Source organism: Nocardia beijingensis NBRC 16342 (assembly GCF_001612785.1).
GTDB lineage: Bacteria > Actinomycetota > Actinomycetes > Mycobacteriales > Mycobacteriaceae > Nocardia > Nocardia beijingensis.
On sequence record NZ_BDBC01000025.1, the window covers coordinates 1 to 56,818 of the forward strand.

A 56,818-nucleotide genomic window follows, 5' to 3' on the forward strand; every position below is an offset into this window, starting at 1 on the left:
GGTGCGGGCGGTACAGACCAGTCCGGCGGTGGTCGCGCCGGTGATCCTGGTGTGGCTGGTGCTGCAACGATATGCCCAGCGCTGGGCCGTGATCGCGGCGTTCGCCACCGCCGCGGTAGCCGCCGCGGTCAGCATCGCCGTGCAGCATCGGCGCCTCGACGTCGGCGCGATGGTTCCGCACCTGGAGCTGACGCTGCCGCAGTGGAGCTGGCAGGCGGTGATCGGTGTGGCGATTCCGCTCTACATCGTCACCATGGCCTCACAGAACATCCCCGGCACCGCGGTGCTGGCCTCGTTCGACTACCAGGTGCCGTGGCGCGCCGCGATGACGGTCACCGGGCTCGGCACCATCGTCGGCGCGCCCGCGGGCGGGCACGCGATCAATCTCGCCGCCATCAGCGCCGCGCTGTCGGCGGCTCCCACGGCGCATCCGGACCCGAAGCGGCGCTGGATCGCGGCGTTCACCACGGGCGCGATGTACCTGCTGCTCGCGCTCGGCTCGGCCGCCTTGGTCACGCTGATCGCGACCGCTCCGGCCGGAACGCTGGAAACCGTCGCGGGCCTGGCCCTGCTGGCGACCCTGGCCGCGGCCCTCGGTGCGGCGCTGCGCTCCGAACACCGCGAGGCCGCCGTGGTGACCTTCCTGATCGCCGCCTCCGGGGTCGGCTTCGCGAACATCGGCGCCGCCTTCTGGGCATTGCTCGCCGGTCTCGTGGTGCGCAAGGTGCTGCCGCAGCAGAAATAAGTGCAGCCGAGCGGAGGTCGAAGCAGCCGCCCCATGGACACAGCCGGACGGAGTCCGTCGACAGCCCGCGCCGGGCCGAGCCGAGGCCGAGGCAGCCGCCCCATGGACACAGCCGGACGGAGTCCGTCGACAGCCCGCGCCGGGCCGAGCGGAGGCGAGGCAGCCGCTCAGGCGCGCAGCGCGGCCTGGAAGCGGCGCATGCCGTCGATCCAGCGGTCGTAGTCGGAACCCTTGTGGCGGTACATCTTCAGCACCTCGGGGTGGGGCAGGATCAGGAAGTGCTCGTCGGCCACCCCGGCGAGCACGATGTCGGCGACCTCCGCCGGCGTCAGCACCGCGCCCGCGCTGGTCACGGCCTTCACCGCGAGTTCGGCTTCGGCGGCGTGCTCCGGCGGAACGAGGCCGCCGCGCAGCAGGCGCGTATCCACACCCATCGGGCAGACGCAGCTCACCCGCACTCCCCGGTCGCCGTAGGTGACCGACAGCCATTCCGCGAAACCGACGGCCGCGTGCTTGGACACCGCGTAGGGGGCCGAACCGAGCTGGGTGAGCAATCCAGCCGCCGATGCCGTGCCGACGAAATAGCCACCGCCGCGAGCCAGCCACCCCGGCACGAGCAGCCGCGCCGCGCGCACGTGGGCCATCACGTTGACCTCCAGCGCCGCCGCCCACTGCTCATCGGTGCTGTCCAGGCCCGCGCCGCCGCCGATGCCCGCGTTCGCGAAGTACATGTCGACCGGCCCGAACTCCGCCTCGGCGCGGTCGAGCAACGCGCGGATCACCGCCTCGTCGGCCACGTCCCCGCCGACCGCTACCGCGTCCGCTCCCAGAGACTCCGCGACGCGCGCGGCGCTCTCGCCGTCGAGGTCCGCGAGCACCACGCGCGCACCGGCGGCGACCAGCCGGGCGGCCAACGCCGCCCCGATCCCAGCGCCCGCCCCCGTGACGATGGCAACTTTGCCCGAAATCTCCATTCCCGCACCCTAGCGGCAGATCCGGCCCCCGCCGAGAAGACCGCGATCACCTGATAGCGGTCGCGCGGCGTTTCTGCGCGGAGTGGAAACCCCGTGCCCGGCTGAGAATCCGTGGACTCTCGATCGGACTCGACGTCGAGGTATTCAGCCCGAATTCGCCAGGCGCTCCAGCAGCGGGGCGGTGCGCGGACCGACCAGCTCGCGCATCACCAGCGCCATGTTCGTCCGCTCGACGCCGGGGATCTTGAGGATCTGCCCGGCGATGCGATACAGGTCGTCGGCGTCCCGCGCGACGACCCGCACGGTGAGATCGGTGAGTCCGGTCATGCCGCACACCTCGGTCACCTCGGGCACCTCGGCGAGTTCGTCCACCACCGCGTCCAGCTGATGCTGGTCGACGACCACCGCGACGAACGCCGCGAGCGGATAGCCGAGCGCGCGCGGCTCGACCCGCCGCTCGAAGCTGCCCAGCACGCCACCGGCCTCCCAGCGGGACAACCGGGCCTGCACGGTATTGCGGGACAGGCCGAGCCGGGTGGCCAGCTCGACACCCGTCGCCCTCGGGTTGGCGACCAGCTCCAATAACAGCCTGGCGTCGGTGGCGTCCAGGCTCACGCCAGCGCTTTCTCTGGTCATACCACGCAGTATGACATCACTACGCGGGTCGCAATTGAGCATTCTGCCCATGCCGCCGCCGACCACTTGCGCAGTTCGCATTCGGGTGGATGCTGTGAGGTAGGACACAATCCGACCAGTCGAGGAGGCGACCACCCATGCCGGGCAAACCCGAGTATCCGGTGCAGCTGGTGCAGCCGGACGGTCGCCGCGTCCTCGATCGCGAGCACGCCGCGCTGGTCGCCGACATCGGGCCGGACGCGTTGCGGGCGCTGTACGCGGACATGGTGGTGGCCCGCCGCATCGACCTCGAGGCCACCGCCCTGCAACGGCAAGGCCAGCTCGGCCTGTGGGCGCCCATGCTCGGGCAGGAGGCCGCCCAGGTCGGCTCCGCGCACGCGCTGCATCCCGACGACTACGTCTTCTGCAGCTATCGCGAGACGGCGGTGGCCTACTGCCGCGGCGTGCCGCCCACCGATCTCACCCGGCTGTGGCGCGGTGCGGCACATCATTGCTGGGATCCGCACGCGGTGAACATGACCAACCCCAACATCGTCGTCGGCTCGCAGGGCCTGCACGCCACCGGCTACGCGTTCGCGGCGCACCTGGACGGCGCGGAGATAGCCACCATCGCGTACTTCGGCGACGGCGCCAGCAGCCAGGGCGATCTGGCCGAAGCGCTCGGATTCGCCGCGACCTGGAGCGCGCCGGTGGTGTTCTTCTGCCAGAACAACCAGTGGGCGATCAGCGCGCCGGTGCGGGTGCAGAGCGCGACGCCGATCGCCCAGCGCGCGTACGGCTACGGCATGCCCGGCACGCAGGTCGACGGCAACGACGTGCTCGCGGTCCTCGCGGTGACCAGGCAGGCGATCGCCAGGGCGCGTTCGGGCGGCGGCCCGTCGTTCATCGAGGCGCTCACCTACCGGATGGGCCCGCACACCACGGCCGACGATCCCACCCGCTACCGTTCGGCCGCCGAGACCGAGCAGTGGGCGCGGCGCGATCCGATCGACCGGATCCGCAGACTGCTCGAACGTGAGGGCCACTGGGACGACGCGTTCGGCACGCGGGTCGCCGAGCGATCGGACGCGGTGGCCGCGGCGGTGCGCCGCGCGACCATCGACATGCCCGATCCCGCGCCGAGCGAGCTTTTCGACCACGTCTACACCGCCCCGCATCCGCTGATCACCGAACAGCGGCGGGCGTACGCGGAATACCTGGCCGGCGATCCCGGCGGGTCCTCCGCACGAGGAGAAGGAGTCCCGCGATGATCACCACCTTCGCCGCCGCGCTCAACACCGGCCTGCGCCGCGCGCTGGAGGACGATCCGAAGGTCTTGCTGATGGGCGAGGACATCGGCCGTCTCGGCGGGGTGTTCCGGGTGACCGACACGTTGCAGAAGGACTTCGGCGACAACCGCGTCATTGATACGCCACTGGCCGAATCAGGCATCGTGGGAACCGCTTTCGGCATGGCGCTGCGCGGCTACCGGCCGGTGTGCGAGATCCAGTTCGACGGCTTCGTCTATCCCGCCTTCGACCAGATCGTCTCGCACGTCGCCAAGATCAACTACCGCACCCAGGGAAAGGTGCACGCGCCGTTGACCATTCGCATCCCGTTCGGCGGCGGGATCGGTTCGGTCGAGCACCACTCCGAATCGCCCGAGGTGTATTTCGCGCACACCGCCGGGCTGCGTGTCGTGACACCGAGCAACCCGGCCGACGCGTACTCGATGATCCGAGCGGCCATCGCGCTGAACGATCCGGTGATCTTCTTCGAGCCCAAACGCAGGTACTGGGACAAGGCCGACGTCGATTTCGCCGCGCTCGACCGCGACGGCGGCCTGCCGCTGGATCGCGCGCGCGTGTGCGTCACGGGTGCGGACGCGACCGTCGTCGCCTACGGCGGGACCGTGGCGACCGCGCTGACGGCCGCGAAGATCGCGGCGGAAGAAGGACACTTACTCGAGGTGATCGATCTGCGCAGCCTCTCGCCGATCGACTTCGACACCGTCGAGCGGTCGGTCGCGAAGACCGGGCGGCTGATCGTCACGCACGAGGCTCCGGTGTTCGCCGGGCTCGGCGCCGAGATTGCCGCGCGGATCACCGAGCGCTGCTTCTACCACCTGGAAGCGCCCGTGCTGCGCGTCGGCGGATTCGACATCCCCTACCCCCCGGCTAAGCTCGAGAAGCACCATCTGCCCGACCCCGACCGCATTCTCGACGCGGTCGACCGTTCCCTCGCCGCGTGAGGCGGGCTCGCCGTAGTGAGAGGTGCCGCGTGGAAAACGCTGCCCACCAGGATCTTCCGGCATCCGTGCTGGAATTCCGGCTGCCGGACCTCGGCGAAGGGCTGACCGACGCCGAACTGGTGTCGTGGGCGGTGGCCGTGGGCGACACGGTCGAGCTGAACCAGGCCATCGCCGACGTGGAGACGGCCAAGGCGGTCGTCTCGTTGCCGTCGCCGTTCGCGGGCCGGGTGGTCGAACTGCTGGCGCAGCCGGGCGACACCGTGGCGGTCGGAGCGCCGCTCATTCGCATACGAACAGCGGGAGCCGAAGAGGCAGCGAGCGAAACGGGCCGCACTTCGGTCCTGGTCGGCTACGGTCCCGAGGCGGAGGCGACGTCCCGGCGGCGTCCTCCGGCACAGTCCGGCGCTTCGCGAACCGAAAGCACGGATAGCCAGCCGGAGGAGCCCGGCCTTTCGCGGCCCGACGATGCGGACAGCGTGGCGGAGGAACCGCAGCGACAGTCGGACCTCGCGCTCGGCGCGACGCGGGCGGCGGCGACGCCCGCCGCGCGGAAACTGGCTCGCGAACTCGGCCTGGACCTGTGGTTCATCGCGGGTTCCGGCCCCGGCGGCGCGGTCACGGTCGACGACGTGCGCGGCGCGGTGCCCGTCTCGCAGCCGCGCGTGGCCACCGTGCCCGCCGTCGCGGATGCCGGACCGGTCCGCCCGTCCGTTCGCGAGGAGCGCACCCCGATCAGCGGCATCCGCAAACGCACCGCGGCGGCGATGCTCACCAGCGCGCGCACCATCCCGCAGGCGAGCACGTTCGTCACCGTGGACTGCACCGCCTCGATGGAGCTACTCGATCATCTGCGCGGCACGAAGTCCTTCGCGAACCTCACCCTGACCCCGCTGCCCTTGGTCGCGCAGGCGGCGCTGGCCGCGCTCGCCGACTTCCCCGGCATGAACGCCTGCTGGGACGAAACCGCTCAAGAGATCGTCACCAAGCACTACGTCAACCTGGGCATCGCGGTGGCGACCGAGCGCGGGCTGCTGGTGCCGAACATCAAAGAGGCGCAGACCCTGAGCCTGCGCGACCTGACCAGGGAGATCAGCTGGCTGGCCGACACCGCGCGCGCGGGCGGCGCGACGCCCGCCGAGCTGCGCGGCGGCACGTTCACCATCACCAACGTCGGCGTCTTCGGCGTGGACGCGGGGGTCCCGCTGGTCAATCCGGGCGAGGCCGCGATCCTGTGCCTCGGCTCGATCCGTCAGCGGCCGTGGGTGGTGCGCGACGAGATCGCGGTCCGGTGGGTCACCACCCTTGGCGTCAGCTTCGACCATCGCATGGTCGACGGCGAACTCGCCGCCCGCTTCCTCGCCACGGTGGCGGGATTCCTGGAGGACCCGCTCACCCTGCTCAGCCGCGTCTGAGTCGCCAGGTCATTCGGTGACGAGCGCGGCGGCGGCCGTGCGGATGACCTCGGGGATCTCGACCGGCTTGCGGGTCTCGGCGTCCACGTAGACGTGCACGAAGACGCCGGTGGCGGCCAGCTCGAGCGCGCCGTCTGCCTCACGGAAGATGGCCAGGTCGTAGGTGATGCTGGAGCGGCCGAGCCGCGAGATGCGCAGGCCGACCTGCAACTGATCCGGGAAACTGATCGAGCCCAGGTACTGGCAGGAGGTCTGCGCGACCACGCCGAGCGCGGGCAGCTCGCGGATGTCGGTTCCGGTGGCGTGCATCAACCACGCGTTGACCGCGGTGTCGAAGTACGAGTAGTAGGTCACGTTGTTCACGTGCCCGTAGTGGTCGTTGTCGGCCCACCGGGTCGGCACCGGCCAGAGCACCGGATACTGCTGCGTCACCCGGCCGACGATAGCTCAGTGGTGGTCACGCTGTGACGATCGTGCCGCGTGTGGGGCCCTACGTGGCTACGCGAGCTCCCTCCTCCGGGCCTGACCGCACTCGGCTGTGCCGGTGGTCGCGCGGGGAGACGCCGAAGTGCCGTTTGAACGCGGTGCTCAGCGCGAAGGCGCTGCCGTACCCGACCTGACGGGCGATGGCCTCGATGGTGGCGTCGGATTCCTGCAACAGGTCGGCGGCCAGCGCCAGCCGCCATTCGGTGAGGAACGCCATCGGCGGTTCGCCCACCAAGTCGGTGAACCGGCGCGCCAGCGCGGCCCGCGACACCCCCACCGCCTCGGCCAGGCCCGCGACCGTCCACCCGTGCGCCGGATTGTGCTGCAACAGGCGCAGGGCTTTCCCGACCAGCGGGTCGCCGTAAGCGTGGTACCACGAGGGCGCGTCGTCGCGGGAGAACCAGGCGCGCAGCGCGGCGATCAGCACCAGATCCAGCAGACGGTCCAGCACCGCGCTCTGCGCGGGCTCATCCTTGGTCGTCTCGTCGACCAGCAAGTCGAGCACTCTGCTGTCGAACTCGCCGCGCCGCAATACCAGCACCGGCGGGAGCGCGCGCAACAGGCGACGGCTGGCCGCGCCCGCGGACTCGTAGGTTCCGGTGACCATGAGGGTGGCTCCGGCAGGATCGGTTCCCCACTGCCGCACACCCAGACTCAAGGTCTCGCAGAGGATTTCGCCCTGCGGCGTCTTCGTCACCTGACCGGGGTGGATGATGATCTGTGGTGCGGTCGCCGGATCGTCGGCCACCGTGTACGGCGCGGGCCCGCGGAAGATCGCCACATCGCCCGCGCCGAGCTGCCGCGGCGCGCCCGCGTCGGTGACGATCCACGCGCCGCCACGGATCATCGCCAGCACGGTCAGCGGAGCCTCGTCCTGGATGCGCAGCGACCACGGCGGGTTCAGCAGCGAACACATCAGGAACGCGCCGCGAGCGCGAGGGCCTTCGAGCAGACTGGCGAGCGCATCCACGCCGCCACAGTAGACGATCGAGCATGATCATGTGCTGTTCGGCCAAGTTCCGTCTCGCAACGGACCACCCAAGGCGGTGGGATGCGAGCGGATCGCGCCCAATAGCGGGGTGTTGGCGGCCTCCGGAATCCGGAATGGCCGGGCCGCTCCGCACGTTCCACATAGTGCAGAGAACTCGCTCGCGGACGTGACGCGCAATGGCGAGCGTCCCGCACGGTCGCACGACCAGGTCAACGGCGCCCTGGACCGATTCCGCGGGCGAGGCTGCCCGTGCCGGAGGTTTTCTCGGTACCGTCGAAATGGTGTTGAGCCCGACGGTCGATCGTCAGATCCGCGTGGCGCGTGCCGCGGTGTTCACGGTTTTCGGGTTGAACGGCTTCCTGCTCGCCATGTGGGTGGTGCACATCCCGGTCGTCACCGACCGCACGGGGGTCTCCAAATCGACGCTGGGCATGTTCATCCTGCTGATGTCCGGCGCGGGCATCATCGGGATGCGGCTGGCCGGCCCGCTCGCCGATCGGTTCGGCAGCAGGACGCTGGTGGGGGCCGCGGCGTGCTTGGGATCGGTCGCGGTGGTCGGTCCCGGCTTCGCCACCGGGCCGTTCACCTTGGCGCTCGCGCTGGCCTGCTTCGGTTTCGGCAACGGCGCGCTGGACGTGTCGATGAACACCCAAGCGGTGCATGTGGAACGGGCCTACCGGCGCCCGATCATGGCCGCCTTCCACGCGTTGTTCTCCGGTGGGGGCCTGCTCGGTTCACTGCTCGGAGCCGCCGCGCTCCGGGCGGGCTCGGACGTGCGGGTGACCTTGGTCGTCGCCGCGACGAGCTGCGTCGCGCTGACCCTCACGCTGGTGCCGCGGTTGCTGCGGGAGTCGGCGGCGGGCGCGGAAACACCGCAGTCCCATGACGTCGCGTCCGTCCACAGGACCGGCCTCGACCCAGCTGCCCCGGACCACGGCGCGAAAGTGCCGCAAGCCCAGGGCGCTGTATCCCGGCATGACGTCGAGCTGATCGGGTCGGACGCCCTCTCCGTCACACAGCCGCAGGAGCCCGTTTCCCATGCCCCGACCCACCTCGATGCCCGAGCACGCAGCCGGAAGGTGCTCGCGCTGGCCGTTATCGCCTTCGCCCTGCTGCTGGCCGAAGGCGTGGCCGCCGACTGGAGCGCCTTGCAGCTGCGCGAACACCTCGGCGCCGACGCGGCCACCGCGGCGCTCGCCTTCGGCGCCTTCTCCACCACGATGACGATCGGGCGTTTCGGCGCCGACCGGGTGAACCACGCCTTCGGCGGGGTCGCGGTGGTGCGCTACGGCTCGCTCCTCGCGGCCATCGGCTTGGCCGTCATCGTGGTCTCGCCGTGGATACCGCTGACGCTGTTCGGCTGGGCCTTGACCGGGCTCGGACTCGCCGGAGGTGTCCCGCAGATCTTTAGCTCGGCGGGGAATCTGGGCTCACACACGGCCGCGACCGATATGTCGCGGGTGTTCAGCGTGGGCTACCTGGGCTTGCTCGCCGGGCCGACGATCATCGGCTGGCTCACCGCCGTGGTGTCGCTGACCACGGCGATGGTCGTGCCGATGCTCGCCGTACTGCTGTGCTGCGGGTACGCGGGCGTCGTCGCCACGCCGCGTGAGCAGGCACGCTGACCGGATCACGAACTCCAGGACAGCTCGACCATCGGCACCCGGTCGATCGCCGTGCTCGTGGCTTCCTCGATGATGCGGCTCAGGTTCCGGTACGCCCGCGGGCGCGTGCGCCGGTAGTCGTCGAGAACGGCGGCAGACTCCTCGGAACTCAGCACCCGGGCCACGGCCGAAACCCGGTGACGCGCACCGATGCTCACGTGACAGTGCGGATCGGCGGCGAGATTGCGGAACCACTGGGCCTGTGCGCCGAACCCGGAGGCGATGACCGCGCGGTCGGGGTTCGGCCGTGCCACCGTCTCCAGCACCACGTAGCGCGGACGACCCGAGCGACGGCCGGTGTGCTCCAGCAGCAGTAGCCGTCCACCGAACAGGAAGCCGAGCCGAGCCCGGAACACGGCGATCGGCGCGCGCACGAACCATCTGGTCCGCAACAACCGCGCGCCGATGCTCGTCATGGCTCCAGACTAGCGTTCATCGACCGCTACTTGGGGGCCACCAGGCACAGGGTGATCGGCTCCGGCTTGGGGTAGACGATCGTGTCGTTCTCGGTCGCCTTCGCTCCGCACGCCGACTTGTCGGCAGTGCCGCGCACGATCCGGCCGATCTTGAAGTCCGCCGTCGAGCCGCAGGCCACCTTGGTGCTCGCGCCGAGGAAGCCGCCGTCGATGCAGTCCCCCTCCTTGACATTCAGCCGCAGGCACAGCGTGTACTCGTCGCCGCCGGTTTGGTAATAGCTGGCGTAGTCCTTGGTGGGGCAGTTCGCGTTCGCGCCGTCGAGCCGTTGCGCCACCACATAATTCGCTTCGGGATCGGAGCAGTCCTTGGTCGCGAACTCGGCTTTGACGGTGGTGCCGGACAACTTCGCGCACTGACCGATATCGATCTTCTCGCCGTCCGAACGGAAAACGGTGCGAGCGCCAACGACCAGCAACCCGATCGCCAGGACGACGCCGAGTATGCCGAGGATCTTGCCGACACCGCTCCCGCCGCGATTCTGCTGGGGCGGGGGTCCCGGCGGCGGGAACCCGCCAGCGGGGTAACCCGGCTGCTGCGGGAAACCACCCTACGGCGGAAAGCCCGGCTGCGGCTGACCGGGGTACCCGGGCTGCGGGTAACCCTGCGGCTGGCCCGGCTGCCCCGGAAAGCCTTGTGGCGCACCGGAAGGCGGCTGCTGCGGGTAGCCGGGCTGGCCTGGATACGGTTGATTCGGTGGTGTGGTCATGGATCCCCTCCCCGGGTCTCGCTTGGTTCCGTGCGCGCAGGGGCGACGGGCGAACCCATGGAATCTAGCCGATCGGCGCCGGTAGCGCCGTGCGGGATGCCAGCCGGCTCCCCGGACCGGATAGGCCAACCGGCGCAACGGCTTCGGCGCACCGAAGCCGTTGCGGCGGGTTCACAGATACAGTCCCGGATTCACCGCGTCCACGGCAACGGCGTCGATCCGCGCCTCGCCGTCGCGCACCGAGACCAGTTCGGCCAAGGTCGCGCCGTCCGGAAACACGGCGGCCGCGCCCGGCTGCTCCCGCTCCAGCCACGCCGCCGACTCGCCGGAGGACAGCCGCCCGATCTCGATCCGCGCCAGGCACCGGCCCGGCCGCGTCACGGCCGGATGCAGGCGGGACAAGTCCTCGTTGGTGGTGATGGCGACGAGCACGTCCCTGCCCTGGCCGAGCATGCCGTCGGTCAGGTTCAGCAGCCGGGAGAGTCCTTGGCCCGCCGCTTCCTTCGCCTCTCCGCGAATCAGCTCGTCACAGTCCTCCAGAACCAGCATCCGCCAGCGCGGCGCGCCCTCGTCGGTGTTGTCCACACCGGCGGCGACCTCCATGAGATAGCCGGGCTTGCCGAACATCACCTCGGGATCGAGCACGCAGTCGAGCTGGCACCAGCCGCCCCAGGCCCGCGCCAGCGCGCGCAGCGCGGTGGTCTTCCCGGTGCCGGGCGGGCCGTGCAGCAGCACCAGCCTGCCGCGCACGTCGTCGGCGGTGAGCGACATCAGGCGATCGAGCGCGGTGGCGACCGGCCCCGCGTAGTTGCCGCGGATCGATGCCCACTCCGGAGCCGTGATCGAGCGCGCGCGCCGCTGCGGACCGTGGGTGTGCATGTGCCAGAAGCCCATCTCGACGGTCTCACCCACCTCGGGCGGCGCCGCCGCGTCCCGGATCGCCTCGGCGAGCAGTTCGTCCGCGAGCGTCTCGGTGACGGCGGTGACCTCGACCATCGCCGAGCCGCCCGACCAGCGCACCGACCGCAGCGACCAGCCGGGGCCGACGACCAGCGTGGCCGCGCTGTCGTTGTCGCGCACGGTGCGCACCACGCGACCGCGACCCGGACGCAGCGGCGCGTCCGGCCGCACTCGTTCCAGATGCGCGGTGCGCGCGCACGGATGATCGCCGCGCAGGAACGGACCGAGCGCGAGGGCATCGATCGCGTCGCGGATGGAGTAGGTGGAATCGACTACGACGGTCCACGGCAGCCGCTCGGCCGGATCGGCCGAGGGCTCCCCGGGACCGATCAACCGAAGAGGCTCATGACGTGCGGACACTCCGAGAATGATCCGGGGCGGCGTGGCACGGTGTCCATCGAATTACGACAGTGCCCCCTCCGCACCACGGCGGAGGGGGCACTGCGCGGAAACGCGTCGCCTACAGCGCCTTCAGTTCCTCGGTGACTGCTCCGACGGACTTCTTGGCGTCGCCGAACAGCATGGAGGTGTGGTCGGCGTAGAACAGCGGGTTGTCGATGCCGGCGAATCCACTGTTCATGGAGCGCTTGAGCACGATCACCGACTTGGCCTGGTCGACGTTGAGCACGGGCATGCCGTAGATCGGGCTGGAGGCGTCCTCGCGGGCGGCGGGGTTGGTGACGTCGTTGGCGCCGATCACCAGGGCGACGTCGGTGCGGCCGAATTCGCCGTTGATGTCGTCCATTTCCTTGAGCGCGTCGTAGGAGACCTCGGCCTCGGCCAAAAGGACGTTCATGTGGCCCGGCATGCGACCGGCCACCGGGTGGATGGCGTATTTGACCTCCACGCCTTTAGCTTCCAGCAGCGAGGCCATCTCCTTGACCGCGTGCTGCGCCTGCGCGACCGCCATGCCGTAGCCGGGCACGACGATCACCTGGTTGGCGTAGGCCATCTGGATCGCGGCGTCCGCGGCGGAGGTGGCCTTGGCCTGCTTCTGCTCACCACCAGCCCCGGCGACAGCCGCGCCGCCGCCACCGAAGCCGCCCGCGACGATGGCCGGGATGGACCGGTTCATCGCCTTGGCCATCAGGTTGGTCAGGATGGTGCCGGACGCGCCGACGATCATGCCCGCCACGATCATCGCGGTGTTGTTCAGCGCCAGACCCGCCGCCGCGGCCGACAACCCGGTCAGCGCGTTGAGCAGCGAGATCACCACGGGCATGTCCGCGCCGCCGATGGGCAGCACGACCATCAACCCGAGCACGCCCGCCAGCACCAGAACCGCGATCATCCACAGCTGCGACACCCCCTCACCGGTGGCGCCGACGCCGATCACGACCGCCGCGGCGATCGCGCCCAGCAGCAGCAACAGGTTCAGCGGCTGCTGCAACTTGCCGATCCCGATCGGGCGGCCGGGCAGGATCTCCTGCAACTTGCCGAACGCGATCAGCGAGCCCCAGAACGACACCGAACCGATGATCGCCGCGAACAGCGACCCGATCACGATGTGCACCGTCGGCTCTTCGTCGAAGTGCGAGAACCCCTGGGAATTGATGAATTCCGACCAGGCGATGAGCGCGACCGTGCCGCCGCCGACACCGTTGAACGCGGCCACCAACTGCGGCATCGCGGTCATCTTGGTGTATTTCGCCGGGGGCACGCCCAGCACGACACCGACCACCAGGCCTGCGACGATGAGAATCCAGTTGCTGGTGTGGCGGATCGAGATCAGCGTCGCGATCACCGCGATCACCATGCCGACCGCGGCGATCAAGTTGCCGCGCACCGCGGTCTTCGGGCCGGTCAAGCCCATCAGACCGTAGATGAACAGCGAGAACGACACGATGTAGAGACCGTTGACCAGATAGGTCACGTTGTCGAAGGTGTGCATCACTCACCGGCCTTCTGCGCGGCGGCGGGCTTCTTGCCCTTGAACATGCCCAGCATGCGGTCGGTGACCACGAAACCACCGATCACGTTCAAGGTTCCGAACACCACCGCGACGAACAGGATGATCTGGGTCAGGATCGACGGATCCTGCACATTGCCGAGGGTGACCAGCGCACCGAGCACCACGATGCCGTGGATGGCGTTGGTGCCCGACATCAACGGCGTGTGCAGGGTGTTGGGCACCTTGGAGATCACGGCGAAACCGACGAACCCGGACAGCACCAGGATCGCGATATTCGCCAGCAATTCGGTATACATCAGTTCTCCACCTTCGCCTCGGTCGCGTCCTTCACCTGCGCAGGTTCGGTCGCGCTTGCGGGCGCGTCCGGTTCGCGGGTGACGCAGGAATCCGCCAGCACCTGGTCGCCGAAATCGGGGGCGAGCTTGCCGTCGACGAGCATCAACTCCAGCAGCGCCGCGATGTTCTTCGAATACAACTCCGAAGCGTGCTCGGGCATGGTGGCGGGCAGGTTCAACGGCGAGGCGATGGTCACCTCGTGCTTGACCACCGTCTGTCCCGGCTCGGTCAGCTCGCAGTTGCCGCCGGTCTCACCGGCCAGGTCCACGATCACGCTGCCGGGCTTCATACCCTCCACCGCGGCGGCCGTCACCAGTCGCGGCGCGGGGCGACCCGGCACCAGCGCGGTGGTGATCACCACGTCGAAGCCCTTGATCGCGTCCTCGAGCGCCTGCTGCTGCTTGGCCTTCTCCTCATCGGTGAGTTCGCGGGCATACCCGCCCTCACCGGCCGCGTCGATACCCAGATCCAGCCACTGCGCACCCACCGACCGCACCTGATCGGCCACCTCGGGACGCACGTCGTAACCGGTGGTGCGGCCACCGAGGCGCTTGGCGGTCGCCAGCGCCTGCAACCCGGCCACACCCACGCCCAGCACCAGCACCGTCGCGGGCTTCACCGTGCCCGCCGCCGTGGTCAGCATGGGGAAGAAGCGGGTGGACTCCGAGGCCGCCAACAGCACCGCCTTGTACCCGGCCACGTTCGCCTGCGAGGACAGCGCGTCCATCACCTGCGCACGCGAGATCCGCGGAATCGCCTCCACCGCGAACGCCTGTACCCCCGCCGCTTTCAGCGCGCCGATCTGATTGTCGGCGTTGCGCGGCGCGAGGAACCCGATCAGCGTCTGCCCCGACGACAGTTTCGCGACTTCGGCGTCACTGGGCGGAGCCACCTTCACCACCACCTCCGCCGACCACGGATCACCGATCGACGCGCCCGCCGCCACATAGGCTTCGTCGGGAATCAGCGCGCCCTTCCCGGCCCCGGACTCCACGACGACCTCGACGCCCTGCTTCAACAGGCTCGGGATGATCTTCGGCACCAATGCGACACGTCGCTCGCCCGCGTTGGATTCGCGAACGACACCGACACGCGCGCCGCGCGGCGATGGATCGCCTACGCTCTGCGTTGTCTCCACTTGTCAGACTTCCTTCTCTTACTGAGCTTCAGGCAACGGGTAGACGACCGGGCGATGTTACCGATGAGTAAGTTCGCCCAAATCCTCGCCACTGTACCTGGCCCGCGGTGAGCCTAGCTGAGATGCCCGTCACACACGCCGGGCGAATCGCTCTGGTGACGTCCGATACCGTCCGGTCGCCACCGAGCGAACAGCGGGCCGCCGGGGGACGGTCCATCCTTTCCTTTCTCGTGTGATCGTGGTCTCCGCAGGTGAACACGGCAAGACCGTACAGAGAAGTTGGTTACCCACCTCGAGGTTGGCCACCAGGTGGGACGTGTATCCCACAGCGGCATAGTGATGTGCGTCATGCCGATCGAGGATCCGGGGTGTTCCGCGCGCCTCGTACGCCGTATGGTCCAGCGTGTGAACGACTGCGTCTTCTGCCGCATCGTGGCGGGCGAGGCACCGGCGGCGAAAGTGTACGAGGACGACGCGCTGTGCGCGTTTCTCGACATCCGGCCGATCGCTCGCGGGCACACGCTGGTGATACCGAAGCGGCACGCCGCCGAGCTGGAGGATCTCGACGCCGAGCTCGGCGCGCAGATCTTCCGGGCCGGTCATCGGCTCGCGCTGGCCATCCGGCGCAGCCGCCTGGCCGCCGACGGCGCCAATCTGGTGCTCAACGACGGAAGGGCGGCGTTCCAGACCGTCCCGCACGTCCACCTGCACGTGATCCCGCGCAGACACGGCGACACGCTGCGGTTCGCAAAGGGTTTCCTCCTGCGCCGCCCGCATGATCCGGTAGCCACCGCCGCGGCCATCCGGGACGGCATCGCGGCATTGGACAACGAGGGCGCGAGCCCGGAAAAGGAAAACGAGGGATGACCGAGACGATCGATCGGGTCGCGCTGATCGACCTGCTGTCGCGGCAGTGGGAGGCGATCGACGCGCTGATCGCGCCGCTGGACGAGGAACGCTGGCGCACCCCGTCGTCGCTGCCCGGCTGGACCGTGTTCGACGTCGTCGCCCACGTCATCGGCACCGAGTCCTTCCTGCTGGGCGACCGGCCGCCCGCGCACGACCCGACCAGGGCCAAGACCGACGTGAGCACGCTGCCGTACGTGCGCAACGAGACCGCGGTGCTCAACGAGATCTGGGTCGACCGGCTGCGCCCGCTGTCCGGCGCCCGTCTGCTCGAGCTGTATCGCGAGGTCATCGACCGCAGGCGCACGGCGCTCGCGGCGATGGGCGACGCCGAGTGGGAGAAGGAGACGGTCTCGCCGATCGGGCAGGTGACCTACGGCAAGTTCATGCGGGTGCGGTTGTTCGACTGCTGGATGCACGAACTCGACATCGCCGACGCGCTCGGCGTGCGCGTCGAGGAGGGCGGCCCCCGCGGCGAGCTGGCGTTCGCCGAGTTCGCGGGCAACATCCCACGGGTGGTGGCGAAGAAGGGCGAGGCGCCGGACGGTGCGCGGATCGCGTTCGCGCTCACCGGGCCGCTGGCCAGGACCTTGCGCATCCAAGTGGCGGGCCGGGCGAACTACGTCGACGCGTTCGACGGACCCGCCACGGTCGAGATCACTCTCGACTCACGGCTTTTCGTGCGCTTGGGCGGCGGCCGGACGACCGCCGAGGAGCACATGGACGAGATCACCGTCGAGGGCGACGACGAACTCGGGCAGCGCCTCGTCCGCCACTTGGCCTTCACCCTCTGACCCGTGCGACTGTTCCTGTCCAGCTACCGGTTCGGCGCGCACTACGACCGGCTCCGCGCACTCGCGGGGCCGCCGGGCCGCGTCGCGCTGATCCCGAATGCCTGCGACGCCTGGCCGCAGGCATGGGCGGGCGCGGTGACCAGCGACCTCGCGCCGCTGCGCGAACTCGGCTACCGGCCCGAGGTGCTCGACCTGCGCGAGTACATCGGCCGGGAGGCCGAGCTGGAACGCGAGCTGGCGGGATTCCCGCTGCTGTGGGTGCGCGGGGGCAACACCTTCGTGTTGCGCGCCCAATTCGCGCGCAGCGGCGCGGATCGGATTCTGCCCCGGCTGCTCGCCGCCGACGCGCTCGTCTACGCCGGTTACAGCGCCGGGGCCTGTGTGATGACCCCGGACCTGCACGGCCTGGAGTCGGTGGACGATCCGGCCGAGGTCGCACCGGCCTGCGGCGTCGAACCCAGGTGGGACGGATTGGGTTTGGTGGAACGCCGCATCGTGCCGCACATCGATTCGGCCACCGACCCCACCGGCGACTGCACGCGCCTCGCGGCTCGTTACCGCGCCGACGGCGTCGCGCACTGGGCGTTGACCGACGACGACGCGATCGTCGTCGACGGCGAGCGCACCGAAGTGCTGATCAGTCCGCCCTCGTCGTAACAGTTTCGGCAGCCGTCCGGCTGGAGTCCGTGACACCGACCGGTGGACTCGCGCAGGTTCCCGGCACCGGCGACTCCCGGTACGTTTCTCTCCGACGGCCCTCGAGGGTCCCTCGCGCCCCGGAGGACACACAGCCGGTGCCGATCGATGCCCGTCGGATTCACCACGGCCAGGTCGTCCGAAGCGGCGACCACCTCGTCCGGACGCGGTTTCCCGACCGACCCGACCGGATACCGGCGTCCAGGACACATCTTCGGCGCCTCACATCGCGTCGGGCATGAGCTCCGGTTCCGGCTCCACCGCGCGGCGGAAGACCACCCAGCGCATCGCGCTGTACATGTAGATCGCCTCGCACGCGCCCGCCAGCAATCGGGACACGTGGTATTCCAGGCCGAGCGCGGTGAGCCCGCTGCCGATGCCGAGGATGAACGCGAGGTAGTTGACCACGACCACCGCGACGTACACCGCGGCCTGCCTGCCGACCGGAGCGTGGGAGTGGAAGTTGAACGTGCGGTTGAGTACGAACGCGAGCCCGAACGCGCAGACGTATGCCACCGTCACCGACGACCACACCGGCAGATCCAACCAGCCGTGCAGAACGGTGAGCAGTGCCAAGTCGACGGCGAAGGTGCCGCTGTTGATCAGCGCGAAGCCGAGGAAGGTCGGCGGGACGAGACGGTTCAGCCCGAACGGCAGCCGGTGTGTGAGCGCCCCGCACCAGTGGGTGAACCGGTCGGCGATGGTGTCGGCGGTCTCGGACAGCTCGTGCACGCGGCCAGCGTGCCAGCGGCAGATGTCCGGCAGATGAGCGGACGGCGACCGCGGGGTGGCTCAGCCGATCTGGGCTCGGCCCGGGTCCTCCGAGGCGTGATCCAGGCTCGCCCAGACAGCCAGGCACCGCCGCCGCGCGACATCGTCCGCCTCCGTCAGCAGCGCCTCCAGCAACTCGCGGGGCTCGCGCCGCCAGAGGTCGGCCAGCTCGGCGAGAGCCTCCTTGCCGAAAACACCGGAGCGGTCCAGCGCGGTCAGCCATTCCTCGTGCTCACCCGCGTGCACCCGGCGCAGCACGTCCTGATCGAAGCCGTCCTCGACGAACTCGCTGGAGAACATCGCGGCGACCAGCTCCCGGCGACTCGGTTGTTCGCCCTGCATCCGTTCCATCCCTCCACGTGGTACGCGGCGCCACGACATGGCGCCGGGAGAACTCGATGCCCCGAACAGTCAAGCCCCTGTCGGCATTCTGGTCTCCCGTAGGCGGTAATACCACTGGGGCGGGTGACATCACATCACGGGGCTTCCGTTCGCCACACGCGCGTGGGTCGCCCGAGCGGCAAATATCGGGCACGGGGAGCTAGCGTGAGGTGGTGGACCTGCATGACTTGATCGCCGCCCTCCCCGACGGCGCGGTGCTCACCGACGCCGACCTGCTGGCGAGCTACCGGCAGGATTGGGCGCGTGATCCCGGCGCCGGCACCGCCCTGGCCGTGGTGCGTGCCACCAGCACCGACGACGTAGCCGCGACGCTGCGCTGGGCCGCCGCCCGTCGCGTCCCGGTGATTCCGCGCGGGGCCGGCTCGGGGCTGTCCGGCGGCGCGACGGCCGTCGACGGAGCGATCGTGCTGACCACCGAACGGATGCGGGACATCTCCGTCGACCCGGTGACCCGCACCGCGGTGGTGCAGCCGGGCCTGCTCAACGCCGAGGTCAAGCGCGCGGTCGCGGAACACGGGCTGTGGTATCCGCCCGATCCGTCGTCGTTCGAGATCTGCTCGATCGGCGGCAACGCCGCGACCAACGCGGGCGGGCTGTGCTGTGTGAAGTACGGCGTCACCACCGATTACGTGCTCGGCATGCAGGTCGTGCTCGCCGACGGCACCGTCGTGCGGCTCGGCGGCCCGCGTTTGAAGGACTCGGCCGGGCTGTCGCTGACCAAGCTGTTCGTCGGCAGCGAGGGCACGCTGGGCGTGATCACCGAGCTGACCCTGCGGCTGCTGCCCGCGCAACCGCCGCAGAGCACGGTCGTCGCCAGCTTCCCCACGCTCACCGCCGCCACCGACGCGATCCTGGCCATCACCGGCGAACTGCGCCCATCGATGCTCGAGTTCATGGACTCGGTGTCGATCAACGCCGTGGAAGACGAGCTGCGGATGGGATTGGACCGGACGGCGGCCGCGCTACTGGTCGCCCGCTCCGACGCCCCCGGCGAATTCGCCCACCGCGAGGCCGAGATCATGGCGGCCGCCTGCGAGAAGGCGGGCGCGACAGAGGTTTTCCACACCGAGGACCCTTCCGAGGGCGAGGCATTCACGGCCGCACGGCGTTTGGCGATTCCCGCCGTGGAGAAGCTCGGGCCGCTGCTGCTCGAGGACGTCGGCGTGCCGCTGCCCCGGCTCGGCGACTTGGTGAGCGGCGTGGCCGAGATCGCCGAGCGCAACGCCGTGACGGTGTCGGTGATCGCGCACGCGGGCGACGGCAACACCCACCCGCTGATCGTGCACGACCCCGCCGACGCCGACCACACCGCGCGGGCGCACCGCGCCTTCGGCGAGATCATGGACCTCGCCATCGCCCTCGGCGGCACCATCACCGGTGAACACGGCGTCGGACGACTGAAGAAGGCATGGCTGCCCGATCAGCTCGGTCCCGACGTGATGGCCCTGACCCGCCGCATCAAGGACGCACTCGACCCCGACGGCATCCTCAACCCCGGCGCGATCCTCTGACCGCCGCGACGGAACATTCCCCACGCACGAGGAGTTCTACCCCGACATGACGACCAGGCTCGAACACAACGTCGCCGACACCCGCTTCGAGATCTACATCGACGACACCCTCGCCGGGTACGCCGACTACGCCGAACGCGAGGACACCAAGACCCGCGACTTCCACCACACCCTCACCTTCCCCGAATTCCGAGGCCGAGGCGTAGCCGCCCAAGTCGTCGAATACGCCCTCAACGATTCCCGCACCGCCGGTTACTCGGTCATCCCCACCTGCTGGTACGTCGAGCAGTACATCTCCCAGCACCGCGAATACGCCGACTTGGTGAAGTAGACCCGTCGCGAGTGGCACACCAGCGAGAGGTCTACTCGCGTTTTGCCGCAGCCGTGTGCCACTCGCGGATTGATCCCGTGGATGCTGTCGGCGGTCTGAATGGTTAGGGGCGTCCGGACTCGCCGCTGGCTATGCCTGTGGTGAAGGCGTCCCACGCGCATGGCGTGAAGACCAGCGCCGGGCCAGCCGGGTTCTTGGAGTCCCGCACGCCGACACCGCCTCCCGCGAGAAAGGCGGCCTCGACGCATGCTTTGTCGCCGCCGCTACGGGTACTTTTGAACCACTTCGTCTCGCTGAGGATGGTATTCACGGCGCAAACTCCCTTCCTCAGGGGCGCTCGAATGCGCCATGGGCTATGCCAGCGGTGAAGGCATCCCATGCGCCGGGGGTGAACTTCTGGGCTGAGCCGGTCGGGTTCTTGGAGTCCCGCACGCCGACACCGCCCCCGGTGAGGAACGCAACCTCCACGCATTCCTTACCGGCCTGACTGCGGCTGGTCTTGAACCACTTTGCCCCGGATAGCTCAACGTCCACGCTGCTCATGCTCCCTCGCTACCTGCCGCAACAGAGTCCTGCTACGGGCACGAGAATCACCCGTCTCGCGTATATCCTCACACCGTTTGCGGTGCGCGTGCTGGGCTTTCGGAGACCTTTTTCGGTGTACCCGATTCGGGGTGCCCGCACCTACGCGTCGTTGTCTGATGACCGTGCGCACCGGCCGGGTTGGGATTGCAGAGTCCGCGGAGCACCCACTTCAAATCGTCGACACGCCAAGCGAGGACGGGTCGTGCGCACCTCCTACCCGTCGATGCGACCCGAGGTCTTCAGATGGATGCGCCGATAGCTTTCGGAGACACGCCGCTGTCTCGCTGCCACTACTACCGACGAGTGTGCAACCTGCCCGCGATAGTTGACCCGCCCCAGATCGGCCGCATCGTCGTCCGAACCGGAATGGTGTGGGCGGTAACCATGCCCGCCATCCTGGGGCAGCACGTGAAGGTGTGGATGCAGGACCATGGCCACGAGCTGGGGCCGATCCTGTCGCATCCGCGCTCGAAACGATGGACGTTCATCATCCGCCCCGATCTGCCGGACGACGCGCCGCTGTTCGCCGAGATGTTCCGATTGAACGTGTCCATCATCCGTTACGGCGGCATGATCGCGCTGCCGAGCCCCGCCGACCGAGGGACCAAGTTCCGCGCGTGGATTACCCACCCGGACACGGCCTTTCGCCCATCCGGCTGCGTGGTCGTCGCGGCGATCCGCCATTGCGTGGCCGCGAAGCTCGCGCGTGGTCGGCGGGTGATCACATATGCCTGACCGCGCAGTATCCCCCATCCCGTCCGAGCCGGATGTGCACCTGTCGGTGTTCTGGCACGGAGCCCGTCTGGACTTCGTCGCCTGCGTAACGGCCGCATGCCTTTTCGTCCAGGAGTGGCGCGCCCGGCACTGGCACGACGCAGTGGAAGTATCCACAGACATCACCGACGACTACCCGAGACTCCCGTGCGAACGCCTCTACCTGGAGCCCTGACAGCGCCCCACCGCCATCGCCCCGGCAAAGTCCGCGACATGCGTCCACGAGTGGCACACCAGCGAGAAGGTCACTCGCGTTTTGCCGCAACCATGTGCCACTCGTGGCCGCATCGCTTCGAGAGAGGGGGCACGCCTGGGATCGGGCTGACACCGGGCCAAGCGCAGGCATCGGGACGTCCCGGCGATCCGGGTTTCAGATTGCGCGCGCCTATTCGGTGCCGTCGAGCTAAGAGCGGGCGCGCGATGCGATGGACAGGACGTTCGGGCGGCCTATGCTTCGGCGTCTCGAGAGACGACTTCAGGCGCGCCCGAACATCCGGTGATCCAGAAGAACATCACTTCAGCAGGGCGCGGCTCATCACCAGGCGCTGGATCTGGTTGGTGCCCTCGTAGATCTGGGTGATCTTGGCGTCGCGCATCATGCGCTCCACCGGGAAGTCGGTGGTGTAGCCCGCGCCGCCGAAGAGCTGGACGGCGTTGGTGGTGACTTCCATGGCGACGTCGGAGGCGAAGCACTTGGCGGCGGCGGAGATGAAACCGAGGTTCTGCTCGCCGCGCTCGGCGCGGGCGGCCGAGGTGTACACCATGAGGCGGGCGGCCTCGATCTTCATCGCCATGTCGGCGAGCATGAACTGGGTGTTCTGGAAGTCGGCGATCGACTTGCCGAACTGCTTGCGGTCCTTGGTGTAGGCGATCGCCGCGTCCAGTGCGCCCTGGGCCAGGCCGACGGCTTGCGCGCCGATGGTGGGGCGGGTGTGGTCGAGGGTCTGCAGCGCGGTCTTGAAGCCGGTGCCCGGCTCGCCGATGATGCGGTCACCCGGCACCCGGCAGTTCTCGAAGTACAGCTCGGCGGTGGGCGAGCCCTTGATGCCCAGCTTGTGCTCGAGCGGGCCGACCACGAAGCCCTCGTCGTCCTTGTGCACCAGGAAGGCCGAGATGCCGTTGGCGCCCTTCTCCGCGTCGGTCACCGCCATCACGGTGTACCAGGAGGACTTGCCGCCGTTGGTGATCCAGCACTTGGAGCCGTTGATGATCCAGTCGTCGCCCTCCTGCTTGGCCCGGGTGCGCATGCCCGCCGCGTCGGAGCCCGCCTCGCGCTCGGACAGCGCGTAGGAGGCCATCTCGCCGTTGACGATGTCCGGCAGCACCTTGTGCTTCAGCTCCTCGGAGCCGTTCAGGATCAGGCCCATGGTGCCGAGCTTGTTGACGGCCGGGATCAGCGAGGACGACCCGCAGACGCGCGCGACCTCTTCGATCACGATGCAGGTGGCCACCGAGTCGGCGCCCTGGCCGCCGTAGGCCTCCGGCACGTGCACGGCGTTGAAGCCGGAGGCGTTGAGCGCGGTCAGCGCCTCCTCGGGGAAGCGGGAGTTGCCGTCGACGTCCTTGGCGTACGGGGCGATCTCCTTCTCCGCGAGGGCGCGGATCGCTTCGCGCAGCTCATCGTGGAAATCCTCGAGCTTGAACAGGTCGAAATCGGGGTTTCCCGCCATCGGGCTTCACTCCTGGTCGTCGGTGGTCGGCGCCGCTTTCCCTGGAACAAAAGCAGCGAAGCGGCACTCAGTGCCACATATGAGTCGAGTATACCCCCGTAGATTGCGATCAAGTGGGTCAATGCTGTGGCACTCAGTGTCAGATCGGTCGCACTTCGGGCCGGATCACAGCGCACCGAGCTTGCGGACCAGCAAGTCGGCGATCTGCTTGGGCGGCACGTCACGCGGGAACACCGCGACGACCAGTTCGTCGGCGTTCGCGGCGCGCCCGGCACCGCGCGGGATGGCGGCCAGCTCCATCCGCAGGTCCGCCGCGCCCGCGTCCGACTCGCCGCGCACCATCCGGCGCAGCAGATAGTTGTGCGTCGCCGTCACGGCGGCGGTGAACTGCACCCGGGCCAGATCCGGGACGTCGGGCAGCCGCTCGCGCAGGTAGTCGGTGAACAGCCGTTCGTAGCGGAAGACGGTGACGATCTCCCGCTCCCGCAGCGCGGCCACCCGCCGGACCACCTGATAGCGCCGCGCCGCGATCTCCCGCCACTGCGTGAACCGCTCGAACACCTGCACCACCGCCGAGCACACCGCCTCCCACGGATCCTCGCGGGAGGCGGCCAGGAACTCCGCCGCCTGCGCCAGCTGCGACTCGTGGTCGGCGAAGATCACGTCCTCTTTCGACCGGAACTGCCGGAAGAACGTGCGCCGCGAGATGCCGGCCGCTTCCGCGATCTCGTCGACGGTCGTCGCCTCGTACCCCTTCTCGGCGAACAACCGCAGCGCCTGATCCACCACCGTGAGCCGAAAATGCGCGGTGTCGTCGCCTCCCCGCATCCGGGCGATATCCCCTGTAGTCACGAACTCACACCGTAGTCAGCGGGCCGAGAGCGCGAGTCCCCACACCTGGACCTTTCGCGATCCGCCGTCGTTTCAGCAGGTCCCGGCTCGCGCCGTGCGGTCGGTGCAGGCCGGGACCATGTGGCAGCCCCCGACGGGCACGGCGATACGCAGACCGCCCTCGGAGGCAGTGCGAGTCAGCCCGTGGGGGTACCGACATGGTGCGGCACAGATCCGCACGTCCCGGGGAGACCTCTCGCGTCCCCGGCCGCACGGCGGGCGCGCAGCCCACCGATCAGGCACAGCGTCAGCCCGAGCGTGAGCCAGACCAGCAGCACGACGACGGCGTGCGCGGCGCCACGGCCGTCGAAGAATGCGGTGGAGCGCAGTAATCGCCCGCCTGCGCCCGGCGGCAACAGCTGGCCGAGCGCGCCGGACCAGCCGGGCAGGATCTCGGGCGCGGTGGCGGTACCGGAGAGAGGGTTGCCGATGAGCATCATGACGACGGCGCCGATCCCGATCCCGGCGTATCCGAGCAGTGCCTCGAGCCCGAGAACGGTCGAAGCGATGGCCGCGATGGACAAGCCGACGGCGCCGGCGTTGGCGAGGTAGGAACCGCTCACCGAGCCGAGCCAGAACTGCAGGATCGCGGTTACGGCCAGGCCGCCCGTGGTCGCGAAGGCCAGCGCTCCGACGACCCTGCGGAACGTGCCGCGAACAAACCTGGTCAGCAGCACCGCGGCCAACAGACCACCCATGACCAAGGGCAAGGCGCCTGCGGCCAGGCCCGCTCCGCGCGGATCGTCCGCAGGCAGGGCGGCGAGGTCGCGAACCGTCGCGCCGGAACTCCCGACCCGAGCCAGGCCACCGGCCACCCCCTGCAAGGTCTGGGCGACCGCCGGACTGGCGGCCGAGGCGACGATCACCTGCGCACCGCCGGAGCCGAGGTCGATCGCCCCGTAGACCCGCCGGTCGCGGACGAGTTGTTCGGCAGCCGCGGTGTCGGCGACTTCGGTGATCACGAAGCCGCCCGGCAGCTGTCGATCGAGCCCGGCGCGGACCTGCGCGACCGCGGTGCTCGGACCCGCGACAGCGATCGGCACATCGTGGACCGACGACCGCACCGACGGCCAGGCGAAAGCGGCGAGCAACACGCTGACGATCGCCGTGAGCAGGAGGACCGCTCCGGCCACCGTCGGCCATCGGGACGGAAGGGAATCGGCGGCGAGCGGCGCCCGCGTGGTCATGTCTTCTCCTCGAGCAGGTGAGTCGGATTCAGTGCAGGGTGAGTGGGGTCTCGGCATCGACGTGGGTCAGTTTCTGCGGGTTGCGGACGTAGTAGAGGCCGGTGATGCGGGTGTCGTCCACGCGCAGCGCGATGACGCCGTCGAGTTCGCCGTTCATGTGCAGTGCCAGTGCGGGGCTGCCGTTGACCGTGGTCGCCTCGACAGTGAGGGCGATGTCGTTCCTGGTGAGTCCGCCGACGATGAAGCGGGCCACCTTGTCGGCTCCGATGACCGGGCGCGGTGTGGCCTGCTTGATACCGCCGCCATCGCTGATGGCGACGACGTCGGGGGCCAGAATGTCGAGCAGGCCTTGCAGATCGCGCGTCTCCAGAGCGCGGCGGAACGCCTCGGCGGCCACCTGGGCCTGGCGCGCGGTCACCGAGCGGCGTGGACGGCGGGCTTCGACGTGGCGGCGGGCGCGATGGGCGATCTGGTGGACAGCGGCGGGCGTCTTGTCGACCGCCGCCGCGATCTCGTCGTAGTCGAACCCGAATGCCTCACGGAGCACGAACACCGCCCGCTCGGTGGGGCTCAGTGTCTCGAGCACGAGCATCAGCGCCATCGACACGCTTTCGGCGAGCTCGACGTCCGCGGCCACGTCGGGTGTGGTGAGCAGCGGCTCCGGCAGCCAAGGCCCCACGTACGCCTCCCTGCGGCGCTTCACCGAGCGCAGCCGGTTGAGCGCCTGCCTCGTGGTGATCCGGACCAGGTAGGCGCGCGGCTCGGTGACGTGCGCCGCGTCGACCCCGACCCAACGCAACCAGGTCTCCTGCAAGACGTCGTCGGCGTCGGCCACCGAGCCGAGCATCTCGTAGGCGACGGTGAACAGCAGGTTGCGGTGCGCGAGAAACGCCTCGGTCGCTTCGACGGTGGCGTGGTCGCCGCTGTCGCGGTCCGCTGCCTCGCGGTCGGGCCGCGGTGCGGCGCCGGCTGCACTGGTTGCTTCCATCAGGTCCTCTTCTGTTGGTAGTTCGATCCGGCGACCCGGATCGCTGCACGAACGCGCGCACACCGGGTCGATCAGCGTCCGCGGTTCAATGGCTCTGCCGGGAGATCGCGCGGGTGTGGCGGCGCTGCCACACCCGGCGATCAGGGCATGGACGCGACTAGACCACCTGGTCCGCGACGACCGGCGCGCCGCCCTGTTCCCGCAGCAGCCGCGGCCGGTGCTTACCGTCCTTGGGCCAGTGGTGCGAGCCGGGCTTGCGCGCCTCGGTCACCAGATGCTTGACGCTGGCTTCGCAGGCGAACTCCTTGAGCTTCTTTCCCGCGAACCCGGGGAAATACAGCGGCAACGCGGTGTCGTCCTTGCGGCCGAGCTGGAAGATTCCGGCGTTGCGGCCGAAGCTGATGCACATGGCGGGGAAAGACAGGTCGATCGGCGCGGGCTGCTCACCCGCGATCCGGCGCAGCACCGTGTCGGCGGCGTGCGCGCCGAGGCATCCCGCGGCATAGGCGCTCATCCGGAACGGAAGGTCCGACGGCGCGGACGAGTCGCCCGCCGCGACGATGCGCTCGTCGTCGAGACTGGTCAGTGTCTCGTCGGTGAGCAGACGCCCCGCGGTATCGGTGCGCAAGCCGCTGCGGTTGGCCAGGTCCGGTACCCCGAAGCCCACAGTCCAGATCGTGACCTGACTGGCCTGCCTCCGGCCGTCGCCGAGTTCCACGGCATCCCGTGTCACCGCAGTGACCGCCGTTCCGGGGCCTTCGACGACCGTCACCCCCAGCCTGGCGAGGTACTTGCGGGCCGTGCGCCGAGCTTTCGGGTGCAGGTACGGACCGAGGACACCGCCACAGACCAACGTGACGGCGCGCCCGCGCTCGGCCAGTTCGGCGGCGGTCTCGATACCGGTCGGGCCGCCCCCGACGACCGTCACCGGGGCCGTCATGGGCGTGTCGAAGAGCACCGACCGCAGCCGCTGCGCCGCCTCCAATGTGGCGACCGGGTAGGCGAACTCGGCCGCGCCCGGCACTCGCGGTCCCGCGCTGCCGCTGCCCACCGCGTACACCAGGTAGTCGTAGCGAAGGTTGCCACCGTCGGCCAGCGTCACACTGCGCTCAGCCGGGTCGATCCGCGTCACGCTGTCCGCAACCAGCCGAACGCCCTCGGCCAGCACGTCCTGATAGTCGACGACCGCGTCATGGGTGCCGCCCACCAACTGATGCAACCGCAGCCGTGGAACGAAGACCTGGCGCGGATTGACAACGGTCACCCTCACGTCGTCACGCTGCGTCAGGCGATTCGCCGCCATCACCCCGGCATACCCGCCGCCGACCACGACCACATCGATGTTCCCGCTCATTGGTGTCTCCTTCGCTCCGAGAGGCTCGAAAACAAGACACCGCAGCCCCGAACATCCTGACACGATGTGACGCAGATCACATAATACGTCGTCACTGAGACATCGATCGAGTACCTGCACAGGGTTTCGCCGGTGCGGACCGAAGGAGCTCGGCCTGGGCCTGGCATCTGACCATGGCCGCAGGTCTACTTCGGCGCGCTACAACGCGGCTTCCAGTTCGGCGCGATGCTCGGTGACCCATCGCTGTGCGGCGCGAACGCGTGCGGGCACGCCGTTCGCGCTGAGGCGCACCATGGCGGGTTCGCCGGCAGCGGAGGCGGTTTCGATGCCGCGCGCGCAGCGCTGCTGCCACCACAGGATCGTGTCGACGAGTTCGGCGCGTTCGCCGGTTCCGTAGGCGTCGCACATGAGGCGCAGCAGTGCGGCGGTTCCGGGGAGGTCGCGGACACCGGGACCCAGGTCGAGAAACTGCCAGCAGGCATGCGCGAGATCGTGGATGCGGCGACCAGGGGCGGCGAGGTCCCAGTCCAGGAACGCCACGGGCCGCATGCCGTCGCGGTACACCGTGTTTCGCGGCGAGAGGTCGTTGTGACAGACCACCTCCGCATCCCCGGCGAGGTCGGTGCCCGCGGTCAGATCGTGGAACTCGCGGATCAGCTCCGCCACTCGAGTCAAGGCCGCGCGGGAGCCGGTCGATGCCGAGTGAAGTCCATCGAACGGCACCTGCCCGTCGAGGTAGGTGAGGATTTCGCGCCCTTGCTCGTCCATCCCCAGCAAGCGAGCCGCGCCCGCCCAGCCGGATCTCTCGAAAAACGCGAGCAGTCCGTGCACGAAATCTGCGCGTGCGCCGGGGCGGCGGCGAACGGTGTCGCCGACTCGCACCACGACGTTGACCGACCCCCCAGGTAAGGGGACCTCGGGCACCACTCAGCCCAGGAGCTTGGTGCGGAGCGCGTCGTCCTTTTGCAGAACCATCTGCTCGAGCCCGGCTTGGAACTGTTCCATGCGGGTGCGCAGGGAGGGGTCGTGGGCGGCGAGGATGCGGGCGGCGAGCAGGCCCGCGTTGCGGGCGCCGCCGATGGAGACGGTGGCGACCGGCACGCCCGCGGGCATCTGGACGATGGACAGCAGGGAATCCATGCCGTCGAGGTACTTCAGCGGCACCGGCACGCCGATCACCGGCAGCGGAGTCGCGGAGGCGACCATGCCGGGCAGGTGCGCCGCGCCGCCCGCGCCGGCGATGATGACCTTCAACCCGCGACCCGCCGCCGAACGCGCGTAGTCGAGCATGCGCTGCGGAGTGCGGTGCGCCGACACGACGCCCACCTCGAAGCGGATCCCGAACTCCGCCAGCGCCTCCGCGGCGGCCTCCATGGTCGGCCAGTCGGAGTCGCTGCCCATGATCAGGCCGACCGCGGGGGCGATGGCCAGTTCCTCACTCATGCGGATCCCATCCGTCGGTCCAGATCGCGTGCGACATCCAGTGCGCCGCCCGCTCGGCCTTCTCCCTGACCTCGGCCACGTCGTCGCCGAGGATGTTGACGTGCCCGATCTTGCGATCCTGGCGCTCGCCCTTGCCGTAGAGGTGCACCTTCGCCTCCGGCATCCTGGCGAACAGGTGGTGCAGCCGCTCGTCCATCGACATCTCCGGGGCCTGCGGCGCGCCGAGGATGTTCGCCATCACGGTCACCGGCGCCAGCGGCGCGGTGTCGCCGAGCGGGTAGTCCAGCACGGCGCGCAAGTGCTGCTCGAACTGCCCGGTGCGGGCGCCGTCCATGCCCCAGTGCCCCGAGTTGTGCGGACGCATGGCCAGCTCGTTCACCAGCAGCTCGCCCTCGACGGTCTCGAACAGCTCCACCGCCATGACGCCGACGACGCCGAGTTCCCTGGCGAGATTCAACGCCATGGTCTCCGCCGCGGCGGCCGTGTCCTCCGGCAGGCCGGGCGCAGGCGCGATGACGACCGCGCACTGTCCCTTGCGCTGCACGGTCTCCACCACGGGCCAGGTCGCCGCCTGCCCGAACGGCGAACGGGCCACCATCGCCGAGAGCTCTCGTTTCAGCTCGACCTTCGTCTCGGCCAGCAACTGGACGCCGTACGCGAGCTGATCGGTGGCGATCGCGGCGGCCTCCTCGGCGGACTCGGGCATCCACACGCCGCGCCCGTCGTAGCCGCCGCGCACCGCCTTCAGCACGATCCGCCAGCCGTGCTCGTCGCCGAAGCGCACCGCGTCGTCGACCGAGCCCACCGGCGTGAACGCGGGCACGGGGAGTCCGAGTTCGCTCAGTTTCACTCGCATCGCCAGCTTGTCCTGCGCGTAGACCAGCGCCTGCGGCGGCGGCTGCACGTTGACGCCCTCGGCGACCAGCGCCTCCAGGTGCTCGGTCGGCACGTGCTCGTGGTCGAAGGTCAGCGCGTGCGAGCCGACCGCCGCCTTACGCAGCGCGCCCAGGTCGGTGTGGCTGCCGAGCACCACCTCGGGGCTGACCTGGGCGGCCGGGTCGTCGGGCTTCTCGGCCAGCACGCGCAGCCGCTGGCCGAGGGCGATCGCCGCCTGGTGGGTCATGCGCGCCAGCTGGCCGCCGCCGATCATGGTGACGGTTGGCATGGCCGATGGATCGAAGGAACGTGCGCTCACGTCGGACAATATTGTCATGTCCGGCGCAAATGACAGTGACCGGTACACTCCGGTCTTGTGTCATTCGTCGACGACGTGGTCAGCGTCCTCCCCCAGCCGCTGCAAGATATCGCGTACCGGCAGCGGGAATTGATCAAGTTCGCGATCGTCGGCGCGACCACGTTCGTGATCGACAGCGGCATCTTCTACGTGCTCAAGTGGACGGTGCTCGCGGAGAAACCGGTCACGGCCAAGATCATTTCCGGCGTCATCGCCGTGATCGCGTCCTACATTCTGAACCGGGAATGGTCGTTCAAGAATCGTGGCGGGCGGGAACGTCACCACGAAGCGCTGCTGTTCTTCGTCGTCAGCGGCGTCGGCGTGGTACTCGCCTTCACCCCGCTGTGGATATCCAGCTACGTCTTCGACCTGCGCCAGCCCAACGTGAGCTTCACGGTCGAGAACATCGCCGACTTCATCAGCGCGTTCATCATCGGCAATCTGCTGCAGATGGCGTTCCGTTTCTGGGCGATGCGCCGCTGGGTGTTCCCCGACGAAATGAGCGAACTCGAAGCGGAATTCGTCGATCTCGTGGAAGAGGAACTCGGGCGCGGCTGAGTCACCGCGGCTCGGGCGCCACCGAGCTGGCCGGACGGGCCTTCGACCCGAGGAACACCGCGAACAGCGCGGGCCTGCGTCGCTGCAATTCCAGCCGCCCGCCGTCCGCCTCGACCAGCGCCCGCGCCAGCGCCAGCCCGACACCGGTGGAGCCGCCCGCGGAGAAACCGCGGTCGAAGATGTGCGGAGCCAGCTCGTCGCGCACCCCGTGCCCCTCGTCGGCCACCTCGACGCACACCAGCGGCTCGCGATCGGCCCCGGGCCGCACCGAGCGCACCGACACCGTGCAGGTCCCGCCGCCGTGCATGAGCGCGTTGTCCACCAGCACCGCCACCGCCTCGCGCAACCGCGAACCCGTGACCGGGGCGCGCAACGACTCGTCGCCGGTGAGGGTGAGCGTGCGGCCCGCCTCGGTGAACGGGTGCTTCCATTCGGCCACGACGCCGCGCAGCTCGTCCATCACCGGCACCGGATCGCGGTCGGCCGCGTCCTCGTCGCGGGAGGCGCGGACCAGATCGTCGATCGCGTCGGTGAGCCGGTCGACCTGGGCCATCGCCTCCTCGGCCTCGTGCACCACCTCCGGATCGGCGTGCGCGGACAACTCGTCCAGGCGCAACCGCACGGCGGTCAACCTACTGCGCAGCTGATGGGAGACGTCCGCCACCAGGGCGTGTTCGCGCTGGAGTCGTCCGGCGATCTCCACCGTCGCCGAGTCCAGCACGTCGGAGACGCGATCCAGTTCCGAGATGCCGTGCCTGCGCGGATCGGGCCGGAAATCGCCCATGGCCAGCCGCGCCGCGCGCGCGGCGACGTCCCGGAGCGGATCGGCCACCCGCCGGGCGGTGACCACCGCGACCGAGACCGCCGCGCCGAGCGAGGCGAGCACCGCCAGCGCGACCACCGCGACCGCTTGGCGCTGCATGGCGTGCATCGGCGCGGACGGCACCTCCAGGCGCAGCGACGCGGACTTGCCCATCGACAGCGACTCCACCAGCGGGTCGGACACCTGGGCCACACCGACGTCGCGGCGCACGGCGTTGTCCTGCCGCGACGGATAGACGATGGTGAGTCTGCCGTTCTCGGGCACCAGCGGCGCCACCGACCGGATGTCCAGCTCGCCGGACACCGTGCCGTCGCGTTCCTGCGCGATGATCTCCGCGGCGATCCGGTCCAGCCGGTTCTGCAGGTCGTTGCGTGTGATGTCCTCCACCCACAACCACGCCGTGTAGATGAGCGGTACGCCGAGCACCACCGTGGTGAGGGTCAGCACGGTGAGCATGGAACGCAGGATTCGGCGGCGCACGTCAGTCGGTGTTCAGCCGGAATCCGACACCGCGGACGGTGACGATGCGCCGCTCGGCCATGGGGCCCTCGTCCCCGATCTTGCGGCGCAGCCAGGACATGTGCATGTCCAACGTCTTGGACCCGCGCAACTCCGCGTCGCCCCAGACCTCGCGCAGAATGGTCTCACGCGGCACCACCTGACCGGCCCGGTCGATCAGCACCTTGAGCAACTCGTATTCTTTGTTGGCCAAACCGATTTCGACGCCGTTGACCAGTACGCGCCGGGCGGCGGGCTCCAGCCGGATACCGCCCACCTCGACCGTGTCGTCGCCGATCCCGCTGCGCCGCAACAACGCTCGCACCCGGGCGAGCAGCTCGGCGAGCCGGAACGGCTTGCCGACGTAGTCGTCGGCGCCCGCGTCCAGCCCCACCACGAAATCCACCTCGTCGGTGCGCGCGGTGAGCATCAGCACGGCCAGATCAGCGCCGCGGGCGCGCACCTGACGGCACACCTCCAGCCCGTCCATCCCGGGCAGACCGAGATCGAGAATCAGCAGGTCGTGCCCGCCTTCCAGGGCCCGCTGCAACACGGCGGGGCCGAAACTCTCGACGGTCACCGAGTAGCCCTCGCGGCCGAGCGCGCGCGACAACGGGGCCGCTATGGCGTCGTCGTCCTCGGCCAGCAGTACAGCGGTCATACGCCCAGGTTACGGGCTCACCGGTAGCTGCGACGGTCGTCCCGGCGCTCGTCGCGCCCGTCCCGATGGCGTTCGACCTCGAACACTTGGTGGTAGAGCAGCGAATGCACCTGCTGGACCGCGGGGATGTCGTCGTATTCCAGCGGCTCCGAGGAGGACGACTCGATGATCAAGGTCCCGGTGCCGAGCAGCCGATCGAACAGCCCGTGCCGGAACTGCACGCTGGAGATCCGGCTCATCGGGATGTCGATGCCGCTGTGGGTGAGCACGCCCTGACGCACCAGCACCCGCCGGTCGGTGACGATGAAATGCGTCGACTTCCAACTGATTATCGGTACGGCGCAACGCCAGAGCAGAATCGCCACATACACCACGAGCACGGTGATGAGCAGCGCCGAGCCGGTGGTGCCGGTGGCCTTCCGCGAAATGAGTCCCCCTGTGAAACCCGCGAGAGCGGTGGCCACGATGAGCGTCACGATCGGCCAGAAGAGCATCTTCCAATGCGGGTGGCGATGCAGCAGCAACCGTTCGTCGGGCGCCAGCACATCCTCGGGATAACCCATGTCAGGCACACTACCGCGTCGAAGTGCCCGAACGGCTGACACCGCAGCGCGTCATGCTGCACAATCGGCACCCTACGTGTGACCATTCCGCGCAGTGGCTCTCTGTATCGCGCAACGCCCGGCTCCATCATCGCCGATTCCGACCGTGGAGGAACGCGTGACCGAAGACCTGACCCCGCTGCAGATCCTGGCCGAACTCGAACCCGTCGCCGAAGCGAATGTCGATCGGCACCTGTCCATGGCGAAAGACTGGAATCCGCACGACTACGTGCCGTGGAGCGAGGGCCGCAACTTCGCCGCCCTCGGTGGCGAGGACTGGGCGCCGGAGCAATCCCGCCTCGGCGAGGTCGCCAGGGTCGCCATGATCACCAACCTGCTCACCGAGGACAACCTGCCCTCCTACCACCGCGAGATCGCGCAGAACTTCTCCGAGGACGGCCCGTGGGGCACCTGGGTCGATCGCTGGACCGCCGAGGAGAACCGCCACGGCATCGCCATGCGGGACTACCTGGTGGTCACCCGCGCCGTCGATCCGGTCGCCCTGGAAGAGGCTCGAATGGCGCACATGAGCAACGGCATCCAGTCGCCGGACGGGTGGGGCGGCTTCCTGGCGAGCGTCGCCTACGTCACCTTCCAGGAACTGGCCACCCGTGTGTCGCACCGCAATACCGGCAAGGCGTGTGACGACGCCGTCGCCGATCGACTGCTCCAGCGCATCGCCGCCGACGAGAACCTGCACATGATCTTCTATCGCGCAGTGTGCGGCGCGGCGCTGGACCTGGTCCCCGACCAGGCCATGCCCGCGATCACCAAGATCGTGACGAACTTCGTGATGCCGGGCGCGGGGATGCCCAATTTCCGCCGTTACGGCGTGTTGATGGCCAAGCACGGCATCTACGATCTGCGCCAGCACCTGGAGGAGGTCCTCGAACCGGTGCTCAAGCAGTGGAACGTCTTCGAGCGCACGGATTTCGGGCCGCGCGGCGAGCGGGCGCGCGACCAATTGGGCGAGTTCCTGGAGAAACTGGGCAAGGACGTGATCAAGTTCGAGGAGCAGCGCGATCGCGCCCTCGCCAGGGACGCCGCGCGTGGCGCCGCCCAGCCCGTCTAGAGACCGCCGGGCTCGGCCGATCGGGCGGCGAATGTCCCGGCAGGCTCAGTACTGGGCGCGCAGATGGGTCACGTCGCCCGCCGACACCGCTTCGCCGCCGATGAGCAGGCGGCCGTAGTCATCGATACCGTCGGCGATGCCGGTGAGCATCCGGCCGCCGGGCAGCTCGGCGCGGACCTCGGTGCCGATCGTGGCGCACCGCTCGCGGTAGGCGGCGGCCAGTTCGTCGGTCGCCCAGTCCGCGTCGCGCCAGGCGGTGAAACGCTGCGCGAACTCGGTCAGCAGCGACCGCACGAGCACCGTGCGGTCGGTCTCGCGCGCGCCCGCGATGGTCAGCGACGTGGCGTGCGGCACCGGCAGTTCTTCCCGGGTCAGACTCACGTTGAGTCCGAGCCCGATCACGACGGCGGGGGCGCCGTCCCCGCCCGCCGCGACCTCGGCCAGGATGCCTGCGACCTTGCGGCCGTCGATCAGCACGTCGTTGGGCCACTTGAGTTCCGCGGGCACGTCCGCCGTCGTCCGCAGCGCGTCGACCACGGCGACGCCGGTGAGCAGCGCCAGCCAGGCCAGCGAGGCGGGGCCGATCCCGGGCAGACGCACGAGTATCGACATCGCCAGCTGCGCCCGCGGCGGGCTGACCCAGGTCCTCGCGTGCCTGCCACGCCCCTGCACTTGGGTTTCCGCCAGCAGAACCACGCGGTCGGCGGCCGGATCGGCCGCCAGCGCGATCAGATCCGCGTTCGTGGACCCGGTCGACTCCACCACGTCGATCCGCGCGAAGAACGACAGTTCGGGCGAGTCGACGGCACTGCGCCGCAACTGCTCTGCATCCAAAGGTGGCCTCTGCACACCGGCAGGCTACTCGCCGCGCGGGCGCTACCCGGCGAGGTCGTACCCGGATACGAGCGGGTCGCGCGCCGCCATGCCCGCGTCGTCTTCCTCCCGCTCGCCTTCCGCCGTCTCCGGCAGGCACTCCGGATCGCCGTACTTCGCGGCAGTCTCCGTGGTCCGCGTCCACGCCGTCGCGGCGCCGTATTCGGCGAACGCTCTACCCCATTCCCACATGACGCGCTCCTCCCCTGAGCCCGGAATCCTTCGCCCTCAGGCTATCCGGACCCCAACGGAGCGCGATACTTGTTTTCCGCCTCCCCAACCCCGCTACCGACCAGGAAGTTTGCCTCCGAAATCTGATCTAGCTGCGGTTTTCTACTCGCCGGTAGCCCCACTCTGGGTTACAGACACGCACTGGCACTGGTTACACTGCGATGCCATGACGAGTGTCCAGCAGCAGCCCGCATCAGGTCCCGCGGGTTCCCCCGATATCCACACCACCGCTGGGAAGCTGGCTGACCTGCGGAATCGGCTGGAAGAGGCCAAGCACCCGATGGGTGAGGCCGCGGTCGACAAGGTGCACGCGAAGGGCAAGATGACCGCCCGCGAGCGCATCCTCGCCCTGCTGGACGAAGGCTCGTTCGTCGAACTCGACGCCTTGGCCCGCCACCGCAGCGTGAACTTCGGCCTGGAGAACAACCGCCCGCTCGGCGACGGCGTGGTGACCGGTTACGGCACCATCGACGGCCGCGACGTGTGCATCTTCAGCCAGGACGTCACGGTGTTCGGCGGCAGCCTCGGCGAGGTCTACGGCGAGAAGATCGTCAAGGTCATGGACCTGGCCCTGAAGACGGGCCGCCCGCTGATCGGCATCAACGAGGGCGCGGGCGCGCGCATCCAGGAGGGCGTGGTCTCCCTCGGCCTCTACGGCGAGATCTTCCACCGCAACATCCAGGCCTCCGGCGTGATCCCGCAGATCTCGCTGATCATGGGCCCCGCCGCCGGTGGTCACGTGTACTCCCCCGCGCTGACCGACTTCGTCGTGATGGTCGACGGCAGCAGCCAGATGTTCGTCACCGGCCCCGACGTCATCAAGACGGTCACCGGCGAGGACGTCACCATGGAGGACCTGGGCGGCGCGCACACGCACATGACCAAGTCCGGCGTGGCGCACTACGTCGCCTCCGGCGAGCAGGACGCCCTGGACTACGTCAAGGATCTGCTGTCCTACCTGCCGAGCAACAACCGCGCCGAGGCGCCGCGGTTCCCGGCCACCGACCCGATCGACGGCGCGATCGAGGACTCGCTCACCGAAGAGGACCTCGAACTCGACACGATCATCCCGGACTCGCCGAACCAGCCCTACGACATGCACGAGGTGATCCGTCGTCTGCTCGACGACGACGAGTTCCTCGAGGTGCAGGCCGAGCGCGCGATGAACATCGTCGTCGGCTTCGGCCGGATCGACGGCCGCAGCGTCGGCATCGTGGCCAACCAGCCCACCCAGTTCGCGGGCTGCCTGGACATCGACGCCTCGGAGAAGGCCGCGCGCTTCGTGCGCACCTGCGACGCGTTCAACATCCCGATCATCACCCTGGTCGACGTGCCAGGCTTCCTGCCCGGCACCGGACAGGAATACAACGGCATCATCCGGCGCGGCGCGAAACTGCTCTACGCCTACGGCGAGGCCACTGTGGGCAAAATCACGATCATCACCCGCAAGGCCTACGGCGGCGCCTACGACGTCATGGGTTCCAAGCACATGGGCGCCGACGTGAACCTGGCCTGGCCGACCGCTCAGATCGCCGTCATGGGCGCTTCCGGCGCCGTCGGGTTCGTCTACCGCAAGCAGCTGCAGCAGGCCGCCAAAGACGGCGGCGACGTCGATGCGCTGCGGCTCGAGCTCCAGAACGAGTACGAGGACACGCTCGTGAACCCGTACGTCGCCGCCGAGCGCGGCTACGTGGACGCGGTCATCCCGCCGTCGCACACTCGCGGCCAGATCGTCTCCGCGCTGCGTCTGCTGGAGCGCAAGATGGTGACCCTGCCGCCGAAGAAACACGGCAACATCCCGCTGTGATCGAGCGATAACCTCGATAAGCCGCGCACAAAGGGTGGCATCCGCTTCGGTAGCACTTACTCTGGCGAGTACCGGCTTGTTGCAGAGAAGCAATGAGTGCGTCCGAGGACGGTTGCTTCATCCATAACTTGTCGGAAAACGGGAACAGCCTGATCAGTTCCGCTGACCAAGGCGAAGAGAGGACCTGGCACTGTGACGACCGTGGCAGAAGAAGATGTGTTGAGCGCCGTCGAACTGGATCTCACAGTCGACCCGATCGCGGACGAGGCCGGGTCAGCCGGCTCGGACGCGACAGCGCAATCCGCCGAGGCCACCCCGGAGCCGTTCTTCCGTGTCGTGAAGGGCTCGCCGACCGACGAGGAACTCGCCGCGCTGGTGTGCGTGCTTTCCGCCGTCGCGAACAGCGCCGCGCCCGCGGGTCCGACGGGCCCGCCGGACCTGTGGGGCCACCCGACGCTGATGCATCGTGGCGCTTCCCCGTTCTCCCCGTACTCCTTCCCGCAGTTGTCCCACCTGCGCGGGTGACGCGGCTGATCCTGGCCTCCGCGTCCCCGGCCCGCCGGGAGGTGCTCCGCTCGGCGGGCATCGACCCGATCGTCCGGGTCTCCGCCGTGGACGAGGACGCGGTCGCCGCAGCCCTTCCCGATGACACGCCTCCGCAGGGCGTCGTGGTGGAGCTGGCGCGCGCCAAAGCGGCGGCCGTCGCCGCCGCGATTCCGGAGTTCGCCGCCGATTGCGTCGTGGTGGCCTGTGATTCCATGCTGCTCGTCGACGGCGAGTTGCAGGGCAAGCCGCACACCCCCGAGGTCGCTCGCGCGCGCTGGGGCGACATGGCCGGGCGCAGCGCGGATCTGGTGACCGGTCACTGCGTGCTGCGGATGCGCGACGGCGCGATCATCGCCGAGGCGGTCGATTGCAGCAGCACCACCGTGCATTTCGCCAAGCCGGAGCCGGACGAGCTGGACGCCTACATCGCGACCGGCGAGCCGCTCCAGGTGGCGGGCGCGTTCACCCTCGACGGCCTCGGCGGCTGGTTCGTCGATCGCATCGATGGCGACCCGTCCAGCGTCATCGGCATCGGATTACCACTGCTGCGCCGACTGCTTGGCGATATTGGGATCAGCGTTACGCAGCTGTGGGGCCATACGGCCTGACGGCGTGGTCAGCGCCTCGGCGTCACCGCCGGGGGGCGCCTTCGCCGGCTCCTGGGCTTCGGCGCGCTGCGCCGCGACGAGTTCCAGACGGGCCACGCACAGCTCGGGCTCCACGAACGGATGCATCCGCACGTCGACGGTCCCCTGTGCGCCGCCCCTGCGCAGGACGTCTTCCAGCAGCCCCTGATGCACGCCGCAGACCACGTCGGAATGCGTCCGCGCGAGTTCGCGCAGCGGGCATGCCGTCAGCCGGATCAGCACCTTCCCCTCGTTCTCCGGGGAAGGGTCGCGCTCGGGCGCGAAACCCAGTTCCGACATCAACGTCATCGTGAGGTCCTTGGCGTCATCCAGCGACTCGACCCGATGGTCACCGACGTCGAGTCTGCTGCCCCAGGCGCGGCCCGCCGCGTTCGCCGCCTCGGCTCTGCGCCGGGGATCGGGACCGAGCTGGTCGGCGAGCACCTGCGCCAGATCCTGGTAGCCGACCGATCGCTGCACCGCGCTGTATCCGATGCGCGGCCGCCCGCGGCCACGCGGCGGCTGCTGGAACTGCCGGACGAGGGATTCCCTGGTGAGCACGTCCAGGTGGAATCGGACCGTGGTGACGTGCTGTCCGGTGATTCTGGCCAGTTCCTGGGCGTCGAGAGGCTCGCTGGCGCCACGTAGGATCGCGAGCAGTCGCCGCCGCGGCCAAGAATCGGACATAGCTCACCCCTCCTCCCGGGAGACTTTATCGGATGTAGGTGCCCTTTATTCGGCCCTCATCCGATTTGTGATCTGAAACGAGAGTCACTGTCGCCCCACAACTACCCTCGTTGTGAGACCTCGAACCGCCGCCACCGCCGTCCACCCATGCGTGAAGGACCCAACACCGTGCCCGTCGCTCCGGACCCTCATCCCTCGCTCGGTTCCTACGCACACCCTCACCGACTAGTAACCACGGAGTGGCTGTCGGCAAACATAGGCGCGCGGGGACTCAAGATCATCGAGGCCAACGAGGACACGCTGCTCTACGACATCGGGCACGTTCCGGGCGCCACCAAACTGGATTGGCGAAGCGATCTGAACGATCCGGTCACGCGCGACTATATCGACGGAACGCGCTTCACCGAACTGATGCGCGCGAAAGGTATCGATCGTGACGACACGGTTGTGATCTACGGCGACCGGGGCAACACCCAGGCGGCGCACGCGGCCTGGGTGTTCACCCTGTTCGGGCACGAGGACGTGCGCCTGCTCGACGGCGGCCGCGCGGCGTGGATCTCCGAAGGGCGCGACACGACGTTCGAACCCGACTACCCCGTGCGCAGCGGCTATCCGGCCGTGCGGCGCGACGACGGCACCTTTCGCGCCTTCCGCGAGGACGTGCTCGCCCACCTCGGCAAACCGGTGCTCGACGTACGCTCCGCCGAGGAGTACTCAGGCGCGCCCACGCTGCGACCGGTCGATCCGGAAGGCGCGGCATTGCGCGACGGCCACATCCCGAGCGCGTCGAACATCCCCTGGTCGGAGGCGCTGACCGCCGACGGGCGTTTCCGCTCCCGCACCGAACTCGACGACGTCTACCGCGCGTTGACCGGCGCGCAGGACGTGATCGTCTACAGTCGAGTCGGCGCGCGATCCGGTCACACCTGGTTCGTCCTGACCTACCTGCTCGGACGGCGCGGCGTACGCAACTACGACGGGTCGTGGACCGAGTGGGGCAACTCCGTGCGCATGCCGATCGCCACGGGCGGCGAACCCGGTGAAGTGCCCGCGCGCGCCGGGGCGCGGCGCACGCGAAGCAGGTAGCCGGGGCGGGGTCCCAAACACAGGACGCGTACGTTGTGATCCGCGACCTACTGTTCAGTAGGGCTAGCCGAGTTCGGCGACTGTTGGCAGACTGCCTACACTCGCCCGAGACGTAAGTTTGTCGATGACGGGAGCGGAGCCTGCGCAGCGACCCCACCCCCCGGCGAAGCGACCAGAAGAATGCACACAGGAGGCTCAGTGCCCAGCCATGCCAGCGCGCGGATCACAAAGGTACTCGTAGCTAACCGAGGCGAGATCGCCGTGCGCGTGATCCGGGCGGCCAAGGACGCCGGTATCGGCAGCGTCGCCGTTTACGCCGAGCCGGATGCCGATGCCCCGTTCGTCAAGCTCGCCGACGAGGCCTTCGCCCTCGGCGGGCAGACCTCGGCCGAGTCGTACCTGGTCTTCGACAAGATCCTCGACGCAGCGGCCAAGTCCGGCGCCGACGCCATCCACCCCGGTTACGGCTTCCTGTCGGAGAACGCCGACTTCGCCCAGGCCGTCATCGACGCAGGGCTGATCTGGATCGGCCCCTCCCCGCAGTCCATCCGCGACCTGGGCGACAAGGTCACCGCGCGGCACATCGCCGAGCGCGCGAAGGCGCCGATGGCCGCGGGCACCAAGGACCCGGTCAAGGACGCGAGCGAGGTCGTCGAGTTCGCGAAGAAGTACGGCGTGCCGGTCGCCATCAAGGCGGCGTTCGGCGGTGGTGGCCGCGGCATGAAGGTCGCGCACACCATCGAGGAGATCCCGGAGCTGTACGACTCGGCCGTGCGTGAGGCCACCGCCGCCTTCGGTCGCGGCGAGTGCTTCGTCGAGCAGTACCTGGACAAGGCCCGCCACGTCGAGGCTCAGGTCATCGCCGACAAGCACGGCAACGTCATCGTCGCGGGCACCCGCGACTGCTCGCTGCAGCGGCGCTTCCAGAAGCTCGTCGAGGAGGCCCCCGCGCCGTTCCTGTCCGACGAGGTGCGCGCGAAGATCCACGCCTCGGCCAAGGCCATCTGCAAGGAAGCCGGTTACTACGGCGCGGGGACTGTCGAGTACCTGGTGCAGGGCGAGACCGTCTCCTTCCTCGAGGTGAACACCCGTCTGCAGGTCGAGCACCCGGTCACCGAGGAGACCGCGGGCATCGACCTGGTGCGCCAGCAGTTCCGCATCGCCAACGGCGAGAAGCTGGAGATCACCGAGGACCCGACGCCGCGCGGCCACGCCTTCGAGTTCCGCATCAACGGCGAGGACGCGGGCCGCAACTTCCTGCCCGCCCCCGGCCCGGTCACCGTGTACAAGGAGCCCACCGGCCCCGGTGTCCGCGTCGACTCCGGCGTGGTGCAGGGCAGCGTGATCGGCGGGCAGTTCGACTCGATGCTGGCCAAGCTGATCGTCACCGGCGAGAACCGCACGCAGGCGCTGGAGCGGGCGCGGCGCGCGCTGGCCGAGTTCGAGGTCGACGGTCTGGCCACGGTCATCCCGTTCCACCGGGCGATCGTCGAGGATCCGGCGTTCATCGGTGACGGCGAGAAGTTCGACGTCTACACCAAGTGGATCGAAACCGAGTGGGTCAACACCGTCGAGCCCTTCACCGGTGCGGGCGCCCCGGCCGACGAGGAGGAAGAGGCGCCGCGGCAGAAGGTCGTCGTCGAGGTCGGCGGACGCCGGGTCGAGGTGTCGCTGCCGGGCAACTTCACGGTCGGCGCCGGAGCGGCCGGAGCCGCGGGCAACGGCGCGGGCGTGATCCGCAAGAAGCCCAAGCCGCGTAAGCGCGGCGGCGCGGGCGGCGGCGCGGCCTCCGGTGACGCGGTCACCGCTCCGATGCAGGGCACCGTCGTCAAGGTCGCTGTGGAAGAAGGCCAGTCGGTCGAGGCCGGCGATCTGATCGTGGTGCTCGAGGCCATGAAGATGGAGAACCCGGTCAACGCGCACAAGGCGGGTGTGGTCACCGGACTGTCCGTCGAGGCGGGCGCGGCGATCACCCAGGGCACCGTTCTGGCGGAGATCAAGTAGTACCCGGCGCAGACCGGGACACGAGCGGGCGCGGACCACGAGGTCCGCGCCCGCTCCTTTGTTCACGCGGCGGTCCCTCCGTCGTCACGCCGCTGGACCCGAGGCGCATACCGCGGTGTCGTATCGTGATCCGGTGACCAGCTCGACAAGCCTCTCCCCTGTCGCGGAGGCGATCCGCGCGCGTCGTGCCACGGGTAGCCGTTCCGACGGTCACCGCTTGGCGCTGGTGGTGGAGGGCGGCGGCAGTCGGGGCGTGTACTCCAGCGGCATGGTGTCCGCGCTGGATGAGCTCGGACTCGCCGGGGTGTTCGACGCCGTGTACGGCACGTCGGCGGGCGCGATCAACGGCGCCTGGCTGCTGAGCGGGCGCGCGATCCCCGGTATGCGCTCGTGGACCGATCCGGTGATCATGCGCCGCGCCATCGACCCGGCCCGGCTGCTGCGCGGGCGTCCGGCCTTCGATCTGCGGTATCTCGTGCATCAGGTGTACGACGGCGTCGAACCGATGGACTTCGAGGCCATCCTGGCCAACTCGACGACGTTCCATCCGATCGCCACCGACATCCGCACCGGGCAGGCGGTGGATCTGCAGCCGCACATCACCGACAAGCGGACACTGATGCGGGCGTTGCGCGCGTCGGCGGGCCTGCCCCTGCTGGCCGGGCCGCCGGTCGCTCTCGGCGGCTCCGCCTTCTTCGACGGCGGTCTTTCCGAGACGGTGCCGATCCGCACCGCCGTCCGAGCCGGCGCCACCCTCGCCCTGGTACTGCGCACCCGGCGCGTGGACGAGAAGCGCCCGCCCGCCTCGCGTCTGCACCAGATCGTCGGCGGCGGTTACCTGCGCGCCGTGGCCCCGGGCGCGTACCGAGCCTGGCTCGAGCGCCCCGGTCAGCAGGACATCGAGGACCGGGCGCTGGCCGAACTCGGTGATTCGGTGCTGCAAATCCACCCTCCGGCCGGCTCTCCCGACATCGATAGCGCCGCCCGCGACACCACGCTGCTGGCCGAAGGGCTTCGCATCGGCCGCCAAGCGGTCCTCAGCGCGCTCTCCGCCGTCCTCCCGGCCGCCTGATCGCCCGCTCCGCCGTAGCCCAGCCGCCTGAGCGCGCTTGGGCCCCATCCAGAGCGGGCATGCGAGGAACGCGCGGGCCGGAAGGCGGGGCGAGGACCATGACTGCCGAGGTGGACACCGCGCTCATCCGCGCCTCAACTCCGCCCGCCCACGACAGCGAGATATTCGAGCCGAGCGCTGACGCTTCGGCATCGGCATGACACCGCTGTCCGAAGATGTTCAGCCGAGGGCGACTCGGACGCCGTTGGACAGGACGAAGTCGTGAAGTTCCAGGTGGTCGGGAGTGACCGTGGGCGGGAGGTCGAAGACGAGTTGGGTGGTGGCGGACTGCCCGGGGCGCAGCTCGAAGGAGTAGCCGAGGCGCTGCTGGGTGTTCTGCCACATGGTGGCGGTGGCGTTGTGGTCGAACGGAGTGTCCTGTGTGTCCAGCAGGCGCTGGCCCAGCGGCAGGAACCACTTCGACTCGTCGGAGATGTTGCGCACGGTCAGCGTGACGATGAGGAACGAACCGGCGGCCGTCTGCAATCCGACGCGGGAAACGCCCGCGTCGACCTTCGTCACGACGAATTCGAATTTGCCGTCCCGCACGGGAGTGCCCACCGGCGCGACGGCGGCCGGATCGGTCATCGGCGGTCCTGGCTCCTCCACCGCCACCGCGGCGGGCGGCAGCGTCGGCGCGGGCGTGCCGGAGTCGCCTGCTCTGGTTCCGGCCGCGATCAACGCGACGCAACCGGCCGCGAACGCGAACGGCGCGAGGAACACCACCACCAGCGCACCGATCAGCTTCGACAACAGGCTCCGCCGACGTCGCCGGACCGGGGCGCCCGGCCGCCGCTGAGCAACCCCGCGCCGACCCGGACGCGGGACCGAGGGAAAGACCTTGCGCGCCTGTGCCCGGTACGGCGGAGCGACCGGGCCTGGCTTCGGGGACAGCACACGCGCCTGCAACGCGAGCAATCTGTCCTGCCAACCCGGCTGTCCGCCGCCAACGGCATAGGGTGCGTTGGGATACCGGCGCGCTGAAGCTGGCTGTCTCGCAGCGGGATGACCAGGGACAACCTGCGGATGCGCATATCCACGCACCGGCGGACCAGGGGGCGTAACAGCCTGTCCCGTGGCGGGATTCGGCCCGGGCCAGTCGAGCCTGGTCGCCACGAGCGTCGGCGTCGGACCTGGCTGCGGGAGAACTTTTGTCGGGGTGGGTGCGCGCCGCGGCACCGCGGCCTGCGGTTCCGAAAGCCCATCTCGTCCGCCGGATTCAACGGGCGAATGTGGCGAAAATTCTTCTCGCACAGGCGGGTAGCCGCCGACTCCGGCACCGGATGAGGGGGGCGGCACGGTTCGCGCGTCGGAAACACCGATCGCCGCGCGCGCAGCTGCGGCGAATTCTCCTGCGGTGGCGTATCTTTCGTCCGGCTCCTTGGCCAGTCCCCGAGCGATGACGGCATCGAGGGCGGCGGGGACACCCGCGCACACCGAACCGGCTCGCGGGGGTGTCGCCATCAGATGCGCGTGCATCTGCTGTGCGGGATCGGTGTCACCGTAGGGGCGGGAGCCGGTGAGGCACTCGTAGAGCACACAAGCCAGCGAGTAGACGTCCGCGCGCCCGTCCACCTTCCCGGTGAACCGCTCCGGCGCCATGTACGCCAGGGTGCCGATCGCCATGCCCGTCGTGGTCACGGCCGTCTGACCGAGGCCGTGGGCGATACCGAAGTCGATCAGGTAGGTGAAGCCGCTGGGGTGGACGATGATGTTCGACGGTTTGACGTCGCGATGCACCAGCCTGAGCCGGTGCGCCACATCGAGCGCCGCGGCGACGTGACCGATGACGCCGACCGCGACGGCCGGTGACAGCGGCCCCTCCGCGAGCAGCTTGCCCGCCAGATCGGCGCCCTCCACGAACTGCATGTCGATATACAGGCGGCCGTCGATCTCGCCGAACCGGTGGATTCGAGGTACGTGCGGATCGCGCAGGCGCGCCACCGCTTCGGCTTCACGCTCGAATCGCTTGCGATATCCCGCCGCGGCCGCGAGTTCGGCGGGCAAGAGTTTCAACGCCACCCGGCGCGCGGCCACCAAGTCGTAGGCCAGCCACACCTGCCCCATACCGCCCTTGCCGAGTAATCGCTCCAGGCGGTAATTCCCGAATCGCACCTCCCCCATCGCGAACCTCCAGTCACCGTTGACATCTGGCCGACCCGGCCGCTGCACGGCGCGGACAACGGAAATCGGCAGGTCACCGCACGAATGCCGAAGAAGTGGCCTTCTTCGGAGCGTAACCCCGCCCCGCACCGCACACCACTGTGTGCTCGATGACAGTCCGCTTACTTGCCGGGTTTGGGCTTGTCCTTGCCGTGTCCCTGGTTCGCATGGCCCGGCTTGCCCCGGTCGGGCTTGGCGCCCGCATCCGGCAGGCCGGAGCCGTTCGACTCGTCGGCGTCGCGCACGGCGACACCGTCGGACGCGGGGAAAACCGGAAGCCAACTCGGGCGGCCCGCCGACGACGCAGCGCAGGTGAGCACGAGGCCGTCGACAGTGACACTGTGCACGTCGATCGCCGGGTCGCACGGCTGACCCGCGCCGGGCAGGACGACGATCGGCGCGGAGATCGGCGTCGGCGCGGCCGTGGCGTGCGACGGCGGAGCCGCCGACGTCGCGTGTTCCTGCTTGGGAGCCGGCAGCGGCGTGGTGACCGGTCCCGCGTCGGCCGTATCCGGCCGTCCGATCCATAGCGCCCCGGCGACCGCCGCGACGAGCGCCCCGAACGACACCAGCGCCAGACGCGGCCCGAGGGGCGTGCGCGTCACGGGCGAGACACCGGTCCCGGCCGCCGCCCGCGGCGGTGGTGGTATCAGGACCGTCGGCACCGCGGAGGCCAGCTCGACCGTGGTGGCATCGCGGCCGGTCAGCGCTACGTGCGCCGCCGACGCCAGTTCCCCCGCGGTGGACCAGCGCAGGTCCGGGTCCTTCGCCATTCCGCGTGCGATCACCCCGTCGAGCGCGGGCGGGATCGCCGGATCGAGCGCCGAGGCCGACGGCGGCGTGTCGAAGAGGTGGGCGCGCAGCAGACGTGGTGGCTCGCCGTCGTCGAACGGCCTGCGCCCGGTCAGGCATTCGAACAGCACGCATGCCAGCGAATACTGGTCCGAACGCGGGCCCGCCGCCCCGTCGAACCGCTCCGGCGCCATGTAGGCCAGCGTGCCGACCACATTGCCGGTGGCGGTGATCGCGGGCTGGTCGCTGCGGTGCGCGGTGCCGAAGTCGATCAGGTAGACCGTGCCGCCGGGGGTCACCATGATGTTGGACGGCTTCACGTCGCGGTGTACCAGGCCGGCGCGGTGCGCGAAGTCGAGCGCGGTGGCCGTCTGCGCAACGATATCGAGCGCGCGCTCGGGGTCGAGCCGCCCCGACCTCCGCAGCAGCGCGGCCACGTCGGAGCCCTCGATGAACTCCATGTCGATGTACAGGCGGCCGTCGAGCTCGCCGAACGAATGGATCGGCACCAGGTGCGGCCCCCGCACCTGGGTGGCGAGCCTGGCCTCCCTGGTGAACCGTTGCCGGAATTTCGGGTCCGCCGCATACGCGGTGGTCAGCAGCTTCAACGCGACCGCACGGTCGGTGGTGGTGTCGTGCGCGAGCCATACCTCGCCGGTGCCGCCGCTGCCCAGCAACCGATCGAGACGGTAGTGGCCGAACCACAGCTCGCCCATATCGATAGAACCTCCCGCTAGCCTCTTCGTCATGATCGAGCTACCCGAAATCCGCATCGGTATCGCGAAACGCGCAAATGCGACGACGCGGTCATCCGATCATGTCCCAGCGAGGCCGGTCGGCGTCGCGGAATTCGGCGGAGCGCTCGCGGGTATCCCGCGCGGCCGGCGCGGCGGAACGACCGAACGCTGATGGAACCGATCGAGATCAACGCGGGCGCCTGGTATCTGCGCGCCCTGCGCGCCGACGACCGCATCGACGACCGCCCCGCCCTCGCCGCGGGCGGCATCACGGAACCGGATTACGTGGATCGGCGCAGTGCGGGCTGGGCGGAGGAAACGCACTTCTCCTGGGCGGTCTGCGAACCGACCACGGCCGAACTGGTCGCCGAGATCGGGGTGACGCCCCAGGGCGACGGCACCGCGACGGTGAGCGGATGGGCGCGTTCCGGCTACGCGGCCGCCTTGGACGCCGGGCTGAGTTCCGTGCACCGCTTCGTCGAAGGCGGTCTCGGGCTGCGTCCGGTCACGCCCTGACCGTTCCGCCACCCCGCCACGACTTCGGCGGAACCGGCCGGGTCAGCGCATGACGCCGGTGTGCCCCGTGCAGTAGCGGCCCGGCTGCGGCCAGATGGTGAGCCCGTGCGGCCCTTTGCCAACCGGGATGCGCGCCAGGAGTTCCCAGTTGACGATGTCGATCGCGTACACCTCGTCGTGCTGGCGGCCCGACGCCCAGAAGACGCGACCGTCCGCGGAGATGTTGCCCATGTCCGGACTGCCGCCTCCGGGCACGAACCACTTGCGCACCAGCCCGTTCGCCGCGAAATCCCACACCGAGACGCTGCCTTCGTGCCGGTTGGTGATGAGCATCCGCGCGGAATCGCGGGTGACATAGAGGCCGTGGGCCCCCTTGCCCGTCGGCACGAAGCCGGTCGTCTCGAACGTGTGCGCGTCGAACAGGTAGACGCCGTCGGCGGTCATGTCGGCGACGAAGAAGGTGTGCCCGTCCGGGGACAGCTTCACGTCCTGCGGCATGCCCGAGCGACCGCCGGGCAGGTCGACCAGCTTGACGACCTTGCGCTCGGCCACGTCGAAAACCAGCATCCGCCCGGCGAATTCGCACGAGGCCAGGGCGAACCGGCCGTCGGCGGTGAAGTCCATGTGATCGACTCCTGGGCAGTCGGGCACCGCCATGGCGTGCCTCTTCTGCCAGGTCCGCGGATCGTAGAAATCCAGCGACTTGTCCGCCTCCGCGACGACGAGGGCGTACCGGCCGTCCGGCGTGTAGTACATGTTGTAGGGATCGCGCACGGGGAAGGGTGCGCCCGGTTTGCCCGTGCTCGGGTCGATCGGCAACAGGCTGCCCCCGCCGATCGGCAGATCGTTGGTGACGTAGAGCGTCTGCAGATCGTAGGACGGCACAACGTGCTGCGGTTCCGAGCCGCCCGCAGGGAAGGTGTCGATCACCCGGAAGCTCTCCGGATCGATTACCGAGACCGTGTTCGACCGGCTGTTGGGCACGTAGACGAGCGGGCGATGGCCCGCCACGGCCGGGCTGAGTTCCCGGTCGGCCACGTACACGTCGGTCGGTGAGAGCGGCGGCGGCATCCCCGGCAGCACATCGGTCATGTGGGGCGGAAGCGCGGCCGTGGTGGGGGCCGCCGCGGCGGCCGGAGTCGCCACGACGGTCGGGGCGGCCCGGCTCCGCTCGGTGCCCGCGGTGCCCGCGTCGCCGGCCGCGCAGCCGGCCTGCGCCGACAACAGCACAGCGGCGACGACGAGGTAGGGCACGCAGCATCGGTACATCCGCTGTCGTTTCACGCGCCGCACCTTGCCGGAGCGTGGTGAAGACGAGATGGCATGGATGCGAAGCCTAGGAGCCCAACCCGGGATTCCGGCGCACCCGCGCCGGAGTGCGCCGGAATGCCGGGATCATCCCGTCGGGCGTAGTTCCAGGCTGGTCAGGACCTTGTCCAGCGCGTCGACGGCCTCGTCCAGCTCGGCGCCGGTGACCGTCAGCGGAGGACGGAACCGGATGCCCCGCTCGCCGGTGCCGAGGATCAGCACGTGTTCGCGCTCGCGCAGCGCGGTGAGCACCTCGTCGCGCAACCGTGGCGACGACAGGGTGATCGCGCACATCAGGCCGCGCCCGCGCGGCTCGCCGACATCGGCGTGCCGGGCGGCCAGGTCGCCCAGCCGTTCGAGCAGGTGCGCCCCCAGCGGCCGGGACCGCTCGATCAGCGCGTCCTGTTCGAGCACCTCGAGGGTGCGCCTGCTGCGCACCATGTCGGCCAGGTTGCCGCCCCAGGTGGAATTGAGCCGGGAGCTGACCGCGAACACGTTGTCGGGCACCTCGTCCACGCGGCCGCCCGCCATCACGCCGCACACCTGGGTCCGCTTGCCGAACGCGACGACGTCCGGCGCCAAGCCCAGTTGCTGGTAGGCCCAGGCGGTTCCGGTCATGCCGACGCCGGTCTGCACCTCGTCCAGCACGAACAGCGCGTCGTTCTCGTGACACAGCCGTTGCACGGCTTGCAGGAACCGCGGACGCAGATGCCGGTCGCCGCCCTCGCCCTGGATCGGCTCGGCGATGAAACACGCTATGTCGTGCGGGTTTTCCTCGAAAGCCCGCCGTATCCCGGCGAGCGAGCGCGCCTCTGCCTCTTCGACGTCGAACTCGTCGGTGACGTAGGGCGACTCCACCCGCGGCCAGTCGAACTTCGGGAAGCGCGCGGTCTTCACCGGATCGGTGTTGGTGAGCGACATGGTGTAACCGGTTCGGCCGTGGAACGCGCCGGTCAGATGCAGCACTTTGGCGCCGAGTTCCGGTGAGCGGCCGTGTGCTTCGTTGTGCCTGCTCTTCCAGTCGAACGCGATCTTGAGGGCGTTTTCCACCGCGAGGCCGCCGCCATCGATGAAGAACAGGTGGGGTAGGCGCGGGTCGCCGAGCACACGCACGAACGTCTCGACGAAGCGGGCCATCTCGACGGTGTACACGTCGGAGTTGCTCGGTTTGTTCACCGCCGCGGCGAGCAGCTCGGCCCGGAACTGCGCGTCCTCGGCGAGGGCGGGATGGTTCATGCCCAGCGCGTTGGAGGCGAAGAACCCGAACATGTCCAGGTAGGTGCTGCCGTCGCGTTCGTCGACGAGGCGGCAGCCGCGGGAACGGTTGAGGTCGAGTACCAAGTCGAAGCCGTCGGCCAGGATGCTCGCCGACAAGATCTCGTGAACCCGGGCGGCGGGGGTGACCGCCGGGCGGGTGCGTTCCAGTTCGATGGTCACGCCCTGAGGGTACGTAAAAATTTACGGAACCTCTACAACAAAGCGTATTAATTACACGGAATCGTCACCTGTCATAGAATGTCTGCAAGATGATGGTGCTCCGGGTACGAACGTTGGCGGTGGCTCTGATCTCCTGGAGCAACTGCTCGAGGTGCCGCGGGGACGCTACGCGCACCAGCAGGATGTAGCTCTCCTCACCGGCCACCGAGTGGCAGGCCTCGATGCCGGGGATGTGCTGCAGCACCGCGGGTGCGTCATCGGGTTGCGACGGGTCGAGAGGAGTGATCGCGACGAATGCCGACAGCAGCTGGCCGAGCGCTTCGGGATCGACGTGCGCGGTGTACCCGCGGATCACCCCGCGCGCTTCCAATCGGCGGACCCGTGACTGCACCGCGGACACCGACAGACTCGCCTTCTCGGCCAGGTTCGACAAAGTGGCCCGTCCATCGGCCATCAGTTCACGAATCAGCAGGCGATCGATGTCATCGAGTACGGGTCTTGCCGGTGTATCCGCCATCAGCGAAGGCTAACTCAGGCAGCCCGCCTCGTGTCCGGAACCTCACCTCCATCCTCCCGCTATGTGGGACAGACACGCCGCGACGCGGCCGAAAGGTACGGCGGAACAACACATGACCGAGGTACTCGACCACCAGGCCACCCAGCGTCTCGCCGCCCGCGCCGAGGCCGTGCTGCGCCAATTGGGCGCGCCGTCACCGGAACCCGGCGATCTGCTCGCCCGCACTCCGATCACCGGAGGGCAGCTGACCACCCTGCGATCCAGCTCGCTCGACGAGGTCGACGCCGCGATCGGCCGCGCCGCTACCGCCTTCCGGACCTGGCGCGCGGTGCCTGCGCCGGTCCGGGCCGGGGTCGTGCGCGGCCTCGGCAGGCTGCTCACCGCGCACAAGAGCGACCTGGCCGAACTCGTCACGCTCGAAGCGGGCAAGATCCCCGCCGAGGCCGAGGGCGAGGTGCAGGAGATGATCGACATCTGCGAATTCGCCGTCGGTCTGTCCAGGCAGCTCTACGGCCACACCATGCCTTCGGAACGTCCCGGCCACCGGCTGATGGAGACCTGGCATCCGCTCGGCGTGGTCGGGGTGATCTCGGCGTTCAACTTCCCGGTCGCGGTCTGGGCATGGAATACGGCGATCGCGCTGGTCTGCGGCGACACCGTGGTGTGGAAGCCGTCGGAGACGACGCCGCTGACGGCGCTGGCCTGTCACGCGCTGCTGCGGCGCGCGGCCGGCGAGGTGGACGCCGATCCGGAGATCCACCAATTGATCCAGGGCGCGAGCGCCGTCGGCTCCCGCCTCGTCGAGGACGAACGGGTGGCGCTGGTGAGCGCGACCGGCTCGGTGCGGATGGGCCGGCTGGTGGCGCCGCGGGTGGCCGAGCGGCTCGGGCGCTGCCTGCTGGAACTGGGCGGCAACAACGGCGCGATCGTCACCGCGTCCGCCGACCTCGACCTCGCCGCGCGGGCCATCGTGTTCGCCGCGGCGGGTACGGCCGGACAGCGGTGCACCACGCTGCGGCGGCTGATCGTGCACCGCAGCGTGGCGGGCCCGCTGCTGGAGCGGCTGGAACGGGCGTACCGGCAACTGCCGGTGGGCGATCCGTTCGACGACGGGGTGCTGGTCGGGCCGCTGATCGACGGCAAGGCGTACACCGGGATGCGCGCGGCTCTGGACAAGGCCGTGACCGACGGCGGCGAACTGGTCTGCGGCGGCGAGCGAGTCGAGGGTTTCGGCGGCGACGCCTACTACGTGCGGCCCGCCATCGTGCGTATGCCCGCCCAGACCGCGGTGGTGCGGGAGGAGACCTTCGCGCCGATCCTCTACGTGCTCACCTACGACGACTTCGATCGCGCGATCGCCCTGCACAACGAAGTGCCGCAGGGGTTGTCCTCGGCCGTCTTCACCACCGACCAGCGCGAGGCCGAACGCTTCCTCGCCGCCGACGGATCCGACTGCGGCATCGCCAATGTCAACATCGGCACCTCCGGCGCCGAGATCGGTGGCGCCTTCGGCGGCGAGAAGCAGACCGGCGGCGGCCGCGAATCCGGCTCGGACTCATGGAAGGCGTACATGCGCCGAGCCACCAACACCGTCAACTACTCCACCGAACTCCCCCTCGCCCAAGGCATCGAATTCGGCTGATCCGAGGCGGTAAAAATGCCGTCCTACCAGCACGATTGGGTTGTTCGCTCCCCCGTTGTGTAGTGTTGTCCATACCGACGCGGGGTGGAGCAGCTCGGTAGCTCGCTGGGCTCATAACCCAGAGGTCGCAGGTTCAAATCCTGTCCCCGCTACTACGAAACGGCTCGGAGCAGATCGCTCCGGGCCGTTTCTCTTGCGCCGGGCCGGTCGAGTGCCGCGGCCGCGATCCGAGCCGCCAAGAGCGCTCGCCTCCGAATCGAGCCGCCGCCCGAAATGTCCAGATACGTCGCCAATAGCGACATGTGGGCGTTTATATCGGCGGCGTCCACCTGTCCCGTAGGTCACAGGGGAATATTTCGTGGAATAACTCGCCGCGCACTCTTGGCACCGGCCTTTGCAAAGCACTGGTTAAAACATGGTTACGGCGCTTCCTTGGATTGGTGACGCCCGAGTTGTCGTGTCACGATTCTTTCCGGTCACCCGGACAATTCATCCCGAAGTGTTTTCCCGCAAGCAACCCCCGGTTCCCGTCACCGCACCGGCTTGTCTCCTTCGGCGTGTTCGTAATGATTCGATCGCCGATATCGGCCATCTCTGCGTGCAACGACGACAATCTGTGAGGGAAGTTCCGCGTGAGTGATTTCTGGAATGCGAGCTCGTCTTTGGCGTGTCTCGGCGTCGGTATCTCATTGTTCGGCGTCGTCGCCTACCTGGCGGGGATAGTGGAAGGGAACACCAGGCCGCGCATCGCGTCGTGGGCGGCATGGTGCACCGCGAACACCGTGTTCGCGGTGGTGGCGTACCTCGACGGCGGCTATCTCGCCGCGGGCATCAACGCCGCGGCGGCGGCCATGAACGCGGCGGTGGTCGCCGTCGGCCTCGCTCGCGGGTCCGGCCTGCGACCGGAAGACACCATCGATTGGGCCTGCCTGGTTGCCTCGATCGCATGCGTGCTGGTGACGATCGGTGTATCGGAAAAGGCGTTCGGCGCGCTGTTCGCGATATGCGCGAATCTCATCGCCACCATTCCCACGCTCCGGCATGTGTGGTCGGAACCGCGTGAGGAAACCTGGCAGACGTTCGCCGCGAACGCACTCGCCAACGGCCTCGGCCTGCTCGGCGTGCTGATGGTGAGCGGCTTCGAATTCGCCGCCATCGCGGGGCCGATGATTTCCACGGCGGGTAATGCCGGCTTGGTCGCCCTTACGGTCGGTCGTGCGCGAACGGCCGATACGGCGGTGGTCCCGGTGAAAGTCGGCTGATCATTTCCCACGCTGCCTCGTGCTGTGGCGAGCCGATGGCCGAGCGGCCGCGAGACGGTCCTCGTCCGGCAGGTTGCGCCCGACGCCCGTCTTCCGACGCGCGTCGGGCGCAGCCGCGCACGTCCGTGAGCGCGACGTCCCCTACCGCTATCCTTCGATCTCAGCGACCCGATGACCAGCTGATTCGTTCCGGGCGAGAGTTCCGTCGCCGCCGCAACGGCCGCGACACCGAACGGCTTGCCCCGAATGCGAAGGAGAGAGCTGTGCGGCGCAGGGCGATGCTCGAGGGGTGTGCGGCGGCGGTCGCCGTGCCGTTTTTAGCCGCCTGCGGCCTGCTGGAGGGGGATGCGCAAGCGGTGGACGAACTGGCCTTCGACCCCGACGACTTCACGACGCGGAAGAAGACCGTCGCCACCTTCGAGCGGGACAAGAAGGTGACCTATCGGTTCTACGACAATGTCGTCTACGTGGCGAAGCCGGTGGACAAGACGTATCAGAGCTTGAACGTCAGCGTCCCCGTCGAGATCGAGGGACGCTCTGTCGACGCGAGCAGAGCTCCGATCCTCTTCAGCAACTCCGTCGGCGGATACCTGTCGTCGGCGGCGAAGAGCGACGAGCCGGACGGCGGAGCGAACCGGAACCGCGACCTCGCGCTCGCGGCGGGTTATGTGGTCGTCGAGCCCGGCGTGCGCGGGCGGGACCTGGTCGCACCCGACGGCACGAATTACGGCGTGCCCCCCGCAGCCATCGTGGATCTCAAGGCCGCGGTCCGATACCTCCGGCATAATTCCGGCCGGGTTCCGGGAAGCACCGACCGGATCGTCGCCACCGGGGTCAGCGCGGGCGGCGCGCTGTCCGCGCTGCTCGCCGCCTCCGCCGACAACCGGATGTACGACCGGTATCTCGCCGAACTCGGCGCGGCGGACGCGAGCGACGCGGTGTTCGCCGCCGCGCCCTACTGCCCCATCACCGACCTGGAACACGCGGACATGGCCTACGAGTGGAATTGGGGCGCCAACCCCTTGCGCTCCGGCGAACTGGACGCGACGGCCTCGCATGATCTGAGCACGGCGTTCACGGACTACCAGGCCGCACTGGAACTGCAGGGCGGGGACGGCTTCGGGCTCATCACGGCCGCCAACTACGGCAACTACCTGGTGCGGACCTATCTGGAACCGGCGGCGACCAAGTATTTGCACGCCCTGCCGGACGCCGACCGATCGAGCTACCTGGCGGCCAACACCTGGATCACGTGGTCGGGCGACCGGGCGGAGTTCACCTGGCCGAATTTCCTCGCCCACGTGGGCGAGCGGAAGAAGGGCGTGCCCGCGTTCGACGCTTTCGACCTGTCCTCGGCCGAGAACAACCTTTTCGGTTCCGGCACCGTCAAGGCCAGGCATTTCACCCTCTTCAGCCTGCGGAAAGCGACAGGCGACCCAGGGGCGGTACTCGACAGCGACCTGCCCGAGAAGATCAGCATGATGAACCCGATGTTCTTCCTCCGGCAGCGCAATCCCGCCCGAGCGAAGCACTGGTGGATTCGCGTCGGCACCAAGGACACCGACGCGTCGCTGACCATCGTGGGCAATCTCGCCGCGAGCCTGGCGAATCTCGGTGACCAGGTCGACGCCGCGATGTATTGGGACGCGGGGCACGCCAGCAACGAGGACGCGGCGGATTTCGTCGCGTGGATCGGCAAGGTCACCGGTTACACGGCGTGACGCGTTCGCCGAGCGGCGACCGCGCACTGCTAAGAGTTCGCCGGCCCACCACTGGCACACCCATTCCCGGATCGCGGCGAAGACCTGCCGAGGCGTCGATCCGAGCACCCACGCCGCGCCCGCTCACCCCGCGGGCCGCGCACCCGTTAGCAGCGCGGCGGCTCGATACCGAGTTCCCGCAGGCGTTCGGCGTAGTCGGCGACGTTGGCGAGCTTGATGTCCTCGTATCCGCGCACCACGTCGGCGAGCGCCGCCGCGCGCACCGCGCGGTCGTAGCCCGTTCGGTCCAGCGCCTGCGCGAGGTCTGTCACCATCGCGGTGTAGTGCGCCCGCAACTCGCGTTCCACGCGTCGCACGTGCGCGTATCCGAATGGATCGAGCTTGGTGCCGCGCAGGCGTTTTCCCTTGGCCAGCAAGCGCAGGGCGAAGTGGCTGCCCGGTCCCATCCCGATCTTGTCCTTGCGTCCCAATGCGCGCAGGACCGGCGGGTGCAGCCGATAGGTCAGGTTCGCCCCGTCGGGAACCTGCGCGGCGACCTCGGCCAGGAACGCCGGATCGGTGAGCCGTCGCGCCACCTCGTACTCGTCCTTGTACGCCGTGAATTTGTACAGCCCGCGCGCCACCTGTTCGCTGAACTCGGTGCGGTCGGTCACCCGGCGCTCGGCAGCCCACACGCGTTGCATCGTGGCGACGTAGTCGCGCGCCACCGCGACGCTCTGGAAGCCGATCAGTTCGACCGCCCGCAGCTCGACCAGCCGCCGCGTCTCGCCCGTCGCGGTCAGCTCGTCGAACAGGTCGGCGGGCACCGCGACCGGGGTGGGTTCGGTCGCACCGCGCGTGGTGGCGGCGGCGAACTCTTCCGGCCGCGCGACCGCGACCCGGCCCCAGCGGAAGGCCGCGAGGTTGGCGTCCACGGCAACGCCGTTGATCTCGATGGCCTCCTCGATCGCCCAGCCGGGCAGCCGCAGACCTCCGGTCTCGTAGGCGGCGCCGACCAGCAGGAAGTTCGCGGCGGCGGTGTTGCCGAAGAGCGCCTCCGCGGCGGCGAGGGCGTCGAAGGACCGCACCGAATGCGAAACCTGTTCCAATCGCCGCAGCAGCACCCCCTCGTCGGGGTAGGTGACGGACCGGTCGTAGACCATGTCCCCGGTCGGGGTCTTGCTGGTGGAGGCGACCGAGACGGTCGTCGCGGCGCTGCCGTAGGCCAGATTCTTGTTGTCGGTCGCGGCCAGCAGATCGAAGGCCACGATGCAGTCGGCGGAGGCGGGGGCCAGCCGGTTGGCGGGTTCCAGCGCGCCCGCGGCGAAACGCAGGTGCGAGACCACCGGCCCGGC

Annotated in this window: 57 protein-coding genes, 1 tRNA gene and 1 pseudogene (1 of these 59 cut by a window edge); 25 read left to right on the top strand and 34 right to left on the bottom strand. The window is 69.2% G+C overall.

Features of this window, described 5'->3' with window-relative positions; genetic code table 11:
* The coding region (locus NB3_RS15890) for a benzoate/H(+) symporter BenE family transporter (protein WP_174553211.1) at positions 1-745 on the top strand (745 nt) is incomplete at its 5' end.
* Positions 746-912: 167 nt separating this feature from the next.
* On the opposite strand, the gene NB3_RS15895 is transcribed toward NB3_RS15890, so the two are convergent.
* Positions 913-1,719: an SDR family oxidoreductase gene (locus NB3_RS15895; protein WP_067803278.1), complete on the bottom strand. Its 807-nt coding sequence runs from the start codon at positions 1,717-1,719 to the stop codon at positions 913-915.
* A 144-nt stretch (positions 1,720-1,863) separates the two neighbouring features.
* Complete coding sequence (locus tag NB3_RS15900; protein WP_067803280.1) at positions 1,864-2,355, bottom strand: Lrp/AsnC family transcriptional regulator; 492 nt, start codon at positions 2,353-2,355, stop codon at positions 1,864-1,866.
* A gap of 137 nt (positions 2,356-2,492) precedes the next feature.
* On the opposite strand from NB3_RS15900, the gene pdhA reads away from it, so the two are divergent.
* The 3 genes from pdhA to NB3_RS15915 are packed head-to-tail and all read left to right on the top strand — an operon-like array spanning position 2,493 to position 5,997.
* Positions 2,493-3,605: a pyruvate dehydrogenase (acetyl-transferring) E1 component subunit alpha gene (gene pdhA, locus NB3_RS15905; protein ID WP_067803282.1), complete on the top strand. Its 1,113-nt coding sequence runs from the start codon at positions 2,493-2,495 to the stop codon at positions 3,603-3,605.
* The gene (locus NB3_RS15910) at positions 3,602-4,585 is read left to right on the top strand and encodes an alpha-ketoacid dehydrogenase subunit beta (RefSeq protein ID WP_067803285.1); all 984 of its coding nucleotides are present in this window, start codon (positions 3,602-3,604) and stop codon (positions 4,583-4,585) included. Before pdhA ends, NB3_RS15910 begins: the two co-directional genes overlap by 4 nt.
* A gap of 29 nt (positions 4,586-4,614) precedes the next feature.
* Positions 4,615-5,997: a dihydrolipoamide acetyltransferase family protein gene (locus tag NB3_RS15915; RefSeq protein WP_084486280.1), complete on the top strand. Its 1,383-nt coding sequence runs from the start codon at positions 4,615-4,617 to the stop codon at positions 5,995-5,997.
* A 9-nt stretch (positions 5,998-6,006) separates the two neighbouring features.
* On the opposite strand, the gene NB3_RS15920 is transcribed toward NB3_RS15915, so the two are convergent.
* Positions 6,007-6,429 (bottom strand): acyl-CoA thioesterase, encoded by a 423-nt coding sequence (locus NB3_RS15920; RefSeq protein ID WP_244891925.1) that lies wholly within the window; start codon positions 6,427-6,429, stop codon positions 6,007-6,009.
* A 58-nt stretch (positions 6,430-6,487) separates the two neighbouring features.
* Positions 6,488-7,453, bottom strand: coding sequence for an AraC family transcriptional regulator (locus NB3_RS15925; RefSeq protein ID WP_067803292.1), 966 nt, complete (start codon positions 7,451-7,453; stop codon positions 6,488-6,490).
* Positions 7,454-7,752: 299 nt separating this feature from the next.
* Between NB3_RS15925 and NB3_RS15930 the strand changes: the two genes are divergently transcribed.
* Positions 7,753-9,099 carry an MFS transporter gene (locus NB3_RS15930; RefSeq protein ID WP_067803295.1) on the top strand — a complete coding sequence of 449 codons (1,347 nt, stop codon included), beginning with the start codon at positions 7,753-7,755 and terminating at the stop codon, positions 9,097-9,099.
* Between the two features lie 5 nt (positions 9,100-9,104).
* Here NB3_RS15930 and NB3_RS15935 read toward each other — a convergent pair whose 3' ends face one another.
* From NB3_RS15935 to NB3_RS15960, 6 genes are all read right to left on the bottom strand, one after another.
* Entirely contained in the window at positions 9,105-9,554 is a 450-nt protein-coding gene (locus NB3_RS15935; protein ID WP_067803298.1) for a nitroreductase family deazaflavin-dependent oxidoreductase, read from the bottom strand.
* A 26-nt stretch (positions 9,555-9,580) separates the two neighbouring features.
* Entirely contained in the window at positions 9,581-10,030 is a 450-nt protein-coding gene (locus NB3_RS34135; RefSeq protein WP_084486281.1) for an LppU/SCO3897 family protein, read from the bottom strand.
* A gap of 462 nt (positions 10,031-10,492) precedes the next feature.
* On the bottom strand, positions 10,493-11,614 hold the full coding sequence (locus NB3_RS15945; RefSeq protein ID WP_067803301.1) for a DUF5925 domain-containing protein: 1,122 nt from the start codon (positions 11,612-11,614) through the stop codon (positions 10,493-10,495).
* A 127-nt stretch (positions 11,615-11,741) separates the two neighbouring features.
* Positions 11,742-13,172: an NAD(P)(+) transhydrogenase (Re/Si-specific) subunit beta gene (locus NB3_RS15950; RefSeq protein ID WP_491565892.1), complete on the bottom strand. Its 1,431-nt coding sequence runs from the start codon at positions 13,170-13,172 to the stop codon at positions 11,742-11,744.
* Entirely contained in the window at positions 13,172-13,489 is a 318-nt protein-coding gene (locus NB3_RS15955; RefSeq protein ID WP_062971051.1) for an NAD(P) transhydrogenase subunit alpha part 2, read from the bottom strand. The genes NB3_RS15950 and NB3_RS15955 overlap by 1 nt, the downstream gene beginning before the upstream one ends.
* A complete protein-coding gene (locus NB3_RS15960) occupies positions 13,489-14,667 on the bottom strand; it encodes a Re/Si-specific NAD(P)(+) transhydrogenase subunit alpha (RefSeq protein ID WP_244891926.1) in 1,179 nt (392 codons plus the stop codon). Before NB3_RS15960 ends, NB3_RS15955 begins: the two co-directional genes overlap by 1 nt.
* Before the next feature lie 405 nt (positions 14,668-15,072).
* Between NB3_RS15960 and NB3_RS15965 the strand changes: the two genes are divergently transcribed.
* From NB3_RS15965 to NB3_RS15975, 3 genes are read left to right on the top strand one after another with little or no spacing between them, the layout of a single operon-like run.
* The gene (locus NB3_RS15965; protein ID WP_174553212.1) at positions 15,073-15,534 is read left to right on the top strand and encodes an HIT family protein; all 462 of its coding nucleotides are present in this window, start codon (positions 15,073-15,075) and stop codon (positions 15,532-15,534) included.
* Complete coding sequence (locus tag NB3_RS15970; protein WP_067803306.1) at positions 15,531-16,367, top strand: maleylpyruvate isomerase family mycothiol-dependent enzyme; 837 nt, start codon at positions 15,531-15,533, stop codon at positions 16,365-16,367. The genes NB3_RS15965 and NB3_RS15970 overlap by 4 nt, the downstream gene beginning before the upstream one ends.
* A gap of 3 nt (positions 16,368-16,370) precedes the next feature.
* Positions 16,371-17,024, top strand: coding sequence for a Type 1 glutamine amidotransferase-like domain-containing protein (locus tag NB3_RS15975; RefSeq protein WP_067803309.1), 654 nt, complete (start codon positions 16,371-16,373; stop codon positions 17,022-17,024).
* 261 nt (positions 17,025-17,285) lie between these two features.
* Here the strand turns inward: NB3_RS15975 and NB3_RS15980 are convergent, their stop codons facing one another.
* Positions 17,286-17,795, bottom strand: a complete 510-nt coding sequence (locus tag NB3_RS15980; protein WP_067803311.1) for a GtrA family protein — start codon at positions 17,793-17,795, stop codon at positions 17,286-17,288.
* A gap of 60 nt (positions 17,796-17,855) precedes the next feature.
* A complete protein-coding gene (locus tag NB3_RS15985; RefSeq protein ID WP_067803619.1) occupies positions 17,856-18,176 on the bottom strand; it encodes a hypothetical protein in 321 nt (106 codons plus the stop codon).
* 212 nt (positions 18,177-18,388) lie between these two features.
* Between NB3_RS15985 and NB3_RS15990 the strand changes: the two genes are divergently transcribed.
* Together NB3_RS15990 and NB3_RS15995 are read left to right on the top strand one after the other, a co-directional pair.
* Positions 18,389-19,747 (top strand): FAD-binding oxidoreductase, encoded by a 1,359-nt coding sequence (locus NB3_RS15990; protein WP_067803622.1) that lies wholly within the window; start codon positions 18,389-18,391, stop codon positions 19,745-19,747.
* A 34-nt stretch (positions 19,748-19,781) separates the two neighbouring features.
* Positions 19,782-20,078 (top strand): annotated as a pseudogene (locus NB3_RS15995) (GNAT family N-acetyltransferase); the annotation flags it as partial.
* Positions 20,079-20,181: 103 nt separating this feature from the next.
* Here the strand turns inward: NB3_RS15995 and NB3_RS34140 are convergent.
* Both NB3_RS34140 and NB3_RS16000 read right to left on the bottom strand, forming a co-directional pair.
* On the bottom strand, positions 20,182-20,388 hold the full coding sequence (locus NB3_RS34140; protein ID WP_084486283.1) for a DUF397 domain-containing protein: 207 nt from the start codon (positions 20,386-20,388) through the stop codon (positions 20,182-20,184).
* Between the two features lie 17 nt (positions 20,389-20,405).
* Entirely contained in the window at positions 20,406-20,621 is a 216-nt protein-coding gene (locus NB3_RS16000; RefSeq protein WP_371855907.1) for a DUF397 domain-containing protein, read from the bottom strand.
* Between the two features lie 345 nt (positions 20,622-20,966).
* On the opposite strand from NB3_RS16000, the gene NB3_RS16005 reads away from it, so the two are divergent.
* Together NB3_RS16005 and NB3_RS16010 are read left to right on the top strand one after the other, a co-directional pair.
* Positions 20,967-21,398 carry a DNA-directed RNA polymerase subunit beta gene (locus NB3_RS16005; RefSeq protein WP_244891927.1) on the top strand — a complete coding sequence of 144 codons (432 nt, stop codon included), beginning with the start codon at positions 20,967-20,969 and terminating at the stop codon, positions 21,396-21,398.
* On the top strand, positions 21,391-21,612 hold the full coding sequence (locus NB3_RS16010; RefSeq protein ID WP_067803320.1) for a hypothetical protein: 222 nt from the start codon (positions 21,391-21,393) through the stop codon (positions 21,610-21,612). Before NB3_RS16005 ends, NB3_RS16010 begins: the two co-directional genes overlap by 8 nt.
* A 337-nt stretch (positions 21,613-21,949) precedes the next feature.
* On the opposite strand, the gene NB3_RS16015 is transcribed toward NB3_RS16010, so the two are convergent.
* The 8 genes from NB3_RS16015 to NB3_RS16050 all read right to left on the bottom strand — a co-directional run bounded on the left by NB3_RS16015 (position 21,950) and on the right by NB3_RS16050 (position 30,183).
* Positions 21,950-23,107 carry an acyl-CoA dehydrogenase gene (locus tag NB3_RS16015; RefSeq protein WP_067803323.1) on the bottom strand — a complete coding sequence of 386 codons (1,158 nt, stop codon included), beginning with the start codon at positions 23,105-23,107 and terminating at the stop codon, positions 21,950-21,952.
* A 165-nt stretch (positions 23,108-23,272) separates the two neighbouring features.
* Positions 23,273-23,935: a TetR family transcriptional regulator gene (locus NB3_RS16020; protein WP_067803326.1), complete on the bottom strand. Its 663-nt coding sequence runs from the start codon at positions 23,933-23,935 to the stop codon at positions 23,273-23,275.
* Between the two features lie 200 nt (positions 23,936-24,135).
* A complete protein-coding gene (locus tag NB3_RS16025) occupies positions 24,136-25,185 on the bottom strand; it encodes a hypothetical protein (protein WP_067803329.1) in 1,050 nt (349 codons plus the stop codon).
* Positions 25,186-25,213: 28 nt separating this feature from the next.
* The gene (locus NB3_RS16030) at positions 25,214-26,173 is read right to left on the bottom strand and encodes an RNA polymerase sigma-70 factor (protein ID WP_084486284.1); all 960 of its coding nucleotides are present in this window, start codon (positions 26,171-26,173) and stop codon (positions 25,214-25,216) included.
* 157 nt (positions 26,174-26,330) lie between these two features.
* Complete coding sequence (locus NB3_RS16035) at positions 26,331-27,527, bottom strand: NAD(P)/FAD-dependent oxidoreductase (RefSeq protein WP_067803333.1); 1,197 nt, start codon at positions 27,525-27,527, stop codon at positions 26,331-26,333.
* A gap of 198 nt (positions 27,528-27,725) precedes the next feature.
* Positions 27,726-28,451: a phosphotransferase gene (locus NB3_RS16040; protein WP_067803631.1), complete on the bottom strand. Its 726-nt coding sequence runs from the start codon at positions 28,449-28,451 to the stop codon at positions 27,726-27,728.
* A gap of 3 nt (positions 28,452-28,454) precedes the next feature.
* Positions 28,455-28,970 (bottom strand): 5-(carboxyamino)imidazole ribonucleotide mutase, encoded by a 516-nt coding sequence (purE, locus tag NB3_RS16045; protein WP_174553213.1) that lies wholly within the window; start codon positions 28,968-28,970, stop codon positions 28,455-28,457.
* Positions 28,963-30,183: a 5-(carboxyamino)imidazole ribonucleotide synthase gene (locus tag NB3_RS16050; RefSeq protein WP_067803337.1), complete on the bottom strand. Its 1,221-nt coding sequence runs from the start codon at positions 30,181-30,183 to the stop codon at positions 28,963-28,965. The genes purE and NB3_RS16050 overlap by 8 nt, the downstream gene beginning before the upstream one ends.
* A gap of 39 nt (positions 30,184-30,222) precedes the next feature.
* Here NB3_RS16050 and NB3_RS16055 point away from each other — a divergent pair, with 39 nt between their 5' ends.
* Entirely contained in the window at positions 30,223-30,762 is a 540-nt protein-coding gene (locus NB3_RS16055) for a GtrA family protein (RefSeq protein ID WP_067803340.1), read from the top strand.
* Position 30,763: 1 nt separating this feature from the next.
* Here NB3_RS16055 and NB3_RS16060 read toward each other — a convergent pair whose 3' ends face one another.
* From NB3_RS16060 to NB3_RS16070, 3 genes are read right to left on the bottom strand one after another with little or no spacing between them, the layout of a single operon-like run.
* Positions 30,764-32,065, bottom strand: coding sequence for a sensor histidine kinase (locus tag NB3_RS16060; protein WP_067803343.1), 1,302 nt, complete (start codon positions 32,063-32,065; stop codon positions 30,764-30,766).
* Between the two features lies 1 nt (position 32,066).
* A complete protein-coding gene (locus NB3_RS16065) occupies positions 32,067-32,744 on the bottom strand; it encodes a response regulator transcription factor (protein ID WP_039796233.1) in 678 nt (225 codons plus the stop codon).
* 17 nt (positions 32,745-32,761) lie between these two features.
* Complete coding sequence (locus tag NB3_RS16070) at positions 32,762-33,307, bottom strand: PH domain-containing protein (RefSeq protein WP_067803346.1); 546 nt, start codon at positions 33,305-33,307, stop codon at positions 32,762-32,764.
* 157 nt (positions 33,308-33,464) lie between these two features.
* Here NB3_RS16070 and NB3_RS16075 point away from each other — a divergent pair, with 157 nt between their 5' ends.
* Positions 33,465-34,418 (top strand): acyl-ACP desaturase, encoded by a 954-nt coding sequence (locus NB3_RS16075; RefSeq protein ID WP_067803637.1) that lies wholly within the window; start codon positions 33,465-33,467, stop codon positions 34,416-34,418.
* 45 nt (positions 34,419-34,463) lie between these two features.
* Here the strand turns inward: NB3_RS16075 and NB3_RS16080 are convergent, their stop codons facing one another.
* Together NB3_RS16080 and NB3_RS16085 are read right to left on the bottom strand one after the other, a co-directional pair.
* Positions 34,464-35,267: a biotin--[acetyl-CoA-carboxylase] ligase gene (locus NB3_RS16080; protein WP_067803349.1), complete on the bottom strand. Its 804-nt coding sequence runs from the start codon at positions 35,265-35,267 to the stop codon at positions 34,464-34,466.
* A 27-nt stretch (positions 35,268-35,294) separates the two neighbouring features.
* The gene (locus NB3_RS16085; protein ID WP_067803351.1) at positions 35,295-35,483 is read right to left on the bottom strand and encodes a hypothetical protein; all 189 of its coding nucleotides are present in this window, start codon (positions 35,481-35,483) and stop codon (positions 35,295-35,297) included.
* Between the two features lie 205 nt (positions 35,484-35,688).
* On the opposite strand from NB3_RS16085, the gene NB3_RS16090 reads away from it, so the two are divergent.
* The 3 genes from NB3_RS16090 to NB3_RS16100 all read left to right on the top strand — a co-directional run bounded on the left by NB3_RS16090 (position 35,689) and on the right by NB3_RS16100 (position 38,483).
* Positions 35,689-37,329, top strand: coding sequence for an acyl-CoA carboxylase subunit beta (locus tag NB3_RS16090; protein WP_067803354.1), 1,641 nt, complete (start codon positions 35,689-35,691; stop codon positions 37,327-37,329).
* A 201-nt stretch (positions 37,330-37,530) separates the two neighbouring features.
* On the top strand, positions 37,531-37,854 hold the full coding sequence (locus NB3_RS16095) for an acyl-CoA carboxylase subunit epsilon (protein WP_371855908.1): 324 nt from the start codon (positions 37,531-37,533) through the stop codon (positions 37,852-37,854).
* A complete protein-coding gene (locus tag NB3_RS16100) occupies positions 37,851-38,483 on the top strand; it encodes a nucleoside triphosphate pyrophosphatase (protein ID WP_067803360.1) in 633 nt (210 codons plus the stop codon). The genes NB3_RS16095 and NB3_RS16100 overlap by 4 nt, the downstream gene beginning before the upstream one ends.
* On the opposite strand, the gene NB3_RS16105 is transcribed toward NB3_RS16100, so the two are convergent.
* Complete coding sequence (locus tag NB3_RS16105) at positions 38,412-39,188, bottom strand: helix-turn-helix transcriptional regulator (protein ID WP_067803363.1); 777 nt, start codon at positions 39,186-39,188, stop codon at positions 38,412-38,414. The genes NB3_RS16100 and NB3_RS16105 overlap by 72 nt on opposite strands.
* A 168-nt stretch (positions 39,189-39,356) precedes the next feature.
* On the opposite strand from NB3_RS16105, the gene NB3_RS16110 reads away from it, so the two are divergent.
* The 3 genes from NB3_RS16110 (at position 39,357) to NB3_RS16120 (ending at position 43,350) form a co-directional block, all read left to right on the top strand.
* Entirely contained in the window at positions 39,357-40,274 is a 918-nt protein-coding gene (locus NB3_RS16110) for a sulfurtransferase (protein WP_067803640.1), read from the top strand.
* A 198-nt stretch (positions 40,275-40,472) separates the two neighbouring features.
* Positions 40,473-42,278, top strand: coding sequence for an acetyl/propionyl/methylcrotonyl-CoA carboxylase subunit alpha (locus NB3_RS16115; protein WP_067803366.1), 1,806 nt, complete (start codon positions 40,473-40,475; stop codon positions 42,276-42,278).
* Between the two features lie 133 nt (positions 42,279-42,411).
* Complete coding sequence (locus NB3_RS16120; RefSeq protein ID WP_067803643.1) at positions 42,412-43,350, top strand: patatin-like phospholipase family protein; 939 nt, start codon at positions 42,412-42,414, stop codon at positions 43,348-43,350.
* Between the two features lie 219 nt (positions 43,351-43,569).
* On the opposite strand, the gene NB3_RS16125 is transcribed toward NB3_RS16120, so the two are convergent.
* The gene (locus NB3_RS16125) at positions 43,570-45,513 is read right to left on the bottom strand and encodes a serine/threonine-protein kinase (protein ID WP_067803369.1); all 1,944 of its coding nucleotides are present in this window, start codon (positions 45,511-45,513) and stop codon (positions 43,570-43,572) included.
* 161 nt (positions 45,514-45,674) lie between these two features.
* Complete coding sequence (locus NB3_RS16130) at positions 45,675-47,060, bottom strand: serine/threonine-protein kinase (RefSeq protein WP_067803372.1); 1,386 nt, start codon at positions 47,058-47,060, stop codon at positions 45,675-45,677.
* Between the two features lie 192 nt (positions 47,061-47,252).
* On the opposite strand from NB3_RS16130, the gene NB3_RS16135 reads away from it, so the two are divergent.
* Positions 47,253-47,597, top strand: coding sequence for a hypothetical protein (locus NB3_RS16135; protein WP_067803377.1), 345 nt, complete (start codon positions 47,253-47,255; stop codon positions 47,595-47,597).
* Positions 47,598-47,639: 42 nt separating this feature from the next.
* On the opposite strand, the gene NB3_RS16140 is transcribed toward NB3_RS16135, so the two are convergent.
* From NB3_RS16140 to NB3_RS16150, 3 genes are all read right to left on the bottom strand, one after another.
* Positions 47,640-48,881, bottom strand: coding sequence for a YncE family protein (locus tag NB3_RS16140; protein ID WP_244891928.1), 1,242 nt, complete (start codon positions 48,879-48,881; stop codon positions 47,640-47,642).
* 111 nt (positions 48,882-48,992) lie between these two features.
* The gene (gene lat, locus NB3_RS16145; RefSeq protein ID WP_067803385.1) at positions 48,993-50,342 is read right to left on the bottom strand and encodes an L-lysine 6-transaminase; all 1,350 of its coding nucleotides are present in this window, start codon (positions 50,340-50,342) and stop codon (positions 48,993-48,995) included.
* 64 nt (positions 50,343-50,406) lie between these two features.
* On the bottom strand, positions 50,407-50,859 hold the full coding sequence (locus NB3_RS16150) for an Lrp/AsnC family transcriptional regulator (protein ID WP_039796222.1): 453 nt from the start codon (positions 50,857-50,859) through the stop codon (positions 50,407-50,409).
* A gap of 112 nt (positions 50,860-50,971) precedes the next feature.
* On the opposite strand from NB3_RS16150, the gene amaB reads away from it, so the two are divergent.
* From amaB to NB3_RS16170, 4 genes are all read left to right on the top strand, one after another.
* Positions 50,972-52,501, top strand: a complete 1,530-nt coding sequence (amaB, locus tag NB3_RS16155; RefSeq protein ID WP_067803388.1) for an L-piperidine-6-carboxylate dehydrogenase — start codon at positions 50,972-50,974, stop codon at positions 52,499-52,501.
* A gap of 78 nt (positions 52,502-52,579) precedes the next feature.
* Positions 52,580-52,653 (top strand) — tRNA-Met (locus tag NB3_RS16160).
* 480 nt (positions 52,654-53,133) lie between these two features.
* On the top strand, positions 53,134-53,763 hold the full coding sequence (locus NB3_RS16165) for a hypothetical protein (RefSeq protein WP_157111819.1): 630 nt from the start codon (positions 53,134-53,136) through the stop codon (positions 53,761-53,763).
* Between the two features lie 263 nt (positions 53,764-54,026).
* A complete protein-coding gene (locus NB3_RS16170; protein ID WP_067803394.1) occupies positions 54,027-55,484 on the top strand; it encodes a subtype B tannase in 1,458 nt (485 codons plus the stop codon).
* Between the two features lie 146 nt (positions 55,485-55,630).
* Here NB3_RS16170 and NB3_RS16175 read toward each other — a convergent pair whose 3' ends face one another.
* Positions 55,631-56,818, bottom strand: partial view of an indolepyruvate ferredoxin oxidoreductase family protein gene (locus NB3_RS16175; RefSeq protein ID WP_067803396.1) — the end only. 2,286 nt of this gene lie beyond the right edge of the window; the window shows 1,188 of its 3,474 coding nt (coding positions 2,287-3,474); its start codon lies beyond the right edge, outside the window — the gene reads right to left on this strand; its stop codon occupies positions 55,631-55,633.

Excerpts from the sequence above, each read along its gene's own strand:
- NB3_RS15895 (WP_067803278.1), bottom strand. The coding sequence starts at position 1,719 with ATGGAGATTTCGGGCAAAGTTGCCATCGTCACGGGGGCGGGCGCTGGG.
- NB3_RS15900 (WP_067803280.1), bottom strand. The coding sequence starts at position 2,355 with ATGACCAGAGAAAGCGCTGGCGTGAGCCTGGACGCCACCGACGCCAGG.
- pdhA (WP_067803282.1), top strand. The coding sequence starts at position 2,493 with ATGCCGGGCAAACCCGAGTATCCGGTGCAGCTGGTGCAGCCGGACGGT.
- NB3_RS15910 (WP_067803285.1), top strand. The coding sequence starts at position 3,602 with ATGATCACCACCTTCGCCGCCGCGCTCAACACCGGCCTGCGCCGCGCG.
- NB3_RS15930 (WP_067803295.1), top strand. The coding sequence starts at position 7,753 with ATGGTGTTGAGCCCGACGGTCGATCGTCAGATCCGCGTGGCGCGTGCC.
- NB3_RS15935 (WP_067803298.1), bottom strand. The coding sequence starts at position 9,554 with ATGACGAGCATCGGCGCGCGGTTGTTGCGGACCAGATGGTTCGTGCGC.
- NB3_RS15950 (WP_491565892.1), bottom strand. The coding sequence starts at position 13,172 with ATGCACACCTTCGACAACGTGACCTATCTGGTCAACGGTCTCTACATC.
- NB3_RS15955 (WP_062971051.1), bottom strand. The coding sequence starts at position 13,489 with ATGTATACCGAATTGCTGGCGAATATCGCGATCCTGGTGCTGTCCGGG.
- NB3_RS15970 (WP_067803306.1), top strand. The coding sequence starts at position 15,531 with ATGACCGAGACGATCGATCGGGTCGCGCTGATCGACCTGCTGTCGCGG.
- NB3_RS15985 (WP_067803619.1), bottom strand. The coding sequence starts at position 18,176 with ATGCAGGGCGAACAACCGAGTCGCCGGGAGCTGGTCGCCGCGATGTTC.
- NB3_RS16000 (WP_371855907.1), bottom strand. The coding sequence starts at position 20,621 with ATGAGCAGCGTGGACGTTGAGCTATCCGGGGCAAAGTGGTTCAAGACC.
- NB3_RS16010 (WP_067803320.1), top strand. The coding sequence starts at position 21,391 with ATGCCTGACCGCGCAGTATCCCCCATCCCGTCCGAGCCGGATGTGCAC.
- NB3_RS16015 (WP_067803323.1), bottom strand. The coding sequence starts at position 23,107 with ATGGCGGGAAACCCCGATTTCGACCTGTTCAAGCTCGAGGATTTCCAC.
- NB3_RS16020 (WP_067803326.1), bottom strand. The coding sequence starts at position 23,935 with ATGCGGGGAGGCGACGACACCGCGCATTTTCGGCTCACGGTGGTGGAT.
- NB3_RS16025 (WP_067803329.1), bottom strand. The coding sequence starts at position 25,185 with ATGACCACGCGGGCGCCGCTCGCCGCCGATTCCCTTCCGTCCCGATGG.
- NB3_RS16030 (WP_084486284.1), bottom strand. The coding sequence starts at position 26,173 with ATGGAAGCAACCAGTGCAGCCGGCGCCGCACCGCGGCCCGACCGCGAG.
- NB3_RS16035 (WP_067803333.1), bottom strand. The coding sequence starts at position 27,527 with ATGAGCGGGAACATCGATGTGGTCGTGGTCGGCGGCGGGTATGCCGGG.
- purE (WP_174553213.1), bottom strand. The coding sequence starts at position 28,970 with ATGAGTGAGGAACTGGCCATCGCCCCCGCGGTCGGCCTGATCATGGGC.
- NB3_RS16050 (WP_067803337.1), bottom strand. The coding sequence starts at position 30,183 with ATGACAATATTGTCCGACGTGAGCGCACGTTCCTTCGATCCATCGGCC.
- NB3_RS16065 (WP_039796233.1), bottom strand. The coding sequence starts at position 32,744 with ATGACCGCTGTACTGCTGGCCGAGGACGACGACGCCATAGCGGCCCCG.
- NB3_RS16070 (WP_067803346.1), bottom strand. The coding sequence starts at position 33,307 with ATGGGTTATCCCGAGGATGTGCTGGCGCCCGACGAACGGTTGCTGCTG.
- NB3_RS16085 (WP_067803351.1), bottom strand. The coding sequence starts at position 35,483 with ATGTGGGAATGGGGTAGAGCGTTCGCCGAATACGGCGCCGCGACGGCG.
- NB3_RS16090 (WP_067803354.1), top strand. The coding sequence starts at position 35,689 with ATGACGAGTGTCCAGCAGCAGCCCGCATCAGGTCCCGCGGGTTCCCCC.
- NB3_RS16105 (WP_067803363.1), bottom strand. The coding sequence starts at position 39,188 with ATGTCCGATTCTTGGCCGCGGCGGCGACTGCTCGCGATCCTACGTGGC.
- NB3_RS16125 (WP_067803369.1), bottom strand. The coding sequence starts at position 45,513 with ATGGGGGAGGTGCGATTCGGGAATTACCGCCTGGAGCGATTACTCGGC.
- NB3_RS16130 (WP_067803372.1), bottom strand. The coding sequence starts at position 47,060 with ATGGGCGAGCTGTGGTTCGGCCACTACCGTCTCGATCGGTTGCTGGGC.
- NB3_RS16135 (WP_067803377.1), top strand. The coding sequence starts at position 47,253 with ATGGAACCGATCGAGATCAACGCGGGCGCCTGGTATCTGCGCGCCCTG.
- NB3_RS16150 (WP_039796222.1), bottom strand. The coding sequence starts at position 50,859 with ATGGCGGATACACCGGCAAGACCCGTACTCGATGACATCGATCGCCTG.
- amaB (WP_067803388.1), top strand. The coding sequence starts at position 50,972 with ATGACCGAGGTACTCGACCACCAGGCCACCCAGCGTCTCGCCGCCCGC.